The sequence below is a fragment of the Streptococcus sp. k-628 genome (genome assembly GCF_013277475.1).
Taxonomy (GTDB): domain Bacteria; phylum Bacillota; class Bacilli; order Lactobacillales; family Streptococcaceae; genus Streptococcus.
In genome coordinates this window covers 1-40,852 of the sequence record NZ_VMMZ01000023.1, presented here as the reverse complement: position 1 = coordinate 40,852, position 40,852 = coordinate 1, and the positions used below count along the sequence as shown (strand labels likewise).

Annotated in this window: 30 protein-coding genes; 1 reads left to right on the top strand and 29 read right to left on the bottom strand. The window is 39.4% G+C overall.

Annotated elements, in window-relative coordinates:
- Nucleotides 1-82 precede the first annotated feature (82 nt).
- The 16 genes from HT730_RS03805 to pbp2b form a co-directional block, all read right to left on the bottom strand.
- A complete protein-coding gene (locus tag HT730_RS03805) occupies nt 83-2,494 on the bottom strand; it encodes a glycoside hydrolase family 95 protein (protein ID WP_173306855.1) in 2,412 nt (803 codons plus the stop codon).
- 52 nt (nt 2,495-2,546) lie between these two features.
- A complete protein-coding gene (locus tag HT730_RS03800) occupies nt 2,547-3,239 on the bottom strand; it encodes a phosphoglycerate mutase (protein WP_000240129.1) in 693 nt (230 codons plus the stop codon).
- 144 nt (nt 3,240-3,383) lie between these two features.
- A complete protein-coding gene (locus tag HT730_RS03795; protein WP_240151458.1) occupies nt 3,384-9,329 on the bottom strand; it encodes a ZmpA/ZmpB/ZmpC family metallo-endopeptidase in 5,946 nt (1,981 codons plus the stop codon).
- Between the two features lie 183 nt (nt 9,330-9,512).
- The gene (gene ileS / locus HT730_RS03790; protein WP_173306854.1) at nt 9,513-12,305 is read right to left on the bottom strand and encodes an isoleucine--tRNA ligase; all 2,793 of its coding nucleotides are present in this window, start codon (nt 12,303-12,305) and stop codon (nt 9,513-9,515) included.
- Nucleotides 12,306-12,557: 252 nt separating this feature from the next.
- Nucleotides 12,558-13,439: a DivIVA domain-containing protein gene (locus HT730_RS03785; protein ID WP_173306853.1), complete on the bottom strand. Its 882-nt coding sequence runs from the start codon at nt 13,437-13,439 to the stop codon at nt 12,558-12,560.
- A gap of 8 nt (nt 13,440-13,447) precedes the next feature.
- Nucleotides 13,448-14,233: an RNA-binding protein gene (locus tag HT730_RS03780; protein WP_173306852.1), complete on the bottom strand. Its 786-nt coding sequence runs from the start codon at nt 14,231-14,233 to the stop codon at nt 13,448-13,450.
- Nucleotides 14,230-14,493 (bottom strand): YggT family protein, encoded by a 264-nt coding sequence (locus tag HT730_RS03775; RefSeq protein ID WP_000576513.1) that lies wholly within the window; start codon nt 14,491-14,493, stop codon nt 14,230-14,232. The genes HT730_RS03780 and HT730_RS03775 overlap by 4 nt, the downstream gene beginning before the upstream one ends.
- A complete protein-coding gene (locus tag HT730_RS03770; RefSeq protein WP_173306851.1) occupies nt 14,493-15,032 on the bottom strand; it encodes a cell division protein SepF in 540 nt (179 codons plus the stop codon). Before HT730_RS03770 ends, HT730_RS03775 begins: the two co-directional genes overlap by 1 nt.
- A gap of 9 nt (nt 15,033-15,041) precedes the next feature.
- Complete coding sequence (locus tag HT730_RS03765; protein WP_001101071.1) at nt 15,042-15,713, bottom strand: YggS family pyridoxal phosphate-dependent enzyme; 672 nt, start codon at nt 15,711-15,713, stop codon at nt 15,042-15,044.
- A gap of 4 nt (nt 15,714-15,717) precedes the next feature.
- On the bottom strand, nt 15,718-16,977 hold the full coding sequence (ftsZ, locus tag HT730_RS03760; protein WP_000144272.1) for a cell division protein FtsZ: 1,260 nt from the start codon (nt 16,975-16,977) through the stop codon (nt 15,718-15,720).
- A gap of 16 nt (nt 16,978-16,993) precedes the next feature.
- The gene (gene ftsA / locus HT730_RS03755) at nt 16,994-18,367 is read right to left on the bottom strand and encodes a cell division protein FtsA (protein WP_173276636.1); all 1,374 of its coding nucleotides are present in this window, start codon (nt 18,365-18,367) and stop codon (nt 16,994-16,996) included.
- A gap of 218 nt (nt 18,368-18,585) precedes the next feature.
- Entirely contained in the window at nt 18,586-19,290 is a 705-nt protein-coding gene (locus HT730_RS03750) for a TIGR02206 family membrane protein (protein WP_001055238.1), read from the bottom strand.
- Between the two features lie 94 nt (nt 19,291-19,384).
- Entirely contained in the window at nt 19,385-20,758 is a 1,374-nt protein-coding gene (murF, locus tag HT730_RS03745; RefSeq protein ID WP_173306850.1) for a UDP-N-acetylmuramoyl-tripeptide--D-alanyl-D-alanine ligase, read from the bottom strand.
- 84 nt (nt 20,759-20,842) lie between these two features.
- The gene (locus HT730_RS03740; protein ID WP_140196989.1) at nt 20,843-21,886 is read right to left on the bottom strand and encodes a D-alanine--D-alanine ligase; all 1,044 of its coding nucleotides are present in this window, start codon (nt 21,884-21,886) and stop codon (nt 20,843-20,845) included.
- A gap of 175 nt (nt 21,887-22,061) precedes the next feature.
- The gene (gene recR, locus HT730_RS03735) at nt 22,062-22,658 is read right to left on the bottom strand and encodes a recombination mediator RecR (protein WP_125409633.1); all 597 of its coding nucleotides are present in this window, start codon (nt 22,656-22,658) and stop codon (nt 22,062-22,064) included.
- A gap of 10 nt (nt 22,659-22,668) precedes the next feature.
- Nucleotides 22,669-24,726 carry a penicillin-binding protein PBP2B gene (gene pbp2b, locus HT730_RS03730; RefSeq protein WP_173306849.1) on the bottom strand — a complete coding sequence of 686 codons (2,058 nt, stop codon included), beginning with the start codon at nt 24,724-24,726 and terminating at the stop codon, nt 22,669-22,671.
- A 193-nt stretch (nt 24,727-24,919) separates the two neighbouring features.
- On the opposite strand from pbp2b, the gene HT730_RS03725 reads away from it, so the two are divergent.
- Nucleotides 24,920-25,771 (top strand): MurR/RpiR family transcriptional regulator, encoded by an 852-nt coding sequence (locus tag HT730_RS03725; protein WP_173306848.1) that lies wholly within the window; start codon nt 24,920-24,922, stop codon nt 25,769-25,771.
- 15 nt (nt 25,772-25,786) lie between these two features.
- Here the strand turns inward: HT730_RS03725 and HT730_RS03720 are convergent, their stop codons facing one another.
- From HT730_RS03720 to HT730_RS03665, 13 genes are all read right to left on the bottom strand, one after another.
- On the bottom strand, nt 25,787-26,671 hold the full coding sequence (locus HT730_RS03720) for an ROK family protein (RefSeq protein WP_173306847.1): 885 nt from the start codon (nt 26,669-26,671) through the stop codon (nt 25,787-25,789).
- A 17-nt stretch (nt 26,672-26,688) separates the two neighbouring features.
- Nucleotides 26,689-27,606: a dihydrodipicolinate synthase family protein gene (locus HT730_RS03715; RefSeq protein WP_004257797.1), complete on the bottom strand. Its 918-nt coding sequence runs from the start codon at nt 27,604-27,606 to the stop codon at nt 26,689-26,691.
- A gap of 173 nt (nt 27,607-27,779) precedes the next feature.
- Nucleotides 27,780-28,424 (bottom strand): YesL family protein, encoded by a 645-nt coding sequence (locus tag HT730_RS03710; protein WP_173306846.1) that lies wholly within the window; start codon nt 28,422-28,424, stop codon nt 27,780-27,782.
- 82 nt (nt 28,425-28,506) lie between these two features.
- Entirely contained in the window at nt 28,507-28,701 is a 195-nt protein-coding gene (locus HT730_RS10450) for a hypothetical protein (RefSeq protein WP_025169385.1), read from the bottom strand.
- Between the two features lie 255 nt (nt 28,702-28,956).
- Nucleotides 28,957-29,409, bottom strand: a complete 453-nt coding sequence (locus HT730_RS03705; RefSeq protein WP_054363865.1) for a YhcH/YjgK/YiaL family protein — start codon at nt 29,407-29,409, stop codon at nt 28,957-28,959.
- A gap of 125 nt (nt 29,410-29,534) precedes the next feature.
- Complete coding sequence (locus HT730_RS03700; RefSeq protein ID WP_020901679.1) at nt 29,535-30,374, bottom strand: carbohydrate ABC transporter permease; 840 nt, start codon at nt 30,372-30,374, stop codon at nt 29,535-29,537.
- Nucleotides 30,375-30,389: 15 nt separating this feature from the next.
- Nucleotides 30,390-31,256 (bottom strand): sugar ABC transporter permease, encoded by an 867-nt coding sequence (locus HT730_RS03695; protein WP_173306856.1) that lies wholly within the window; start codon nt 31,254-31,256, stop codon nt 30,390-30,392.
- Between the two features lie 221 nt (nt 31,257-31,477).
- Complete coding sequence (locus HT730_RS03690) at nt 31,478-32,806, bottom strand: ABC transporter substrate-binding protein (protein ID WP_173306845.1); 1,329 nt, start codon at nt 32,804-32,806, stop codon at nt 31,478-31,480.
- Between the two features lie 229 nt (nt 32,807-33,035).
- Nucleotides 33,036-34,553, bottom strand: coding sequence for a PTS transporter subunit EIIC (locus tag HT730_RS03685; RefSeq protein WP_000477437.1), 1,518 nt, complete (start codon nt 34,551-34,553; stop codon nt 33,036-33,038).
- Between the two features lie 18 nt (nt 34,554-34,571).
- On the bottom strand, nt 34,572-35,270 hold the full coding sequence (locus HT730_RS03680) for an N-acetylmannosamine-6-phosphate 2-epimerase (protein ID WP_173306844.1): 699 nt from the start codon (nt 35,268-35,270) through the stop codon (nt 34,572-34,574).
- 288 nt (nt 35,271-35,558) lie between these two features.
- Nucleotides 35,559-38,774, bottom strand: a complete 3,216-nt coding sequence (locus HT730_RS03675) for an SIALI-17 repeat-containing surface protein (RefSeq protein ID WP_173306843.1) — start codon at nt 38,772-38,774, stop codon at nt 35,559-35,561.
- Nucleotides 38,775-39,062: 288 nt separating this feature from the next.
- A complete protein-coding gene (locus tag HT730_RS03670; RefSeq protein WP_173306842.1) occupies nt 39,063-39,290 on the bottom strand; it encodes a hypothetical protein in 228 nt (75 codons plus the stop codon).
- A 465-nt stretch (nt 39,291-39,755) separates the two neighbouring features.
- Nucleotides 39,756-40,852: SIALI-17 repeat-containing surface protein (locus HT730_RS03665; protein WP_173306841.1), on the bottom strand; the 1,097-nt coding region annotated here is incomplete at its 5' end.

Sequence of the window (40,852 nt, the reverse complement as noted above, 5' to 3'; positions counted from 1 at the left end):
GCAGGTTGCTCAAAGCACCGCTTTGAGGTTGCAGATAAAGCTAACGTGGTTTGAAGAGATTTTAGAAGAGTATGACATCTTCTTAAAAAGAAAATTGAACCAGATCACCTTCTGCTGTTGCCACCGAAATACAATCTTTCTCTATGCATTTCACTTTTACTTTTTCTTGATTCACTTCAATCACACTTTTTTCAATACCTGAATAAGAGACTCGCAAATCTCCTCCACTCCTTGATAAAATGGTCATCTGTAAAAGTTTTTTATCCTCCCACCTCATGCTCACTTCAAAATGTCCACGTGCCATTAAGCCTGAAACGGAACCTCTTGACCATGCATCGGGTAGGGCGACTAGAGGTACCAGATAAGCTGCATGAGACTGGAGTAACATTTCTGCCATGCCACTGCTAGCACCAAAATTACCATCTATCTGAAAAGGAGGGTGGCTACACCAAAGATTTGGCAAGGTCGATGACTTTAACTGCTCTGCTAATAATTTATGGGCTCGATTGCCATCTCCCAAACGCGCCCAGAGATTGATCTTATTAGCCTTGGACCAGCCTGTGCCGCCATCTCCACGATCATTGAGGCTAGCACGCGCCGCATCAAGATACTCTTGTCCTTTGTAGCTAAAGAGATTGCCAGGATAGAGTCCCACTAGATGGGAAGCGTGCCGATGCTGGGCCTCCACCTTCTCATTTTGAAAATGCTGCTCTTCCTCCTCATACCACTCCCTGATTCGACCAGATTGAGTGATTTGCAAAGGATTTAGTAATTCAAACTTCTCCTTGACCTCAGTCAACAAATCCCCATCCAGACCCAATTCCTGAGCAGCCTGAATAAAATCATGAAATAATTGCCAAATCAGAGATTGGTCATAGGTATTGCCAATCGAAATCGGCCCATGTTCTGGGGAATAAGACGGAGAAGATACCCATCGCTGCGCCTGTCTATCCTCATGTAAAAAATCATTCCAAAAACGTACCGTTTCCCTCAACATGGGATAAATTTTCTCCCTAAGATAGTTTTTGTCCCTATAAAATGTATAGGCTTCATAAACGGTTTGCATCATCCATGCATTGACAGCTGGTGACCAACCCCAATAGTAATCCCAACCAGGTGCCGTCCAGCCAAAAGGAGTCGCTTGAGTATGAACCAACCAACCATTCTCCTCCCCTTCCTGAGAGACGATTCCTGCATACCTTGCAGCCGCTAGACGACCATAGACACGCAAATCATCGATATAGTTGATGACTGGGAAAGCCGTCTCTAGGAGATTGGTAACATAGGCTGGCCAATAATTCATCTGAAGGTTGATATTCAAGTGATAGTCCGAATTCCAAGGAGGATTATCGACCGCATTCCAGACTCCCTGTAGGTTAGCTGGTAGAGCATCTGAGCAATCTCTAGAAGAACTAATCAATAAATACCGCCCATACTGGAAGAATAGCTCCTCCAAAGCCTGCCCCTCTTGTGGCTTATAATTTTTTAACAAATCATCTGTAGTGGATGCGTCAACATCAGCTTCCAAATCCAATTGAACACGCTGGAATAAGGCTTGGTAGTCCTGAATATGCCTTGATTTCAATTGGGTATAGCCCTTTTCTTTAGCTATCTCCACCAAGTCCTTTACTTGCTGCTCTAAATCTATTTTCTTGCGATAATTGCTAGCAGGATTTTGGGCAAAATTCGTCTTAGCTGCCAAGAAGAGATTGGCATAACTGGCTCCTGATATCTGAACCTTATCCGACCAGACCCTAATGTCTCCATCCGTTTCCCAAGCTAGATAACTAGCAAACCGCAGATCGTTATCCTTAACTCTTCCATTCATCAAGATATGAGAATCAGTAATATCCAGCTGGCACTCCTTGTAATCAGATTTTTCCTGCTCATACTTTCCATCAGAAGCCAAATCACGGGTCAAGGACAGTTTTATAGTAAAATCTAGAGTTTCCGCCCCTTCCTTAGTAAAGCGTTGAACCAAGAGATCATCTGGAAAACTGGCAAAGGCTTCACGTTCAAATCTCGTCCCCTTATAGGCATAGGAAGTCGTAGCCAGCGCCTTACTGATATTCAACTGTCTCTGGTAATCCGTCACCTGAGACAAAATCGTGCCTTGCTGGCTAAATTCAATGAAAATATCTCCAAAAGATAGATAGGTTCCGTATTGACTTGTTTTTGGCCCGACCAAATGCTGTTCAGCCAATTCCTTAGCCCGATTGTAATCTCTCTTTTCCAAAGCCTGCCGAATCTCAGCTAAAAAATTATGCTTATCTTGAAGATTTCCACCCTGATAATCTGAACTATCAGGAAGTGGACCTCCAGACCAGAGACTTTTTTCATTGAATTGAATCCGCTCAGCCCCTATAAGGCCAAATACCTTTGCCCCTAGAGAACCATTACCTATCGGTAAGGCCTCTTCTTCCCAACCCTTATATGTTGTCGACGCTGGTTGCTTGTAGGCCAATACATAATCTTGTTTTTTATTCCTTATCATACTACCATACTAACATAAAAAGCCTAGAAATCAATCCTAGGCTTACAATTTTTTATTTTCCAAGGTAGTATTCAGAAACGACGTTCAATTTTTCGTCAAATTCGAATACCAATGGTGGGAAGTTAGGAATTTCCACGTCCATGATTTCGTCATCTGACAAACCTTTGATGTGTTTTACAAGGGCACGGATTGAGTTACCGTGAGCTCCTACGAATACGTTTTTACCATCTTTAAGAGCTGGAGCGATTTTATCTTCCCAGAATGGAAGGGCGCGTTCCAAAGTCACTTTCAAGTTTTCAGCATCTGGGATAACTGAGTCGTCAAGTGAAGCGTAACGACGGTCTGTGTGAGCTGAGTGCTCATCATCACGGTCCATGTTTGGAGGCAATACATCGTATGAACGACGCCAGATGTGAACTTGCTCATCACCAAATTGTTCAGCAGCTTCAGCTTTGTTTTTACCAGTCAAACCACCGTAGTGACGTTCGTTCAAGCGCCATGATTTTTCAACTGGAACCCACAATTGGTCAGAAGCTTCAAGAGCCAAGTTCGTTGTTTTGATAGCACGTTTCAATACTGAAGTGTAAGCTTGGTCAAATTCGATACCAGCTTCTTTGATCAATTTACCAGCGTCAATCGCTTGTTGTGTACCTTTTTCAGACAAATCAACATCAGCCCAACCAGTGAAAAGGTTAGCTTTGTTCCATTCAGACTCACCGTGGCGAGCAAAAACCAATTTTACCATTAGATGGATTCTCCTTTAAATTTTCCGAGGTTTCCCCTCGTTTATCTATTCTATTTTACACAATTTTTCACAAAAAAGCTAGTCAAAACCAAAAAGGAAAGAGTTTCACACATGAAGAAACGAAACCTATCTTCATGTGCTACCCTAATTAGTAAATTTATTTTCCTCATCAAAAATTGAACTTCTAAAATCATCAGTTTTATCTAGATAAGCTTTGAAAATAGCTTTTTTAAGTTTGTAAACTTTACTACTTTCTTTTGGATATAATATTGAAGCATAATTAGTAGCATCCGCCTGAACCGCTTCTTTAATTATATTTCTTAACTTAGCAATACTATCAATAGTTATCGTCTCTTGACGTCCCCAATTATTAGGATTTATAAAGCTAATATTTGTTAAGTTATTAAATTTATTTTCTCGTTCTTTATACATAGCTTTTTTAAAATCAGCCCAAGATGAATACTGGTTATTAAATATCTTATTAAGCACTAATTTATCAGTTACCAATCCTACTTCTTTACCGTATGAATTAATTTTACTTCCATTAGCTTTCGCTTCATTTTCATATTGGTTAGAAATATATGGTACCATACCTTCTTTATATCCTTTTGCAGCTAATAGTTCAAATGCCATACGACGAGCCATTAAATCACCCGGAGTCCCTTTATCACTACTTAAGGCAGAATATATTGGCGAGAAAAGATTGATTGTGTAGTATCCATTTCGTTTATACTCACCTTCATCAATATACCCTCTTCTTGTGATTATATCGTTTTCTATTAAACTATTGAAAGAGGTTAACTTATTAAGCTCATCAGGTTTTAATCTACGGACTACATTCGTTGCATAAACATCATTTCCATCAGGATCAGGTTTATACTCATTCTCTATTTTCCTTAATAGCTCACCTTTCTCATTGGCACCTAAGTTAACTACTGCTTCTCCTTCTAATTTTTCAAGTATATAAACTAAATCGAATAAGTTATGCATATATTTACGCAAGTCTTCTGCATTATTAAATCGTTGAGTTGGATTTTTCACTTGTAGTCTATTAGCATTTTCCGCTTCATCATATTTCAATACAGAGTTTATCGTGATTGTTGCATCATCTGGATGATCGGGAGCTTGTAATAATCCTTTTGCATAAAACTCTGGTCCAAGCCCATTTCTTCTTCCATATCCTCCAAGATAAATTTCTCTATCTGAGTTGTGTGTCATTTCATGAGTATATGTTACTGCGCCAGCCTTATCAAGCATACGATAAGCCATATAGTAGAACGCATCTCCCGTAGCATATGCTCCGTGTCCATTATGAACAACATTATTCCCCGCAGGACCGAAGAAATGTTTTATTGCTGGATGATCAGTTTCAAAATCTGCTTGACTAGTATTTTTATCTTTATCATTACCAAATCTAAAAGAATCATATACCAAAATACTTCTAAACAATTTATCTTTTTCTTTCGTATCTAGTATTTTGTACCAATAATCATAATGATCTCTAAATCGTTTAGCCGCTTCTTGTGCATTATCTTCTACAAATTTGTTTAACTTTTCTCCCTTAGGATATTCTGAACTTCTATATCTGTCATAGGCTCCAAATCCTATAGTTGAAATATTCGCTATCATAAACACTGATTTTTCAGGTAGTGTTAATAACGGTAACACCATACTTTGATATTTCCAAGAAGGGCTAGTTAATCTATCATATACTCCAATAGAATACTTCGTCCCTTCCTTAGATTGTTTTTCGCTTACTTCAGGAATTGTAGATTTTTCTTCTACTATATAAGCTTTAGATTGTTCTTTAAACCATTCGTTATTTGTTTTATTCGGCACTAAAACTTTTCTATATTTTTCCAATGCCTCAAATAAACTCTTAGTTCCATAATTTTTTGATAATAATACATTATAAGTAATTACATTATTTTTAGCTAATAAATTGTTAAATCCTGATTTACCTAGCTCAATAACATTATCTAATGCAGAACTATTAGATTTACCAAAGAAATCTAAATGATATAATACTAAATCTTTTGTACTTGCATTATCATATTTAAAATTATACCAACGTTCAAGATATGTTAAACCTAAAAGCAACGCCTCTTTATTATTCTTAATTTTTTCTACTACATAATTATCTATTATCGAATTATTATTTTCAGCTATTGCCGCATCTGCAGAAAGAAGTTTTGATAAAGTATCTTCAATATTTGCTTTTGTTTTATCGAACTGTTCATCTAGATATAATTCTGTTAATTTTATATCATTAGAAATATCTAATACTTTTCTAACATCAGCTGAATTATATTGAACAGATTTCAGATCATTTAAAACAGATTTTACAATATTATTGTAATTATGTAATAACGTATTAGGTGTGTATATTAATTTTGTATTAGTTATTTCGTATTCTGCTACTTTAGAGAAATCTTGTAGATATTTTATATCTAATGTTTGAGAAGTATTATCTGAATAATGTAGTAACAACTTATTAATACTAGCTTTATGTTTATTAATATCAGAAATTACTTCTTTGTCATGCATTGAAACTACAGACACAAGATCCTTAGTATATAAAGCATTATTAGTATCCACTAAATTACCATACTTAACAATAGTCTCTCTGTTATAAAATGGCAGTAATTTTTCTATATTTTTATACACCCTTAACCTAGAAACATCAACATCTTTTAATTTACTATAATCCGTTCCATATTTAGAAGAGAAATTAAAGTCCTCAGTTTTAATATTATTTTTAGGAACAAGTTGAGCTTTTTTCACATTAATCTCATCCGCTTCTAGCACAGTTCCTCTTTGCTCTTCAGAATCTTTACTAAGTACTTCGTCATCTACTTGAACTACTTTTACCACCTTATTATTTTTATTACTATAAGTGTTAGTTGCTTTTATACCATTAAAATCATAACCAGCAATAGCATTACCGTTAGTAACATTGACATCGCTTAATACATCAGATAGTCGACCTGAATTTTCAACTTCACCTGAATTATCCCAAAGATTACCTACAACTCCTCCTACTTTACCAAAAGGCTTCACATTGTTAAGATTTCCTTCAACGTAACTATTACTAATTCTAGCACTTCTATCAACAACCCCAGCTATACCACCAACTGTTTGGTCCCCTTGATTAGCGTTTGTCGCCATATCGATAGATGAAATTGAGTTTTCTATTAAAGCACCAACACCTGAAAGTTTGCCAACTAAACCACCTATTTGATAAGTAGCATTTGTATTATAAGTATTTGTTATTCTACCTGTAAAACTACTATTAGAAATTGTAGAGTCAGTTACTTTTGAAACCAAACCACCAATGCTACGCTCACCAGCAATTACACCTGATGAATGAACATTTGTAATTGTAGTACCATTATTCGCCTCTTTCGCTATTGTAGCAGCATCTTCTTTCAAAGAAACATTAGCTTCTTTTATTGAAAGATCTTGAATAGCAGCATGATTTAAAACTTTAAATAACGGTTTTTTCAAGTTATATATAGCATAGTTCTTATCATTGTTTGTACCTATTAATGTACCACTAAATTCTTGATTTATATAACTTTCTTGACCATCCGAAAGTTCTACTTCACGAGCATCCATAGTTGCTCCTAAACGAAACGTACCATGTAAATTTCTATTCATTGCTTCTACTAGATTTTTAAATGATGTATAAACTTCGTTTTCACTATTAATAGTTTTTGGTAAATAATAAGTATAATTTTCTACAGTACTATCATTTTCATGTTGAATTAAATCATTTGCTCGACCAACAATTTTATATACTTCTTGATTATCTCTTCTGACACTTGTAATACTTGAGACAGGTAACATCACATCTTTAAACTTCTCTGATTTTACTTTCATAAAGTAGTTACTAGGATTATTTGGAACCGTATCAAATGAGGTTACATGTCGATATTTATTATTTTCTACTGTAAATAATTCCACATTTGAAATATTCCTAAGCTCTAGTTTCTTGTCGACTTGTTTTTCTTCTGCTTTTGGTGCTGATTCTTCTTTTCCTGTAGATGTTCCTTCTGTTGACGCTGTTGGGTCTGATCCTACTTGTACAGCTGGTTCATCACCCTGTGGTTTTTCTGAATCTGAATTAGATGATTCTGAGTTTTCGTTCACAGTCGAAGCTTCAGTATTTTGTGAATTTGTTTCTTCTTTATTGCCTTCTGTTACTGAAGGTGATGACTCTGAATTACCTGAATCATTTGTAGCATCTACAGATGGAATAGTTGAAGTTTCTGACGTTGGTTCGGATTTATTTTCTTCTCCAGCTGGTTGTGTAGCTGGTGACCCACCTTCAGAGACAGTTTCTGAAGCCGGCTGTTCTTCTGTAACTGTTGTATCCCCTGCAGATGAATCTTCTTCTTTCGACTCTGATTCTGATGGTACTTCTGAAGCTGGGGTTGCCGCCTCTGGCTCTTCCGCTTTTGGTGCTGTTGCTGTTTCCGTAGTTGCAAGTTCTTCAGCTTCCGATGTTGAATCTGTTTCTGCTTCTACAGCTGGCTGCGTAGCTGTTGACTCCCCTTCAGAAGCAGTTGATGAAGATTCAGTTGAAGAAACTGAATCCTCCGCTTTACCTTCTTCTCCTGATTCTTTTGGTGCTGGGGTTGCTTCTGCTATTATTCCTGGTTCTTCAGCTTCTTCCGTTGCTTCGGCTTTACCTTCTTCTCCTGCTGGTGTTGATTCCACAGTTGCAGATGTTCCTGGTTCTGCTGACTCTTCTGCTTTTGCTTCTTTTTCTGTTGCTTCTGGTGTTGTTACCGCTTCTTCTTTAGACTCAGCTGACGGTGTATTTGTTGCGCTATCTTGTTTTCCTGTCTCCTCAACAGAGGTTTCTTCTGCTGGTTGGCTTTGTTCTCCTGAAGTTGTAGCCTCTACCACTGGTGCTTCTGAAACTTCTGCTTTTGGTGTTGTTCCTGAAGCTTCTTCTGTTGAACCTAGAGTCGCTTCTGAACTTCCTTCCGCTGCTGGTGCACCTGTTGTAGCTACTTCTGAACCTGTTCCTGCTTCTTCAGTTTCTTTTACTTCATTTCCTGCTGTTGTTCCTGCTTCTTTTGGAGCTGGTTTCGCTGCCTCTGACTCTGTTCCTTTTGGTTCAGTTGCTACTTCTTCTGTTGAAGCTGGGGTTTCTGGTTTTGATAGTGCTGGGGTTTCTTCTACTGGTTGACCGTGTTCTCCTGCAGTTGTACCCTCTACCGCTGACGCTGGCTCTTCCGCTTTCGGTGCTGGTGTGGCTGGCTTCTCTTCTTTCAGTGTTGGAGTCGCTGGCTTCTCTTCTTTTGGTACAGCTGGTTTCGCTACCTCTGGCTCTGCTGATTCTGTTGCCACTTCTGCGTTTGATTCAGCTGGTGTTACCACCTCTGGTGCTGTTTCTTTTGGTGCCGGTGTAGTCGCTTCGTCTTCTGCTTTTGGTACTACTGGAGCTTCTGTTTCTTCTTTAACTTCTGGGCTTGTCACAGCTGGTGCTACTGGGGCAAGTTCTTCAACTGATTCTTCCGCACTTTCCACTACTGGTGCTGATACAGGCTGATAAACTGGGCTATAGTTCACAGTCATTTTTTCAACTTTCTCAGTGACATCTGTTAATTCAAAGGTAACAGCTTTTGTTTCCTGATCTTTCTTGAGCAAGACCTCGTAAGTGCGAACTTCGCCACTTGCACCACTTTCTTTGATGACAATCTTGTGTTTTGTGACTGTATCTGAAACCGTTTCAGCTTCGGTAAAGTACAATTCATTGTGTGGTAAGAATAAATTCTTACCTGAAGCTTGATTCATTTCTTGGAGTACATCTACCGGGATATTGCTTGCTTCGCTGATAACACTTAATGTATCTCCCCACTTAATGACATACTTAAATAAATCACCTTCTTTTTGAAGGTCAGCTTTCACTTCCTCAACTGTTCTGGCTACCCAGACACCATCTTGTTCACTGGCTGATACAGTTGGAGCTAAAAAGCCCAGACCCAATAAAATCACACCTGTCGCAACAATTGCACCAGTTCTTAATTTTCTAAAGCCACGGAGAGATAATGTTCCTCTAACATTTGTTTGTCTCATAATGTTTATTTTTCCTCACTAGTTTAAGAAATCGCAAGAAAAACAATCTTGCGATTTTAGCATACTTACTTTCTCCTAGTATTAGCAAAACCAATTCTCATCAAACTTTAGCATCTCACAAGAGAGATTATAAACTTGGAATAACTGATTTTTATATACTAGACGCATAGAAATTTTTCAACCTTATTTCTCTTCAAATCCTTCTGCGACAGCGTCCGCAAAGTTTTCTTCTACGATGCTTGCACAGTGGTCACAGATAACTGCGTGGTAGCTGCGTTCTGCTGTTGTTGGGTCGATACGACGGCAACGGTCACATACTTGGCCTGCAGCGCGTTCAACTGTAAAGGCAACATCTTCAAAGCTTACTGCACTCTCTGGAGCTGGTCCTTCATCGATGGTTAAGTCTGACACGATCAAAAGTTGAGCTACATTGCTGTTTACTGCTTCGAGTAGAGTTTTCACAACTTCATTTGGATAAACTGTCAAGTGAGCTTCAAGTGATTTACCGATTACTTTGGCATTACGCGCTTCTTCCAAGGCTTTTTGAGCTTGTCCACGGAAGTCCATGAAGGCAGCCCATGTATCCAAGATTTCTTCTTGGTTAGCAAAAGTTTCCGCTTCTGGCAATTCTGACAATTGAACGAAGTCTTCGGCTTCAAACTCTAGATATGACCAGATTTCTTCCGCAGTGTGAGGAAGGATTGGTGTCAAGAGTTTGGTAATTTTCACAAGAATGTCATAGAAGACAGTCTGCATTTGACGGCGTTCCAATGATTTGGCACCTTCGATATAAACAACATCTTTGGCAAAATCAAGGTAGAATGCTGACAAGTCAACGTTGATAAAGTTCACCAAGGCCTTATAGATTGTCAAGAATTCAAAGTCCGCATAGGCATCACGAATGGTCTTGACAAGCTGGTTAAAGCGAATCGTCATGTACTTATCAACTGAGCGAAGCTCTTCGTATGCTACTGCGTCTTGAGCTGGGTTAAAGTCAGATGTATTGGCAATCAAGAAACGAAGGGTATTACGAATCTTACGGTAAGTTTCAGAGACTTGGCTCAAGATATCCATAGAAATACGCACGTCGTTGCTTGAGTCTACACTTGTTACCCAGAGACGCAAGATTTCAGCACCAAATTGTTTTTCAACATCGCTTGGAGCAATGGTATTTCCAAGAGATTTAGACATCTTCTCGCCTTTACCATCAAGGGCAAAACCTTGTGACAAGATTTGCTTGTAAGGTGCTACACCATGGTTGGCAACAGATGTGATGAGTGATGAGTTGAACCAACCACGATATTGGTCTGAACCTTCTAGGTAAAGGTCTGCTGGGTAAGTCAACTCTGGACGATTTACCACAACTCCATTCCATGATGAACCTGAGTCAAACCAAACGTCCATGATATCTGTTTCTTTTTTGAACTCACCATTTGGTGAACCTGGATGAGTAAATCCTTCTGGCAAGAGGTCCTTAGCATCACGTTCCCACCAAATGCTTGAACCATGTTCTTCAAAGAGTTGAGCTACATGCTCAATAGTTTCAGCTGTCATAATCGCTGTACCGTCTTCAGCGTAGAAGATTGGAAGTGGAACACCCCAAGCACGTTGACGAGAGATAACCCAGTCACCACGGTCACGAATCATGTTGTAAAGACGGACTTTACCCCATTCTGAGTGGAATTTTACTTTTTCAATTTCATCCAAGATTTCTTGACGGAATTTTGATACAGAAGCAAACCATTGTGGAACTGCACGCCAGATGATTGGTTTCTTAGTACGCCAGTCAAATGGGTATGAGTGAGAAATTTCTTCTTGGGCAAGAAGGAGGTTACCAAGTTTTTCAATAACAGTTGGAACTACCTTGTCATAGAATTGACCTTCAAACTCAGGACCAGCATTCTTCATCATGATACCACGTTCGTCAACAGTCACTGCGACTTCAAGACCATTAGCAATACCGACATTGTAGTCGTCCTCACCAAAACCAGGAGCTGTATGGACGATACCTGTACCAGAGTCAGTTGTAACATGGTCACCAAGGATAACCAACTCATCTACAGCTGTATCCCATGGGTGTTCTGTTACGATGTGGTTCAATTCTTGACCACGGTAAGTTGCCAACACTTGAACATCAGCCCAACCAAATTTCTCAGACAAGCTAGTCAATAATTCTGCAGCAACCACAAACTTACGAGCTTCACCGGCAGGTTGAACCAAAACGTAATCAATATCTGCACCAACAGTTAAACCACGAGAAGCTGTGATGGTAAATGGAGTAGTTGTCCAGACAACGATGTAAGTATCTGTATCTAGAACCCCTTTGCCATCTTTTACCTTATTGGCATAGTAAAGGGAAGTTGAAACCAAGTCATGATATTCAATCTCTGCTTCAGCAAGGGCTGACTCAGATGACCAAGACCAGTAAACTGGTTTTGCACCACGGTAGATATAACCTTTATTAGCCATCTCACCAAATACACGGATTTGGGCTGCTTCATAATCAGGAGTCAAAGTCACATATGGATTTTCCCAGTCACCAGAAACACCCAAACGTTTAAAGTCTTCACGTTGTTTATCTACTTGAGAAAGAGCGTATTCACGACAAAGTTTCAAGTACTCAACCAAGTCCATTTCTTTACGTTTGACACCTTGTTTTGCCAAAACTTGCTCGATTGGCAGACCATGAGTATCCCAACCTGGGATAAATGGTGCGTAAAAACCTGACATAGATTTTGAACGAACAATGATATCTTTTGAAATCTTGTTCATAGCATGTCCAACGTGGATATTTCCGTTAGCGTATGGAGGGCCATCATGCAAGGTGAAATGAGGTTTTCCTTGGTTCAATTCTTGACGACGTTGGTAAAGTTTTGCATCTTCCCATTCCTTTTGCCAAACTGGCTCTTTGGTCGGAAGTCCTGCACGCATTGGGAAAGCTGTTTTCCCAAGATTAAGGGTATCTTTGAGTTTCATGGTATCTCCTTTATAAATAATCACAAATTAAAAACCACGACTTCCAAAAAGGACGAAAATCGTGGTACCACCTTTATTCGGAAAAAGATTTAGTCTTTCTCCCTCTTATCCCGTAACGTGGGGAACGTCAAATCTTACTCCATTCAGACTTGATTGTTTGAGAGGATAATCTTATCATTAGGGAATGCAGGACTCACACCATCTCCTGCTCGCTGGAAATATAAGGATAAGATATTGTTCTCACATCGTTTCTTATAAAATTGTAACGGATTCTTGCGGTGCTTCAAATCCTGGTGCTGAATCAAACGTTTCTGTAGCTGGTGTTGGAGCCGAAGGATGTACTGGAGCTACTTCTGGTTCTTCGTACATTGGACCAACTGGATGAGCAGGCTCTTCTTCCATTTGAGGACTCACTACAGGAGTTGGATTTCCCACTTCCTGTTTAGCCTGAGCTTCAAATTCAGCCAATTCTTTATTGGCTGCCTCAATACGAGCTTGTAACTCTGCCATTTCTGCTTGAGAGAACTGACGTGTCATATCAATTGGTTCTTCCTCAATTGGAGCTGGAATCGGTTCTCCAAGTACTTCGCTAAGCACTTCTTTAAAGGCTTCATCACTGGTTTGAAGATAAGTAGCTGTTGGACGGAGAATATCTTCCCAATCTGAAGATTCAACAATAGCCAACTGACTCTCAATTGTAGATTTGAGACGTTGGTGGAAGACACGGCTCTTGTTCTTCAATTCTTCTGTTTCAACAGCAACTTTCTTAGCATTGTCTGTTGCTTGACGAAGAATCTCGTTTGCCTTATATTTAGCTTCTTCCAACAAGCGTTGCGCATCTTGTTCTGCTTGGTGAACGATATTGTTTGAACGTTCATGTGCCGCTTGTTTCACTCGCTCAGCTGTGTCTTGGGCAATCAATACAGACTGGCTCAATGAATCTTTCATCTCATCAAAGTAAGACAAACGTTCTTCTAAACTCTTAATACGCAAATCTTTATCATGATTCGCACGAACAAGATCTTCGTAATCACGAACTACAATATCTAAAAATTCATCGACTTCTTCTGGATCAAAACCTCTGAATCGAGTCCCAAAGGTCTTGTCCTTTATTTCTAATGATGTAATTGGCATTCTATTCCTCACTTACTTAATAATAACTGGACGGTTATTTTTTTCTTCTCTTTTTTTGTTTGTCCCTTATCTTGAAGCAATCTCAAGCGCCCAAATTTTCTCACACTAATCAAGTCTCCAACTTGAACAGTATAATCTGATTTGTCTACCACATGATAATTTACTTGGACAAGTTTCTTTTCAATCAACTGGTTTGCCTGATTCCTTGATAGTTTCAAAACATTTGATAAAAGAACATCTAATCTAAAACTAGACACAGATAAATCCAGTTCTCGATACTGTTCTAGCTTATCTATTTTCTCGGTGAAAGGACGTTCCTCCAGCGAAACGGATATACGGCCAATTTTCTTTAATCCATCTTGAAAGAGAAGAAGAAACTGCTGATTAATCATAATCTGCGCCCGTTCTTCATATACTAGGATATCTCCAAAAAGTTTCCGTTCAATTCCTAATTGATTGATGACTGTTCCTAAAATCTTAGCATGCGTTAAGTGTTCAAATTTATTGGAATACACAATTTCTTGGAGAGATATTTCAAAATCTGAAAACTCTGGCTGGAAATAATCTGGGTATAATAAAACTCGAACATACTCACTCGAGACGAATTCCCCACTACTGCTACAAGCAAGACCATAGGTTTTGGCCAAAATCTTTAATAGCTTCTCCTGATGAGGATTGATAAAAGGAGTTAAAAAAGGAGCATAGCTATCTTCTACCTTCTTTATCCATTCCATTCCCTTGTCAAGAAATGGACGATCTTCTATGGAGAAATGCTGGTAAATCCCTTTATTCATCCTATCATCGCCAGAAAACGGACTAGGTTTTCTCCTAAAAATCGAACCAAAACAATCGCAACCCAAACAGATAAATCAAGACCCGCTATCTGTAAAGGCAGGCGTTGCAAGGGAGCAAGCACTGGTTTTACCAACGCTACAATCCAACGACCTAAACTGGATTCGTAGGCACCTGGAAACCAAGACATGACAGCGAAGGCTACCAAAATCAGGGAGTAAATATCCACTGCATTATAAATCATACGAATTAAAAAAATCATTATCGTACTCTATTTCGCTTCATATCAAAACCGAACTCACCCTGTTGATCTTCATCTGGTAAACGGATATCTTCAACATTTACAATAACATTCACTGGTGTCAACAAGTACATGGTAGAAGCTACCTTTTTCAAATTTCCAGCTAAAACATGACAAGCTCCATCCAAATAGTCCAAACAACGACGAGCCTGCACCTCTGTCATATACTGAAAATCAATCAAGATACTTTCGTTTCCTGCCAATAAATCAACAATTTCTGTTGCATCTTCATATTTTCTAGGATAACGAACATCTATAATAACCTTATCAGTTGAACGCTGGCTCTGATTTGCCAATTCCTGTTGTCGTGCATGCAGTCTGGTGATATTGTTCTCTTTTGTACCAGCCGACTGTGAAGGGTGATTCATTGGGAGAGCCGGTTCCTGTGAAGAATTTACTGGAGTAAACACGGGTTCATTTCCTTTTTCATAAGGAATCGTAGAATCCTCATCCTCCGTAAAATAATCTATAAATCTATCGAATCTATCTTTTAAAGACATGGTTCTCTCCTACTTAAAAAATGATGTACCTATACGAACAAAGGTGGAACCGAATTGAATCGCTTCTTTATAATCACGACTCATTCCCATACTTAACTCTGTCATAGGCATATTTGGAATTTGTTTTTCTTGAATTTCTCTTTGTAAATCTTGGGTCGCCTTGAAAATTTCTTTCAACTGCTCACTGCTAGCCTCAAAAGGTGCCATCGTCATTAAACCAACATATTCAATCTTATCTAGTCTAGCTAACTCTGGCAAGATTTCCAGCAGTTCCTCTCTCGAAAAACCGTGTTTGCTTTCTTCTTTAGAAATATTTACTTGAAGGAAACACTTGATGACTCGGTCACTTCTTTTTTGTATTTCCTCTGCTAGCTTTACTGAGTCCAATGCATGGAAATAATCGACAAATTGTATGACATCTTTCACCTTACGTCTTTGCAAGGTACCAATCAAATGCCAAGTCACATCTCGATCTTTTAAAGCTTCATATTTTTCCAGAAACTTATCGACACGATTTTCACCGATATGATGAACACCTAGCGGAAGCAAGGCTTCCGCTGTCGGTACATCTACATACTTGGTAACTGCAATGACAGAGACTGAACCACTCTCTCGATGAGCATTCAGACTCGCCTCTGCGACTTCTCGAAAAACAAGTTCTGTATTTTCTTTTACATTCATTTACTTAACGATTTTTGAAAAATGGAGGTGTATCCAATTCATCTTCATCTTGTGATGTTGGGGCTTCAAAGCGTTCAACTGGAGAAACGACTGAATCTGTTGTACGAACAATCGATTCACGGCGAAGATCCCAATCACCAAAAGCAGATGCTTGAGTTGGTTCCAGACGACGTGGATTTTGTTTTGGCAATTCAGCTGTTTCTGCCATATCAAAATGACGATCAAAGCCATGTGAATGAGCTGGTTTCACTGTCTCACGGTAGTTAGTAGTCGGTCTAGCTTGTGGAGCCACAACCTTTTCTACGCGGTCTTGACGAACACCCGTTGCTACAACTGTCACACGAATTTCATCACGCATACTTTCATCAATTGAAGTACCGAGCCAGATGTTCACTCCTTGACCCGCCGCCTGGTTCACAATTTGTGAAGCCTCTTCTGCTTCAATCAAGGTTAAGTCAAGACCACCAGTTACGTTGACAATCACATCTTCTGCACCGTCAATAGTTGTTTCAAGAAGTGGTGAATAGATTGCCTTACGTGCTGCTTCTACCACACGTTCTTCTCCACTACCGATACCAATACCCATTAGAGCGTTCCCTTTATTTGCCATAACTGTTTTCACATCGGCAAAGTCAAGGTTAATCAATCCTGGATTGGTAATCAAATCGGTAATTCCTTGAACACCTTGACGAAGAACGTTATCTGCTTCGCTAAGAGCCTCCAAAAGTGGTGTCTTCTTATCAACAATTTCAAGCAAGTTGTTGTTTGAAATAATCAATAGAGTATCTACATGCTCACGTAGTTGGTTGATTCCTTCAACAGCAAATTGTCCACGTTTGCTTCCTTCAAAACCGAAAGGACGTGTTACAACACCAACTGTAAGAGCACCTAAATCTTTGGCGATACGAGCAATAACAGGAGCAGCTCCAGTTCCAGAGCCTCCTCCCATACCAGCAGTGATGAAGACCATATCTGCACCACTGATAGCTTCCGTCAGCGTTTCTTCGCTTTCTTCAGCAGCTTTACGACCAACCTCAGGTTGACCTCCTGCACCCAAACCGCGAGTCAATTTAGGTCCCAACTGAATAACAGTCTCAGCTTTTGTACTACTCAATGCTTGTACATCTGTGTTTGCTGCGATAAATTCTACGCCTGTAACACCTTCGTCGACCATACGGTTGATGGCATTGCCACCACCTCCACCGACACCAATTACTTTAATCACTGCACCTTGAGCAGCAGCTGTATCAAATGAAAATGTCATAATTTATTTTTCCTCTTTATTCGTCAAACATGCTTCCGATCAAGCCACGGAAACGATCTGCTAATTTCGGTTTATTTTGTGAAGCTTGTTGGAAATCCGCCATTGGTTCTGTAGGCGCCACCGGCTCTACTTCTGGAGCAGGAGCTGGTTGAACAGGCGTTGATTGTACAAACTGAGCTGTCTTTTGCAGCATCCCACCAAAACTAATTGGCTGATGACTTAAGTCATTCTCACCTTTTATCGCTCTCTGAGCCAAAAGATTCACTTCTGTTAATTGACCCGCAAATTCTGATAAACTAATCACATGCGCAAAGGCTGGATTACGGATACCAACTTGATTTGGAACATAAAGCTTGACACGGACGCCAAAGACTTCCTGAGCAAGTTCAACCATACCTGGTAAAATGGCATTCCCACCGATTAAGACAATACCACCAGGGAGCTCCAATAGACGTCTTCTATCTAATTCTTGCTTGATTTGCTCAAGGATGTGCTTGATTCGTGCAGAAATAATTTCTGACAAGTAGGCTTCCGTCACTTCGACTGCTTCTACTTCTCCAATAACTTCTACTTGGAAGGTTTCTTTGCTTGCAAGAGGAGGGTAAGCCTCTCCATAGTTTAATTTCAAACCTTCAGCCAACTTCTGAGAAGTTTTCAAGACTTTAGAGATATCCTTAGTTACATAATCTCCGCCTTCTTGGAGAATATTGGTGAACTGAAGTTCTTGGTTACGGATTGTAGCGACAGTCGTTTGACCTGCCCCCATATCAATCACTGTAGCACCAAATTCACGTTCACCTTCATTCAAAACTGATTGAACCATTGCTAGTGGCGAAATAATAATATTTTCAACCTGAACACCTGCACGCTCAACCGTCTTACGCAAATTGTGCAAGATAGTACGAGGACCTGTATAAAGCAAGCCACGCATTTCAAGGCGAACCCCCATCATGCCACGTGGGTCACGAATCCCTTGGAAACCATCCACAATAAATTCTTCAGGAATAAAGGTAATGACTTCACGGTCAGGTGTCATACTCTTTGTCAAAGCTGATTTGACAACATTTTCAACATCTTGATCCGTAATTTCCTTGGTATCAGATGTTACTGGAATCATCCCTTGAGTTGGTTCTACCTGCAAAAGATTACCAGGCAAGCCGACATTCACTGATTTAATCGAAATGCCTGCCTTTTCTTCTGCTTGGGAAATAGCTGATTTGATAGCAGTTGCTGCTGCATCAATATCAACAATAATTCCATCCTTTACACCTTTACTTTTGGCATTACTCACGCCAATTACATTTAATTCACCATTTCTCTGCTCGGCTACAAGCACCTTGACAGAGCTTGTTCCAATATCTAGACCTGTAAAAAAGCCTTCTCTAGCCATTACATCGCATCCTCTCTATCTTCCAAGTTTCGCACTTCGTATTATTCCATAGCTAAACATAGGCATAGCTATTCACAGAATATTATAACACAAAAAATCTAATTGTGCTTAGTTTTTTCCTAAATTTACTTGCTATTTTTTCACTTTTGCTCATCAACTTTTTTTATTTTCCAAACAAATTATAAAAAATCAGATTTATGAAAAAAGAAAGCTCATTTCTAAGCTTTCTTTGCAATCATTTTTTCTGCTTCTTGTTCTAAAAATAGTTCCAAGATTTTCTTTGTCAACGTAATCGCCGCTGACAAGGCCAGAGAAACGATTAAATAATTAGCTACTAAGCCATGGTCTCCAACCAATGGTGGTTTTGTCAGAAATCCGTAATCTCCACCTGTTACTAAATTGACCACAAAAATCAAGGCATTTAGTCCAAAGGTCATGAGAAAAATTCCCTTCACATCCAGCAATCGCGCATTATACTGTCTCAATAGATAAACTAGAGAGTTCCCCAAGAGTGCTAAATGCCCAAAGATAAAGGACAAAATCGCAATATGGGGGAAAGGATAGGCATCTGGCACTGGATAAACAAAGGCTGCTAATGTCCCAAATGTTCCTAGCAATGCAAAATACTGCCTATATTTAGACTGACCAGGAAGCAAGAGCACCACAAACATAGCCATACGGCAATGGTAAAAGGGTAAACTTTCTGACAGTGGCATATGATTGACCCAATACCAGCCATAAAGGAGGATCAACTGAACTGCCTGCAAGATTTGGAAAAATCGTTGGTAAACCTTCTTTTCACGATAACGATAGGCTGTATAAAAGGTCAAGGCTAATAGTGTAAATATACTCACGTACCAAAAAAGGTCAAATTTGGGTGGTTCTGTTGCTTGGGTCGTAAAGAAAATATCCCATAAATTCATCTAGTCTTCCTCATGATTCAAAATTTTCCTGCATATTATTATACCATGCTATTTGTCAAAAATGGATTTAAAAATACGTAAATGTTTGACAAAATCACTTGTCTTCATTTTCTAAACTTTCTACCAACTTGGCTAGATTCATAGAATTGGAGCCTTTGAGTAGGATTTGGTCGTGGGCTCCAAGGCTTTCTTTGACCTGCTTGACTAGGTCTTCAAATTGGTCCTCGTCAGCTGTTTTTTTGAAGTAGTAAACGTGGCCGATTGGGAACATTTGACTAGCCAATTGGGCTAATTCAGCAATGTCTTCTCCATAGAAAATAACGGTATCAAGCACATCTGGAGAAAGGCTCAAAATCATCTGATTATGGAGTTGAACAGACTGGTCACCCAGTTCCTTCATATCCGCCAAGACAGCGATTTTTTTGCCACCTTCATTGGCTGGAATGGCAGAGAAAGTCTCTAAAATCAGCTTCATAGCAGTTGGATTGGCATTGTAAACATCTGACAGGATATCTGCTCCATTGGCTGCTTTCTTCCACTCGGTACGGTTACGCGTCAATTCAAGATGTTGGAAGGCCTGACGAATTTGTTCCTCAGTCACTCCTTCTTGTATGGCAACATAGGACGCAATCATAGCATTGGTCGCATTGTACTTACCAGTCACTGGCAAATCAAGGTCTTGTTCCAAGAAATTAGCCTTAAATGTAAGACTGTCCTTACGCTCAACCAAGTCTGTGATTTCCAGCTCTGCTCCTTGCCCAAAACGAACCACCTTTTTATCAGCTGGCAAGTAGGCCTCTACAATCGGGTCAGCTGGTGCCAAAAGCAAAGAACCTTCAGCCATCCCGTCTGCAATTTGCATTTTCCCTTTAGCAATCTCAGAACGGTCTTTGAAAAAGGCCAAATGGGCTTCTCCAACCAAGGTTACGATGGCTGTTTTTGGACGAGCCAATTCAGACAAGAGATGAATATCTCCCAAGTGATCCTGTCCCATCTCCAAGACCAACTTTTCTGTTTCTTCAGGCATGTGGAGAACCGTGTAAGGAAGACCAATCTCGTTATTGTAGTTGCCTTGTGTTTTGTAGGTTTTGTAAGTTGTTGATAGCAAGTGCGCCAACATATCCTTGGTCGTTGTCTTGCCATTTGAACCTGTAACTGCAAAGACATCAACTCCCGTTTTCTCAAGATAGTAGGCAGCTAGTTGTTGAAAGGCAGTCAAAACATCATCTACTAAAAGGTAGGGATGATTTGCGACCTCTTTCTCAGACAAGGTCACTGCTGCACCATTTTCAAAGGCTGTTTCGATAAAGTCATGACCATCACGCGCACCTTTAAGTGGCACAAACAAATCTCCTGTCCCAATCAAACGACTGTCAAACTCAGGCTTTTCTAACTGAGCATCCGCAAAAAGACTAACATCATTTTTAGCTCCAACAGCTTGGGCAACTTCGTGAATTGTAAGTTTCATTTCTACTCCTTTAAAAAGGGTCGAAGTCCGAGAACTCTAATCACCTGGCAGTGACGGTTCTGGCTTCTACCCTCTCTTTCATTTTTATAGCAAATGCGCTTCGCGCTTGTCAAAACTTTTCTTGGCAAGGTCAACCAATCGCTCGATTAAGTCTGGATAGCTGATTCCCATATTGTCCCAAAGTAGTGGATACATTGACCACTGGGTAAAACCTGGCATGGTATTGAGCTCATTTAGGAAAATCTCTCCCTTATCTGTATAGAAGAAATCGCAACGAGAGAGACCGAGGCCCCCAATGGCACGGAAGGCCGTTTCTGCATTTTGACGCATGACAGCTACCACATCATCACTGATTTTGGCTGGAATATCCATGGTAATCTTGTTATCAATATACTTGGCATCGTAGTCATAGAAGGCAACATCCTTGACAACTTCTCCTGGTAGTGTACTCTTGACATCGTAGTTGCCCAAGAGACCAACCTCGATTTCACGAGCATTCACTCCTTGCTCAACCAAGACACGGCTGTCATATTGGAAGGCAAGTTTCAAAGCTTGACGGAGTTCTTCTTGATTTTCAGACTTAGAAATACCGACACTTGAACCCATGTTTGATGGTTTTGTGAAAACTGGATAAGCCAATTTCCCTTCAACTTCAGCGATTTTAGCAGTCACATCATCACCTTCGACAATGGCCACATAAGGAACTTGAGCAATCCCAACAGATTCTAAGACACGTTTGGTGGTGATTTTGTCCATGGCAAGACTAGATGACAAGATATTACAACCAACGTAAGGCATTTTCAAAACTTCCAAGAATCCTTGAACTGAGCCATCCTCTCCCATCGGACCGTGAAGGACTGGGAAGACTACTGCACCATCTTCGTAGATGGCACTTGGTGCAACTTGCTTATCCCAATCAATGGTTTCATTTGTCATGAGACGGTCTTCTTGACCTGGGGTCTGGCTAAATTCCTGTGTTTTGATAAAGTCACCTGACTGGCTAATGAAGAAAGTCTTGACTGTGAAACGATCGTAGTTGACCGCACGCATGACACTTTCAGCTGAAAGAACAGAGACTTCACGCTCTGCACTACGTCCACCGTATAAAAGAATAATCGTTTGTTTCATATTATCTGTTCCAATTCTAATAGAATACTCATTCTTTAGTATATCATATTTGCTTCTTTTTTGAAACTTGAACCTGATACTGGTCTTCAATAAATCTAAAAAGAGACCGATAAAACAACTGTCGGCCTCCTCGATTTTTTAAATAAATGAATGGAGTGTGTTCATTTGTCTCCACTTACAACTCTGTCCGATTTTCAATGGCTCGTAAGAGTGTAACCTCGTCCGCATACTCGATATCTGCTCCCACAGCGAGGCCTCGTGCTAGACGCGTAACCTTGATACCAGCTGGCTTGAGCAAACGTGAAAGATACATGGACGTCGCTTCACCATCTGCTGTAGCATTTGTTGCTACGATTACCTCTGAAACTTCACTATCCATAAGACGAGTCATGAGGCTCTTGAGATTGATATCATCTGGACTAATACCATTCATGGGAGAAATGAGTCCATGCAAGACATGATAGAGTCCATGGTATTCTTGGATATTCTCCATGGCTGCCACATCGCGACTATCTTCGAGAACTAAAATCGTTGTCTGGTCACGAGTCGGATCGGTACAGATAGAGCAAGGATCGTCATCAGTCAGGCGACCGCAGATGGAACAGTAGGTCAGCTCTCTCTTAGCAGAAAGGAGATTTTTTGCAAATTCATTGACGTCGTCATCCGGCATTCCAATAGTATAAAAGGCCAGTCGAGTTGCTGTCTTAATCCCAATACCAGGAAGTTTGGAATAACTGTCAATCAACTTAGCAATAGGTGTTGGATAAAGCATGGCTTCCTTTCTAATTCATTGGATGGTGTTGGTTATATAAATTGATAATGTCGCGAGCAATTGCTGGCCCAACATTTTTGGTTAAATTGGTATTATGAGGAAAGACTACTGCAACTGCAATTTGAGGATTTTCTGTTGGAGCATAGGCCACGGCATTGGTATTATTAGCTTCTTGACCACCAGCTACATAGCTTTCACCTGTACCGGTCTTACCACTGATAGAAACAGTGGCGCCATCTGAAAACGCCCGTCCTGTCGTAAGGGGACTAGTTCCATGCGATACTTGGTAAAATCCTTGGTGCAAGATTGCCATATCTGATTCAGAAATATTGACCTTGTTGATTTCCTTGGTATCTATTGCTTGGATTAATTCCCCAAGGCCACCCTTATCATTGTTGTCGTATATTCCCTCGACAATATGTGGAGCTAGACGAACACCATTGTTAGCAATAGTTGCAACGTACTGGGCTAATTGCATCGGTGTGTAGTTATCAAACTGGCCAAAAGCATTAGTAATGAAATTGGCAAAGTTATACTCTTTGGGAACCAATCCAGTAGATTCATCTGGTAGGTCAATCCCAGTCGCAGAACCCAAACCATATTCACCAAAGGTTGAACGCAATTTCCCCATAGCAGACTCTAGATTGCTGGTGCCGACAAACATATTGGGTTGATAGGTCTGGCCCATGATTCCAAGAGCGGTTTGAACCACGTAAGCATTGGATGAATACTCCAAGGCTTCCACAGCTGTAATAGGAAAAGATCCATATGCCAATTTATACCAAGAATAAATTGGAGCTGAACCTTGGAAAACAATAGGCTGATCTGTTAAGGTTTGGTTTCCTGATAAAACACCATTTTCCCAACCTGAGCTGATGGTAGCGGCCTTAACAACCGAACCTGGGACAAAGACATTGGTTACCGTTCCCAAGGAATCAGGAGTCAACTCTCCCGTTTTCAGGTCATGTTTGAGTCCTGACATAGACAAAACAGCACCTGTTTTGGGGTTAAGGGCGACTGCATACACACCCTCAGAATACTTGGCTCCACCATTTCCTAGCTCGGAATTGAAATAACTTTTCAGCAAAGCATCCACGCTATCTTGGAAGGCCAAATCAATGGTCAGCTTGATATTGTTTCCTTTACTACCTTCCTCAATTGTATCCACACTTTCCATGTTGCCATATTTGTCCAGATGGATTTCTTTTACCGAGCGTTTTCCTTGTAAGGTCTCTTCATATTGCTTTTCCAAATAGGAGGTTCCAACACGGTCATTTAGAGAATAGCCCTTTTTAAGATAGGCTTCTGCTTCTTCCGCTGGGAGACCGGCTTTTTCACTGGATACACTCCCTACTATAGAAGAAAGGGAAGTTTCCAAAATCTTTCGATCCCAAGAAGTAGAAATACTAATGCCAGGCATCTCCTTTGAAATAGAGGCAATAACAGCCACCTGAGAATCATTTAGAGGATCTGTCGCAATGGTTCCCGTCGCAAAGTTTCCAACAGCATTTAACTGACTAAAAAGATAGATTTCTTTCTTTTCATCCTCTGTATAGTTTAGTTGACTCGCTTGGACACTATCGACCGCATTGTTATACAGTTCTGATTCGGATAGACGATTGCCATCTGAATTCAAGCGTTTCTCACTTGGGAGAGCTTCCACTGTTTTTTTATAGATTTCAGGATCAGCCAAATAGTAATCTGCCAGCTGGCGTTCTGTCAAGTTTGGCGAACTGATGCTCACATAAGTCAGTAACTTTTTAGCTATTTCTTTTAAGTCTGTAGCCGTCATTTTATTGCTACGCGTAAAGGAAACAACCTGCTTTAACGTATTTTCTACCAAAGGTTTTCCACTAGCATCATAGATTTCCCCACGAGCAGAACTGGTTGTGACCTTGGTCTGACTAGCTGAGGCTAGCTTTTTTTCGTAAAAATCCTTGTTCAAAACCTGCATATACAACAAACGACCAATAATGGTCATAAAGAGTAAAATGACAATTGAAAACAATAAATTAAGCCGAATCGGAATCGAATGGCTGTTAAATTTTCTCATACAAATCAGTCTCATTTCTAACTTAAAATCTTACTCTTAATTGTACCACAATTTGAGCAGAAAATTATGGAAAAGAAAGAAGCTTTTTTTCGTTTTTACAGTAAGATACGTTTTTATTTATCCATCTCTATATTATATGTTATAATGAATGTAAAAGTTCAATAATCTAGTCTTTTTCCAACACGACTCATTTAAAGGAGCCTTCCCTATGGACAAACCAGATATCGCAACTGTCATTGATTCACATTTTGAAGAAATGACAGACCTAGAGCAAGAAATCGCTCGCTATTTTTTGCAAGCTGAAACGATTACAGATGATTTATCTTCTCAACAAGTCACCCAAAAATTACATATTTCTCAAGCTGCTTTGACCCGTTTTGCTAAAAAATGTGGCTTTACTGGCTACCGAGAATTTATTTTCCAATACCAACATCAGGCAGAAAATCAAGCTAGCCAACATCCCGACCACAGCCCCCTGACAAAACGAGTTCTTAGAAGCTACAATCACATGCGGGAACAAACACAGGACTTGATTGACGAAAAACAACTTGAACGAATCGCCCAGTTAATCGAAGATGCTGATCGTGTCTACTTCTTTGGAACAGGTAGTTCTGGCCTTGTCGCTCGTGAAATGAAATTGCGCTTTATGCGTCTAGGTGTGGTCTGCGAGGCCTTGACTGATCAAGACGGCTTTGCTTGGACAACCAGCATTATGGATGAAAATTGTCTCGTACTCGGTTTCTCACTTTCTGGCACAACACCTTCTATTTTAGATAGTCTATTAGACGCTAAGGAGATGGGGGCAAAGACTGTACTCTTTACAAGTGTTCCCAATAAAGATAGTCAGACCTATACAGAAAACGTTCTTGTTGCTAGCCACAGTCAGCCTTCCTACATTCAACGTATATCTGCTCAACTTCCTATGCTCTTCTTTATCGATTTGATTTATGCCTATTTTTTGGAAATCAATCGTGAAAGCAAGGAGAAAATCTTTAATAGCTACTGGGAAAATAAAAAACTCAACGGCTATCGTAGACAAAAACGTGTCAGAAAATCCTAGTTTGGCTGAGCCAAACTAGGATTGTTTTGTTTTAAAGTGATAATAGGCACCCAACATCCCTGCTGTATTCTGGTGATGGGCAAATTCTAATCGTGTTTTCTCAGCCAAACTTGGTACCAAAGCCTCTTTCAAGGCTGTACGGATCTTGGGTTTGAGGATAGCCTCTTGTCCCATGATACCACCACCGAGAATGACTACTTCTGGATTAGCCACATAGCAAATATTTGCCAGACCTTTTCCTAGATAGTCTACCATCCGGTCAATACCAGCCATGCAGATTTTGTTTCCTTCAGTGGCTTCCTTAAAGATACGTCGGCCATTCCACTGATCAACTGGATCTCCATGACCTGCTGCTACATACTCCACCAAGGCTGTTGTAGAAGCCAAATCTTGGAACGCTCCATCCTGCATATGCATATAACCAACTTCACAGGCCGAATTGCTAAAACCATGGAAGACTTTCCCATCCATAATCAAGCAACCACCGATACCGGTTCCAATAGTCAAGCAAAGGGTGACACTCGCTCCCTTGCCTGAACCAGATACCGCTTCAGCCAGACCTGCACAGTTGACATCATTTTCAATTTCACAAGGAATAGCAAAGCTAGTCTCGATTTCCTTTTTGAACTGGGTGCCTGCGTAGTTAGGGATTTGAGGTCCAGCATAGAAAATCTCACCCTTGTCAGGATCCACCATTCCTGCTGAAGAAATAGCAACACCTGCTACTGGGCCTTTTTCTAAATAGCTGGCTACGATATCTTTTGTCTTTTGTAAAATATGTGGTCCACCTTTATGCGCCTCTGTTGGCATTTCATGCGATTCAAGAAGTTGCCCCTCTTGATCAACCAAACCATACTTGATGTTAGTTCCACCGATATCAATTGCAACATAGTGTGTCATAAATACCTCCTTATGGATTAGAGGAAGCGCTCCTTGGTTTCACGAATCAAGGCTGCAGCTGCTTCTACAACTGGACGATCTTCTTCCGTTACTGGTGTCAATGGTGAACGAACAGAACCAATATTCAAGCCTTCATTGATTTTCAAGACTTCCTTAATCACACCGTACATATTTCCATGTGCAGCAGTCAATTTACCAATGATAGCGTTGATAGCATACTGTAATTCACGCGCTGTTTCCAAGTCTTTGTCAGCAATCAACTGATTGAGTTTCAAGAAGAGTTCTGGCATCGCACCATATGTACCACCGATACCAGCTTTAGCACCCATGAGACGGCCACCTAGGAACTGTTCATCTGGACCGTTAAAGACAATATGGTCTTCCCCACCAAGGCTAACAAAAGTTTGGATATCTTGAACTGGCATAGAAGAGTTTTTAACACCGATAACACGAGGATTTTTCAACATTTCTGTGTAAAGGCTTGGAGTCAAAGCAACCCCTGCCAATTGAGGAATGTTGTAGATGACATAGTCTGTGTTTGGAGCTGCAGAACTAATATCGTTCCAGTATTTAGCGACTGAGTATTCTGGCAAGCGGAAGTAAATTGGTGGAATCGTTGCAATGGCATCTACACCCAAGCTTTCTGCATGGCGAGCTAGTTCCATACTATCTTTCGTATTATTGCAAGCAACATGGGCAATAATAGTTAATTTACCTTTGGCAACTGCCATGACTTCTTCCAAAATCAACTTGCGATCTGCTACGCTTTGGTAAATACATTCACCAGAAGACCCATTGACATAAAGACCTTGAACACCTTTATCAATGAAGTATTGCACCAAGGCACGCGTACGCTCTGGACTTACTTCTCCTTGATCATCATAACATGCGTAGAAGGCTGGAATGACACCTTCGTATTTTTTCAAATCTGACATAGATTTTCTCCTATTATTTTTATTTTCTGCTAAAGCAGATTCTTTCTTTACTTCTTTAGTATACACTTTACCGAAAAGGCTTTCAATATCTTATAGACACTTAGATTTTAGTTTCTCGCTTATAGAATAGCGCTTGGAGCGTTTGAAAGTAGTTTCAGAAATAATTGCACCCCTTACTCATACTTAGCAAATAGCTTTTCCATCACTCCCACTTGTAAAAAAACAAGAAGTCCAAAACCAAAGAGAATAAAAGCTGATCCTCCCAATAGAAGGGTAAAGGCTGATAGATATAGAATCATCAAAATCAAAAAGATAATTGCAATCATCAAGATAAACCAAGGAGCATTAAAACTAGCCAACATCAATCCTTTTTGGAGAATTTCTTTCCAAGATAGGTCATAGCGCGCAGCGATTGGATAGCTAGCCAACATCACAATAGTAAGAAAAATCAGAATACCTAGACAAATAGCTTTCACCAATTGGAAAGGCAGAGCTGTTTGACCCCAGAAAAGATAGAGATCTGAAAGGGTAAGAAACACAATTCCTAACTCCATTAAACCCAGCTGAAACCCCAATTTCAGATTTTGCTTGAAAGCTCTTAGGTAGATTCTAAATACAGGCACCCGTCTGCTCTTCTTAATCTCAAACATGGTCTCGTAGAGACTAATTTTGGCTACCCCAATCGTTACGATTGGCAAACAAGTTACTACAAAGAGAAGATTGACTGTTACAATATCTAAAACCTTCTCACTAATTCGCATTAGAAAATTATCTGTATCAAATGCAGCCTTGATGAGACTTCTTCCTTTTTGTGACATCTTTGCTCCCCCATCATTTTTCTTTGTAAACTATTTTCTTTTTTATCAGTAAAGCTTTCATAAGTCCCTACCATGAACAAAGCTATTTTTTCTTTTTTCTTTTGGACTTTTTTCTATTTTTATCTATGGACATATAATCTATATATATCCCGGACAGCGAAGCAATTAAAATAGTACTCCAAGTATGCTCATTAAATCCATCTAGCCCTCCACGGACTATCATTGCAAGCACTGTCCAAGCTAACATATTCAATAAAAAAATACAAAGTGCTTTCATTCTCACATTTTAAAAGTTTATACAACCATATACATCAGCTATATTCACAGCTATTTGTAAAATCCTTCTAGAAATTTTGGTCAGTAATCCTACTCTTGCTCCCGCAGCCATAAAGACTTTGCTGAACTTCAATCCTGCCATACCAATAGCATTTCTGAATAAAGATACTGACAATAAGACCTTATTTACCTTACAAAGATAAATTTCATGGTAGAGCATAATCAAAGCTTTACAAAAAGACAATTCATCCTATTTTTAATCAATCAAGATTTTAAAGAGATATTTGCGAACCTTCTCTTCCATACCTGCATAGCCATTTGGCTGGTGTGGTTCTCCTGGAAAGAAAATTGCAAAATTGTGATAACCCAACAAGAGTGGGTAGTGTTCATGACAATGAACAAAGCCAATATCACTTGCTTCGTCAAATGCTACTGCTTCATCTTTGATACGTGAACCGTAGCTCGAATATTCATGCCCTTCTACCAACAAATGCAAGTCTGCATAGTTCTTGTGATGTTCAAACTGGTCATTTTCAGCTTTATTTAGGACATTTTCTTGAACAACTAGAAAGACCTTGTCTCCATCAATATCATATTTTCCTAACTCGAATGAATCTTTACGATGTTCATAAAGATAATCAATTGCCTTGTCAAGATTGGGATGAATCCCTTTATAGAAGCTAATATTTTTCAAATCGTCAAAAATCATTATTTTCTCCTTTAAAAATCGTCATTAAGCGATTAAAACTAACACCTCCAACAGTGTCATTTACTGTCGGAGGCTTTTAGATAGTGCTAGCAATAGCAAATTGATACTGTAAAAGAAATCGTTTCTTATCCTTTGACCGCTCCCATAGTAATACCCTGTGTGAAGGATTTTTGGAAGACAAGGAAGACTGTTACGATTGGCACAGCAGCAAGGGCAGCTCCTGCCATGATCAAACCATAGTTGGTTGCCATTTCAGCCTGCATGGTCGCAACCCCAAGTGAGATAGTCAAGTTTTGACGTGAAGTCAACATAACCAACTGCATGAAGTAGTCGTTCCAAGTATTGATGAAGGTAAAGATTGCAAGAGCCGCAAATCCTGGTTTCACAATTGGGAAGGCTACGCTCCAGAAGGTACGAATCTCACCACACCCATCGATTTTAGCTGATTCAAGCAACTCTGTAGGAATATTCTCACTGAACTGTTTCATGAGGAAGACCCCGAATGGCCATCCAATCAAAGGCAAGATAACTGCCCAAAGTGTATCATGGATTCCCATGAAGTTGACGATACGTACCAATGGTACAAGGACAACTTGTTTTGGAAGCGCCATGGCAGCGATAAAGATGGCAAATAGGATACGTTGACCATAGAAACGTTTTTTAGCCAATACATAACCTGCTAGAGATGAGGTCGCACAGACTAAGAACATGGTTACCAATGAGATAAATACAGAGTTCCACATCCACTGCATAGCAGGGTTTTGTACCATGAGTTGTTGGAAGTTTTCCATAGTTGGCATTTTAGGGAACCATTGTGGCGGAATCATAATGGTATCAGGTTGTGATTTGAAGGCACCTGTCAAAATCCAGTAGAATGGAAAGATGAACAGCACGGTCAACAAGAGCAAGATAATAGTTGAAATAACAGTGAAAGCTGTTAAAGGTTTCTTTTGTGTAGATTGCATAGCTGTCTCCTTTCTTTAGTATTCTACGTCGTTTCCGAGTACTTTAAATTGAACAAAGCTTACGATAGCAATCATGACTGCCAAGAAGACACCTATGGTGTTGGCATAGCCATACTCTGTCAATTGGAAGGCTTTTTCGTAAAGGTAGTACATAAGTGTACTTGTTGAGTAGTTTGGACCACCAGATGTCAACAACTGAATCAAGGCGAAACACTGGAATGAGTTGATTGTTGTAATGATTGCAATGTAAAGAGTTGTTGGAAGGAGACTAGGCCATTTAATCTTCCAGAAAACTTGCAATTCAGTCGCACCGTCAACACGCGCTGCTTCAACCAGTGAATTGTCAATATTACCCATGGCAGCGATATAAAGGATAATCGGCTGACCAACAGATGTTGTCAAAAGGATAATCATAATCGCCATCAAAGCCCAGTTTTTATCTCCCAACCAAGAAATGTTTTGGCTGATGATATGACTTGATTTAAGGACAAAGTTTAAAATCCCTGATAGTGGGTCGTAGATCCATTTCCATACAACCGTTACGGCAACACTACCTGTTACAACAGGAAGGAAGAAGACGAAACGATAGAAGGATCTGGCAATGGCATTTTGGTGATAGGTCTGAGATGCTACAAAGAGTGAGAATAGAACCACAATCGGAACCGATCCAATAACCAGAATAACGGTGTTGATCAAGGACTTCATAAAGACAGGGTCTTTAAACATACGAATGTAGTTGTCCAAGCCCACAAACTCAAATTTAGTCATTGAGTAGTTAAAGAAACTTGTAATGAATCCCATAATCATAGGAGCCAATACAAAGATAACAAAGAAGAATAATACTGGTGCTAGGAAAGCGTAGGAAATCACTGTTTCCCGCATACGAATTTTATTGACTTTCACAGTTGGCACCTCTCTTTCAAATAGAATAATTTTTTGACTTTCTTGAACTGTTTTAAAATCAAAATGAAATTTTTTAAGATTCGCTTATGTAAGAACTTCATTTTAATTTCGTGATAGTTCCTTACATTTCAAATAAAATCCTCCCTTTTCTTACATAGACTATGCACAGGGAAAAGGGAGGAGTCAATCTGATTTAGTGCTTATTGTTTTGTAGCTTTTTTAATTGTTTCGTTAGCTTTTTCAGTGAAGGCTTTCAAAGCGTCCGCTGGTTTTTCGTCACCATTTGATACAGATTGCAACATTGGGAACCATAGAGTTCTCATTTCTGCAAAACCATCAATTGTATTGTAGTATGGTGAGTAGTATTTAGTCCAACCACTGATTGTTTCCATACGTTTATCTTCATAAAGTTTTCCAAATGAAGTACGAACTGGGAAGGCACCTGTACGAACAACGTCTTTTGGACCCCATTCTTTGTCATCCGCGATGAATTGAACGAATTTCTTAGATGCTGCAACTTTCTTGTCGTCTTTGTTGTTGAATACTGCAAATCCGTTTACAAGGTATTCAAGAGCTGGTTTACCTGAATCTGATGGGAATGGTACTTCTACCACTTCTACTTTACTTGCTTCCAAGAGTTTCGCTTGGATACCGTTTTGAGCTGGCGCCCAAAGGATTGTGTAAGATGTTTGACCGTTGGCAAAGTTTTGGATATCTGCTCCACCGTCAAATTGTGAACCATTGTTCAACAAACCGTCTTTGATCCAGCTAGCTGCTTTTTCAAGACCTTTGACAAATTTAGGATCATCAGTTGTATATTTTGTTACATCTTTATCTGTTACAGAACCTCCGTAAAGGTTTGAGATGAAGGCACGTGTTCCTTGGTCTCCCCCTTGACCAGAACTGAACAATGAACCTGGTGTGTAGCCTTTGTCTTTAAGCGCTTTCAAAACTTTCTCAAAGTCGTCTGTTGTCCAACCTTCTTTTACAAGGTTCGCAACTCCAGCATCTTCCAACATTTTCTTGTTCATAGCCATGTAGAATGGTGCTGAACTGATTGGATACATGTAGGCTTTGTCTCCAGCCTTACTTGCTTTTACAATGTTTTCATTGTTGACATCTTTAACAAAGTCATCTGTGAAGAGGTCATTCAAGTCAGCCAATTTACCATTTTTACCATATTGGATGATACGTCCTGGTGCGTCAAAAAGTACGTCTGGAGCTGTTCCTGCTTCGATGGCTGTTGTGATTTTTTCAGGACCTGACTTGAAGTCGATGGTTTCCAATTTCACTTTTATATCTGGGTTTGCTTTTTCAAACGCTTCGATGATTGATTTTTCATAAGTTCCAACACCGTCACCAGTTTTTTCTTGGGTAAATACTGGGAATGCCCACCAAGTGATTTCTGTTTTGGCACCGTCACCACCTGATTTGGCAGCATCTTTACTTCCGCCAGAATTGCCACAAGCAGCAAGACCAAGAACCGCAGCACCCGCAAGTACTGTACAAGCTAATTTTCTAAATTTCATCTGTATTCTCCTATGTAATAAGCGTATCCATATTGGATAATGAGTAAGATTGTATTTGTATGCGTTTTCATTTCATCCGATACATCCACCACTCTCCTCTGCTTTTTATTAAGTCAGTAAGTACTTATACTCTTCGAAAATCTCTTCAAACCATGCCAGCTTCGCCTTGGCGTACTCAAGTATAGCCTGCGCCTAGCTTCCCAGTTTGCTCTTTGATTTTCATTGAGTATTAATCATCTACACCTAAAATTTCATTAATACTATTTTTATATAAGATTGCTTTTGCTCCATATATTGCTTGAATACCACCCTTCACTTCTAAGACATCAACTGCACCAATTTGTTTTAAAAGTGCTTTATCAACTTGATGAACTTCTTTTACAGCTACACGTAAACGTGTCACACAAGCATCTACATCTTCTATATTATTTGATCCACCCAACGCTCTGATAATTTGTAGGCTATCCTGTTTTAAATGATCTGCAGTATTTGAAGTTGAATCTGTGGATTCAGAAATTTCTTTAGAATCTACTTCTTCTCCTCGTCCTGGCGTTAGAACGTTGAATTGAGTAATGAACCATCTAAAAACAATATAATACAGAACACTCCAAATAAGTCCAAATGGAATCTGAAGAACCCAATTCGTTTTAGCGTTCCCCTGCAAAATTCCAAATAAAGTAAAATCGATTACACCTCCTGAGAATGTGTTTCCTATTGAAATATTTAAGACGTCTGCAATAAAGAAGCTGACACCATCAAGGAATGCGTGTACAACATATAGAACCGGACTGACAAATAGAAACATAAATTCAATTGGTTCTGTAATACCGGTAATAAAAGATGTTAAAGCAACTCCAAAAAACAGACCCGCGTATTTTTTACGACGATTTTTAGGAACACTATGGTACATCGCTAAACAGGCAGCCGGTAAACCGAACATCATTGTTGAGAAACGACCTGCAAAAAACCTTGTTCCTTCTGTAAATAATCCAGAATGAGTCGGGTCGGCTAATTGAGCAAAAAATATTTTTTGAGCTCCAACCACTGTTTGTCCTGCAACAGTTTCAACACCACCAAGTTCAGTATACCAAAACATAGGGTAAATCATATGATGTAAGCCTACTGCTCCAGAAAGTCTCATTAAAAATCCATATAGAAAAGTTCCAATTGGACCCGCCTGAGAAATATATCCACCTGTAGAAACAAGAAGTTGTTGAAAAGGTGGCCAAATAACAAAGAAGACAAAGCCAATTAAGATAGAAGAGAACGATGTAACAATAGGAACGAAGCGTGAACCCCCAAAGAATCCTAAAGCGGAAGGTAATTGAATATTGTTATATCGATTGTGCAAATATACGGCAACTATTCCGACAACTAATGCTCCAATAACTCCAGTATCAATTGCAGATCCTTCTGCCATAAAAAGTTTTACCAGAGCTTTAATCGTTGCAGTCATAACTAAGTAACCAGTTACTCCTGCTAGCGCAGCGGTTCCTTTATCTCGTTTCGCTAAGCCAATACATAATCCCACACAGAGAAGTAGTGATAAATTACTGAATACAACCTCTCCTGCAGAGCTCATTACTTGGAATATTGATTGAAAAAAACTATTGTCTAGTATTGGATAAGTTGCTATCGTGGTTGGGTTTGAAAGTGCACCACCAATCCCCAAAAGTAGACCTGCTGCAGGAAGTATAGCTATAGGTAACATAAAAGCTTTTCCAACTTTTTGTAAAACTTTAAACATAAAATTCCCCCTTACATCTTATTTGATACCAGCAACAAAGCGTTCTGTAATCTCTTTTGGTCTAGTAATAGCGCCACCAACAACAATACCTCGCACTCCATATCCTAGGATTTGTTTGGCTTGTTCTGGTGTATGAATTTTTCCTTCTGCAATGACATCTACACCAGCATCACAGAGTTTTTTGATCAATTCAAAATCGGGACCATCCACTTTAGGACTGTAAGATGTGTAGCCTGATAAGGTTGTTCCGACAAAGTCAATTCCTGCTTCAACGGCTGCCAATCCTTCCTCGAAAGTACTTGTATCAGCCATCAAGAGCTGGTTAGGATATTTTTCCTTAACCTGACGAATGAACTCTTGAATCTCCAAACCATCATAGCGTTCACGCTTGGTACAATCCAGAGCAATGACCTCGATGTCCAGTTCTGCCAGTTCATCAACTTCTTTCATAGTAGCAGTGATGAAGGGTTCTTGCGGTGGATAATCTCGTTTTATTATCCCAATGATTGGAAGGTTGGTAACCTCCTTGATTTCCTTGATATCGCGAACACTATTTGCTCGGATACCGACTGCTCCACCTTGCTCAGCCGCTTTGACCAGCAATGGAATGACTCCTCCCGCTTCTGTATAGAGCGGTTCGTGAGGAAGGGCCTGACAAGAAACGATGATTCCATCTTTGATTTTTGCAATCAAGGCTTCTTTAGTAATCTGTGGCATCCTCTTTCCTCCTTTTCTTTGTTCTTATGAGTTTATTATATATCATTTATGAAGCGCTTTCAATACTTTGTAGTAGGATAGATTCCAGTTTCAAAAGTATTTTATAGAACAGCTGTTTCTGAAAGTAGTTTCAGAGAAATTATTCTCATTTGAATTATTTTCCGTTCTTCTATTTCCATCATAATATTCGTTCTCTATAAATAAAGAGCCTGTAATAACTAAGTGTTACAGACTCTCTAAGTATAAGTCTAATTCTTTTTATAGAAACTTTTAAGATTTAATTGTTCATTAATCTTCTTTTGTCTTAGATATTCCTAACATTCCCAAGAACATACCAAGAATTCCAACAGATACTAGAGAAGTTGAAACTTCGCTTCCTGTTGCAGGCAGGGCTGGCTGTTGGGTTACTGATACATGATAAGTCTTATCTTGCTGTGCTACTAGAGTTACAGGCGCTTGTTCTTCACCCTTATATTCTGGAAGTTCGCTCTTGGCTGCTTCAACTGCATTTATGTCATCGCCTGTGAATTCTGGGATTTCTACTGTTGGTTCTACTTCGTCCCTTACTGCTCCAATAGATTCAGTGCGCTCAGAAAGTTCTGTTACAGTTGATTCGTCACCATTAACACCACCTGTGAATTCTGGAACTTCATGTACAGCTGCTTCTACACCATTAACGCCACCTGTGAATTCTGGAACTTCATGTACAGCTACTTCGCTACCATTGACTGCTCCAGGAATACCTGCTCCTTCAAGACTAACTGAAAGATTGTGCATACTCTCGATTACTCCAGAAGCAAGTCCAGTTATTTCCTGGCCCAGATCTGACTTGTCTATTTTAAAAAGCAGAGTATTAGTATCATACTGAGTCATGAAGTTTACTTTTTTTCCATTTGCCAACTGAAGTGTTGGGATTTTGTTAACCAAAACTTCTGAATCAAACTCTACTGCAAGAATTCCTGACCATTTTTCAATAACAGATTTGACTTTTACTTCTTTAGGAGAAATTCTTTCCTTCGTTAAGAAATCCCAATTGAATTTCTTGAAGGATAGAGTATAAGGATTTCCACCAGCTTCATAATGTTCGTACAAAAGACCAAATTCTTTTGGACCGATTTGTTGAAGTGAGTTATAAGCATACTCGCCCTCTTGAATCAAATGATGATGCAACCAAGTCAACTCGCCATCTTCTTCTACGCGAGCCACTCGAATATGGCCATTCTTACGACCTGGTCCATTAGCATTTGCTAGAAGGATATACTCTTTACCATCTTGAACTGTATGAGTCGCCGCCATTTGAACATAAACATCAGGTACATCATAGCGTGCTACATAGTTGTCCCATGTAATACCACCATCATAACTTGTCGCAACTTGCAAATCATTTGTCAAACCACGCATAAAGAGTTTCAATTGACCATTGTTCAGCTGAACAACAGAAGCTTCTGTATTTTGAGCATAGTAGTTGTTCATGTTGCTTGAATCAACTACCGTACCATCATAAAGTGTACGGTTGTCATTGACACCACCACCCATATGCCAAGTCTTACCATGGTCATCGGAATATATGATACGAGATGATTGAGAACCGTTAAGGTGGTTGGTTCTGTTTGTCGTATAGACAGGAACGACAATCCGACCTTTATGAGGTCCATTCTGGAGGGTAATTCCCACCCCAGGTCCCACGCCTAAGAATTTCATCCAATCAGCTTTGACCATTGGAGTAATATCTTGTGGTGCAGACCAAGTCTTACCATCATCATCACTATAGGACATCCATAGGTAGCTATCTTTAGCTATTCTAAATGGAGAAGTTTTATTGCTTGTGAAGTAGATATTTCCTAATAGTTGCTCACCCTGATAAAGATCTCCCTTATCACTATAGGCCGCCTTGACTGGATTTACAACAACACGGTAATCAGTTACCTGACCATCTGGTGTGTAGACAACCCCATTTTCACGAATTGTATAGGCCTCCTCTTCTCCTTCACGATAGAGGATCTGGTAGGTCTTACCACCAATTTCTTTGTAGGCTTCCTCTTTTTCAGCGGACATTCCAAAGATCCCTTTACCTTCTGGGAACATATCGTAAACTGAGAAGATTCGTTTGGTTTCCGAATCTTGAACTAAAACCATATCGATGTTTACTGGTGAACCAATGTTTGGATCCTTGGCTTTTGGATTGTCACGTAGATTCGTAAGAGTGATGCGGTCGCCCCATGTTTGGCCCTTATCTTCACTTCGTTTAACGACCATACCGATATCACCCCAGTCATAGTGGTGTAAGCGGCGTTCGTCAGCTCCAGCAATCAAAGTTCCCTTGTCAGTCTTGAGGAGGGCTGGAATACGATAGCTATTAATACCATCTTGATTTGGTTGCCCATTTTTCCCCGCCGTAAAAACATCTGTTTTTTTAGAAATTTCAGCCCCTTCTGGAAGTTCTTGCCCCAAGTCTCCTCTTTCAAATAATTGACTGCGTGTTCGAACTTCATCTTGTGTTAAGGCGCGGTCGTAGACTGTTAGATTACGAACTTGTAGATTTGAGCCCCAAACTGTCTTGCTTCCTCGTTTGGTCGCTCCGATTTGAACGTGATTCACATCTGGCATATCTTTGATGAATTTCCCAGATTTTAGACTTGTTCTGGATAAGACACCATTTACATACAGACGAACTCTTCCAGTAGGGACTTCAGTTGTTGGTTTTTCCACAGTAAAGGTAACTGAATTCCACTGACCCGGGCGAACCTTTAATGGCGCATCGGTATATTTATCATAAAATTGTGCACCATTTGCATCACGACCTTCGATTAAAGCTGTATTATCTAAGACTGACATGGTGAAGTATTCATTTTCCTTGGTATCACTTGATACAGAGAAAAGATTGTAAAAACGCGGTGCAGATGCATCTGGCTTGAACTCCATATGCACTGTTGCATTTTCAAGTTTCTTTAGCTTTTCTAATTCGCTTGAAAGATTAACTGACTGACCATTCGTTGCATTGGTTTCAACATCTTCTTTTTCCACTACTGGAGTTGCGTTTTCGATGTCTCTAGCATAGTAATCTCTAGGAATCACGCTCATTTCTTCTTTATCTTGCTCCTTGTTACTTGCTTCAGAAGTTGCAGAATCTACTTCTTGTTCATCATCAGGAGCTAGTGTATTTTCAGCTACAGGTGTATTTGTTGAAGGGGTCGTCTCTGCTTCAGTAGTCTCATTTTTCTTCAACTTATCCTGATCAACTTCCACACCATTATCTTTCGATGTTCCCAATTTTCCAGCTAGTTCACTATCTAAATGAACAAGACTTTCTGAAGAAACTTCTCCTAGTAACTCTGATAATCCTTGATTATTATTCTCAGCAACGGTTACAGTTGAGTTTCCTTGTTCATTTGCCAATACAGGATTTACTCCAAATACCACTGCTCCTACAATCATAGAAACCGCTCCTACCGATAGTTTCCTAATGCTATAACGACACTTACGTTCTTGAACACTCTGATTCATACTGATCCTCTCTATATCTATATCCCGAATTCTGAAATAAGACATTTACTCCAGAAAATACACTTAGTTTGTCTTTTCTTAACTGTCTTTTACTACAGTTCATTTAAATGACAAAAATGAAATACACAAACTATCTCAAATCGGTGTCAATTTCCCCCTCTCCTTTCTCCAATCAGACTCCTGTCAATCTAGTTTATTTACCAGGACACCTCTGTAATTAAACTAAAATATCTCTTTATAACCAAATAATTGGACATAAACTTATACTATTTCCATCATACTTCATGCTCAATCCTTATCAAACATTTTTTCAAATAGCTTTTCGTAAGCATAGATACTTATAGAAATAATGGGAAATATAATCAAACTCACAATCAGAATCTTATCCAACTTAAAGGGGACAATCCCAAATAAGTGAAGAAATAAATCAATCAGAAAACTGTCGAAAAAAACTGTCAAAAGTAGTTCAACTTGTCTTTTTCTCTGCTTTTTTGTCTTGAATGCTTTAAGTATCATATTATTCCCCTTTTCTAAGCTTCAATACCTTCTCTCTATCTATCATTTCGCATAGTTGGTGCTATTTTTACAGCAATCTATCTTTAAATATACATAAAGATAAGATTCTATCACTTTTTATAAGTGTTAGCAAATTTATTATACCTCGTTTTTAAAACGCTTTCAACAATGTGTGATAGAATAGATTTCAGTTTCAAAAGTATTTTATAGAACAACTGTTTCTGAAAGTAGTTTCCGTAGGGAAAAAATTCACATCTATTATTTTTATAGTAGATTGAATATAGAATAGTACTATACTGCTTCTAAAGCATTTCTAGAAATTGCTTTAAATTCCCTAATCGATTTGTTCATATTCTATCTCAATCTATATCAATAAAACCAGCCTAGAATTCCCACATTTTTCAGGACTCTAGACTGGTTTATTTTATATGAACATAAAAGTTCAAAGTGAGATTTTAGACAAAGTTAACTACCCTTTCGTTTATAGGAAATCATAACTCCGAAAATAATTCCCACAAAACCAAGCAAAACTGTTGTTATTGATTTATTCTCACCTGTATCTGGTAACTTAGCCTGTTCATTGTTACCTACTTTATTCTCTGATTGACTAAATACTGAGTTATCATTTGTAGATAACAATTTAGGTGATGGTGCAAGCTCCTCTTCTTTTTTATCTTTTGTAGCATTTTTAAATAGTGGATTGTCAATAGAGTGTCGGAAAGTCATCGCATAAATACTAGAATTGCTAATCTCAAAAATAATCTTTCCATCTTTTTGTTCGAATTCAATAGTGTATAGGTTTCCTTCTGGATCTACACCATAAACATTCTCAACAGACTGATCCATAGCAAAAATAACTAGGACTTTTCCGTTAGGCTGAACAGTTCTAGCAGCTGTATCCTTCAATTGAATATCAAATGCTTTATAGTTTAATGAACTTAGATCACTAACTTGAACTTCTTGAATTTGAACACCTATCACATTTTCCAATACTTCTTCTGAAGCTTGAATTTGCACACTTCCTGCTTCATTTTTGAAAATACGTTGTGAACTAGCAATTCCTGTGATAACTTGTTTCATTGTTGCTTCATTCTTACTATCTCTATTGTTATCATGCATAGGACTTGCTACCACATTCACTCCGCCTGTGAAGTTCTGTTTTTCAACTGTTGGGGCCGTTTCTTCTGCTATTGCTAATGAACCCTTATACTCTGGCATTTCTACTATAGAAGATTCAGTGAAAGGAACTCCACCTGTATAGTCTGAAAGATGATGGACCGCAGCATCCGAACCATTCACTCCGCCTCTAAACTCTGGCTTAGCTACTGTAGGAGCTGGAGAATCACCTAATGTAAATAGGAAGCCTCTGTACTCTGGAACTTCTGCAACAAGTGAGTCGCCTCCATTCACTCCACCTGTAAAATCATGTTTTTCAACTGTTGGGACTGTTTCTTCTACTACTGTTGGTAGTGTTCCTGTATACTCTGGAACTTCTGTAACAAGTGAGTCGCCTCCATTCACTCCGCCTGTAAAGTCTGAAAGATGATGAATCTCAGCATCCG

Excerpts from the sequence above, each read along its gene's own strand:
- HT730_RS03765 (WP_001101071.1), bottom strand. The coding sequence starts at position 15,713 with ATGAATGTAAAAGAAAATACAGAACTTGTTTTTCGAGAAGTCGCAGAG.
- HT730_RS03700 (WP_020901679.1), bottom strand. The coding sequence starts at position 30,374 with ATGCAATCTACACAAAAGAAACCTTTAACAGCTTTCACTGTTATTTCA.
- HT730_RS10450 (WP_025169385.1), bottom strand. The coding sequence starts at position 28,701 with ATGAAAGCACTTTGTATTTTTTTATTGAATATGTTAGCTTGGACAGTG.
- HT730_RS03750 (WP_001055238.1), bottom strand. The coding sequence starts at position 19,290 with ATGAATTTATGGGATATTTTCTTTACGACCCAAGCAACAGAACCACCC.
- pbp2b (WP_173306849.1), bottom strand. The coding sequence starts at position 24,726 with ATGAGACTGATTTGTATGAGAAAATTTAACAGCCATTCGATTCCGATT.
- HT730_RS03770 (WP_173306851.1), bottom strand. The coding sequence starts at position 15,032 with ATGTCTTTAAAAGATAGATTCGATAGATTTATAGATTATTTTACGGAG.
- HT730_RS03720 (WP_173306847.1), bottom strand. The coding sequence starts at position 26,671 with ATGACACACTATGTTGCAATTGATATCGGTGGAACTAACATCAAGTAT.
- recR (WP_125409633.1), bottom strand. The coding sequence starts at position 22,658 with ATGCTTTATCCAACACCTATTGCTAAGTTGATTGACAGTTATTCCAAA.
- murF (WP_173306850.1), bottom strand. The coding sequence starts at position 20,758 with ATGAAACTTACAATTCACGAAGTTGCCCAAGCTGTTGGAGCTAAAAAT.
- HT730_RS03670 (WP_173306842.1), bottom strand. The coding sequence starts at position 39,290 with ATGATACTTAAAGCATTCAAGACAAAAAAGCAGAGAAAAAGACAAGTT.
- HT730_RS03740 (WP_140196989.1), bottom strand. The coding sequence starts at position 21,886 with ATGAAACAAACGATTATTCTTTTATACGGTGGACGTAGTGCAGAGCGT.
- HT730_RS03785 (WP_173306853.1), bottom strand. The coding sequence starts at position 13,439 with ATGCCAATTACATCATTAGAAATAAAGGACAAGACCTTTGGGACTCGA.
- HT730_RS03780 (WP_173306852.1), bottom strand. The coding sequence starts at position 14,233 with ATGAATAAAGGGATTTACCAGCATTTCTCCATAGAAGATCGTCCATTT.
- HT730_RS03705 (WP_054363865.1), bottom strand. The coding sequence starts at position 29,409 with ATGATTTTTGACGATTTGAAAAATATTAGCTTCTATAAAGGGATTCAT.
- HT730_RS03805 (WP_173306855.1), bottom strand. The coding sequence starts at position 2,494 with ATGATAAGGAATAAAAAACAAGATTATGTATTGGCCTACAAGCAACCA.
- ftsA (WP_173276636.1), bottom strand. The coding sequence starts at position 18,367 with ATGGCTAGAGAAGGCTTTTTTACAGGTCTAGATATTGGAACAAGCTCT.
- HT730_RS03685 (WP_000477437.1), bottom strand. The coding sequence starts at position 34,553 with ATGTTTAAAGTTTTACAAAAAGTTGGAAAAGCTTTTATGTTACCTATA.
- HT730_RS03725 (WP_173306848.1), top strand. The coding sequence starts at position 24,920 with ATGGACAAACCAGATATCGCAACTGTCATTGATTCACATTTTGAAGAA.
- HT730_RS03695 (WP_173306856.1), bottom strand. The coding sequence starts at position 31,256 with ATGCGGGAAACAGTGATTTCCTACGCTTTCCTAGCACCAGTATTATTC.
- HT730_RS03680 (WP_173306844.1), bottom strand. The coding sequence starts at position 35,270 with ATGCCACAGATTACTAAAGAAGCCTTGATTGCAAAAATCAAAGATGGA.
- HT730_RS03715 (WP_004257797.1), bottom strand. The coding sequence starts at position 27,606 with ATGTCAGATTTGAAAAAATACGAAGGTGTCATTCCAGCCTTCTACGCA.
- ftsZ (WP_000144272.1), bottom strand. The coding sequence starts at position 16,977 with ATGACATTTTCATTTGATACAGCTGCTGCTCAAGGTGCAGTGATTAAA.
- ileS (WP_173306854.1), bottom strand. The coding sequence starts at position 12,305 with ATGAAACTCAAAGATACCCTTAATCTTGGGAAAACAGCTTTCCCAATG.
- HT730_RS03775 (WP_000576513.1), bottom strand. The coding sequence starts at position 14,493 with ATGATTTTTTTAATTCGTATGATTTATAATGCAGTGGATATTTACTCC.
- HT730_RS03675 (WP_173306843.1), bottom strand. The coding sequence starts at position 38,774 with ATGAATCAGAGTGTTCAAGAACGTAAGTGTCGTTATAGCATTAGGAAA.
- HT730_RS03795 (WP_240151458.1), bottom strand. The coding sequence starts at position 9,329 with ATGAGACAAACAAATGTTAGAGGAACATTATCTCTCCGTGGCTTTAGA.
- HT730_RS03710 (WP_173306846.1), bottom strand. The coding sequence starts at position 28,424 with ATGTCACAAAAAGGAAGAAGTCTCATCAAGGCTGCATTTGATACAGAT.
- HT730_RS03690 (WP_173306845.1), bottom strand. The coding sequence starts at position 32,806 with ATGAAATTTAGAAAATTAGCTTGTACAGTACTTGCGGGTGCTGCGGTT.
- HT730_RS03800 (WP_000240129.1), bottom strand. The coding sequence starts at position 3,239 with ATGGTAAAATTGGTTTTTGCTCGCCACGGTGAGTCTGAATGGAACAAA.